The organism is Salinivibrio sp. AR647 (assembly GCF_001995415.1).
GTDB lineage: Bacteria > Pseudomonadota > Gammaproteobacteria > Enterobacterales > Vibrionaceae > Salinivibrio > Salinivibrio costicola.
Genome location: NZ_MUFE01000001.1, coordinates 115344 through 173014, shown reverse-complemented (window position 1 = coordinate 173014; position 57671 = coordinate 115344). Strand labels below are relative to the sequence as shown.

General features: G+C 50.1%; 55 protein-coding genes, 1 other RNA gene and 1 other annotated feature (1 of these 57 only partly in view). Of the genes, 42 read left to right on the top strand and 14 right to left on the bottom strand.

From position 1 onward, the window contains the following. Positions 1 to 1074: the end of an aerobic respiration two-component sensor histidine kinase ArcB gene (arcB, locus tag BZG76_RS00810; protein WP_077459813.1), read on the top strand. 1299 nt of this gene lie to the left of the window's left edge; the window shows 1074 of its 2373 coding nt (coding positions 1300-2373); its start codon lies beyond the left edge, outside the window; the stop codon is at positions 1072 to 1074. A gap of 91 nt (positions 1075 to 1165) precedes the next feature. Here the strand turns inward: arcB and arcA are convergent, their stop codons facing one another. After that, on the bottom strand, positions 1166 to 1885 hold the full coding sequence (arcA, locus tag BZG76_RS00805; RefSeq protein WP_021022133.1) for a two-component system response regulator ArcA: 720 nt from the start codon (positions 1883 to 1885) through the stop codon (positions 1166 to 1168). 433 nt (positions 1886 to 2318) lie between these two features. On the opposite strand from arcA, the gene BZG76_RS00800 reads away from it, so the two are divergent. Beyond that, positions 2319 to 2741, top strand: a complete 423-nt coding sequence (locus BZG76_RS00800; RefSeq protein ID WP_077459812.1) for a DUF3293 domain-containing protein — start codon at positions 2319 to 2321, stop codon at positions 2739 to 2741. Between the two features lie 36 nt (positions 2742 to 2777). Then, a complete protein-coding gene (locus BZG76_RS00795; RefSeq protein WP_077459811.1) occupies positions 2778 to 3260 on the top strand; it encodes a putative 4-hydroxy-4-methyl-2-oxoglutarate aldolase in 483 nt (160 codons plus the stop codon). A gap of 1 nt (position 3261) precedes the next feature. Here the strand turns inward: BZG76_RS00795 and BZG76_RS00790 are convergent, their stop codons facing one another. After that, the gene (locus tag BZG76_RS00790; RefSeq protein ID WP_077459810.1) at positions 3262 to 3735 is read right to left on the bottom strand and encodes a hypothetical protein; all 474 of its coding nucleotides are present in this window, start codon (positions 3733 to 3735) and stop codon (positions 3262 to 3264) included. Positions 3736 to 3844: 109 nt separating this feature from the next. Next, positions 3845 to 5584 (bottom strand): bifunctional isocitrate dehydrogenase kinase/phosphatase, encoded by a 1740-nt coding sequence (gene aceK, locus BZG76_RS00785; RefSeq protein WP_028569570.1) that lies wholly within the window; start codon positions 5582 to 5584, stop codon positions 3845 to 3847. Between the two features lie 164 nt (positions 5585 to 5748). Further along, positions 5749 to 5866, top strand: a sequence feature (Thr leader region). A gap of 25 nt (positions 5867 to 5891) precedes the next feature. Here aceK and thrA point away from each other — a divergent pair. Genes thrA through thrC form a run of 3 tightly spaced genes read left to right on the top strand, consistent with a single transcriptional unit; the run spans position 5892 to position 10596 of the window. Beyond that, positions 5892 to 8351, top strand: coding sequence for a bifunctional aspartate kinase/homoserine dehydrogenase I (thrA, locus tag BZG76_RS00780; RefSeq protein ID WP_077459809.1), 2460 nt, complete (start codon positions 5892 to 5894; stop codon positions 8349 to 8351). A gap of 2 nt (positions 8352 to 8353) precedes the next feature. Next, complete coding sequence (thrB, locus tag BZG76_RS00775) at positions 8354 to 9313, top strand: homoserine kinase (RefSeq protein ID WP_077459808.1); 960 nt, start codon at positions 8354 to 8356, stop codon at positions 9311 to 9313. Further along, on the top strand, positions 9310 to 10596 hold the full coding sequence (gene thrC / locus BZG76_RS00770) for a threonine synthase (protein ID WP_077459807.1): 1287 nt from the start codon (positions 9310 to 9312) through the stop codon (positions 10594 to 10596). The genes thrB and thrC overlap by 4 nt, the downstream gene beginning before the upstream one ends. 57 nt (positions 10597 to 10653) lie before the next feature. Here thrC and grcA read toward each other — a convergent pair whose 3' ends face one another. Continuing rightward, entirely contained in the window at positions 10654 to 11031 is a 378-nt protein-coding gene (grcA, locus tag BZG76_RS00765; RefSeq protein ID WP_021022125.1) for an autonomous glycyl radical cofactor GrcA, read from the bottom strand. Between the two features lie 473 nt (positions 11032 to 11504). Between grcA and BZG76_RS15595 the strand changes: the two genes are divergently transcribed. Then, entirely contained in the window at positions 11505 to 11630 is a 126-nt protein-coding gene (locus tag BZG76_RS15595) for a hypothetical protein (RefSeq protein ID WP_274532491.1), read from the top strand. 53 nt (positions 11631 to 11683) lie between these two features. After that, positions 11684 to 12385 (top strand): uracil-DNA glycosylase, encoded by a 702-nt coding sequence (ung, locus tag BZG76_RS00760; RefSeq protein WP_077459806.1) that lies wholly within the window; start codon positions 11684 to 11686, stop codon positions 12383 to 12385. 130 nt (positions 12386 to 12515) lie between these two features. On the opposite strand, the gene BZG76_RS00755 is transcribed toward ung, so the two are convergent. Continuing rightward, positions 12516 to 12695: a DUF3545 family protein gene (locus tag BZG76_RS00755; RefSeq protein ID WP_025674805.1), complete on the bottom strand. Its 180-nt coding sequence runs from the start codon at positions 12693 to 12695 to the stop codon at positions 12516 to 12518. Between the two features lie 239 nt (positions 12696 to 12934). Between BZG76_RS00755 and BZG76_RS00750 the strand changes: the two genes are divergently transcribed. After that, the gene (locus BZG76_RS00750; protein ID WP_236719522.1) at positions 12935 to 14359 is read left to right on the top strand and encodes an alanine/glycine:cation symporter family protein; all 1425 of its coding nucleotides are present in this window, start codon (positions 12935 to 12937) and stop codon (positions 14357 to 14359) included. 70 nt (positions 14360 to 14429) lie between these two features. Next, the gene (yaaA, locus tag BZG76_RS00745; protein ID WP_077459804.1) at positions 14430 to 15203 is read left to right on the top strand and encodes a peroxide stress protein YaaA; all 774 of its coding nucleotides are present in this window, start codon (positions 14430 to 14432) and stop codon (positions 15201 to 15203) included. A gap of 70 nt (positions 15204 to 15273) precedes the next feature. On the opposite strand, the gene serA is transcribed toward yaaA, so the two are convergent. The 5 genes from serA to zapA form a co-directional block, all read right to left on the bottom strand. Further along, positions 15274 to 16503 (bottom strand): phosphoglycerate dehydrogenase, encoded by a 1230-nt coding sequence (serA, locus tag BZG76_RS00740; RefSeq protein ID WP_021022120.1) that lies wholly within the window; start codon positions 16501 to 16503, stop codon positions 15274 to 15276. 356 nt (positions 16504 to 16859) lie between these two features. Beyond that, positions 16860 to 17516 (bottom strand): ribose-5-phosphate isomerase RpiA, encoded by a 657-nt coding sequence (gene rpiA, locus BZG76_RS00735; RefSeq protein WP_077459803.1) that lies wholly within the window; start codon positions 17514 to 17516, stop codon positions 16860 to 16862. Positions 17517 to 17631: 115 nt separating this feature from the next. After that, positions 17632 to 18204 carry a 5-formyltetrahydrofolate cyclo-ligase gene (locus BZG76_RS00730; RefSeq protein ID WP_021022117.1) on the bottom strand — a complete coding sequence of 191 codons (573 nt, stop codon included), beginning with the start codon at positions 18202 to 18204 and terminating at the stop codon, positions 17632 to 17634. 27 nt (positions 18205 to 18231) lie between these two features. After that, positions 18232 to 18414, bottom strand: a non-coding RNA gene (ssrS, locus tag BZG76_RS00725) — 6S RNA. A gap of 3 nt (positions 18415 to 18417) precedes the next feature. Further along, positions 18418 to 18723, bottom strand: coding sequence for a cell division protein ZapA (gene zapA, locus BZG76_RS00720; protein ID WP_077459802.1), 306 nt, complete (start codon positions 18721 to 18723; stop codon positions 18418 to 18420). 345 nt (positions 18724 to 19068) lie between these two features. Between zapA and BZG76_RS00715 the strand changes: the two genes are divergently transcribed. The 4 genes from BZG76_RS00715 (at position 19069) to gcvH (ending at position 22708) form a co-directional block, all read left to right on the top strand. After that, positions 19069 to 19647, top strand: coding sequence for a UPF0149 family protein (locus tag BZG76_RS00715; RefSeq protein ID WP_077459801.1), 579 nt, complete (start codon positions 19069 to 19071; stop codon positions 19645 to 19647). 57 nt (positions 19648 to 19704) lie between these two features. Further along, positions 19705 to 20895, top strand: a complete 1191-nt coding sequence (ubiH, locus tag BZG76_RS00710) for a 2-octaprenyl-6-methoxyphenyl hydroxylase (protein ID WP_077459800.1) — start codon at positions 19705 to 19707, stop codon at positions 20893 to 20895. Beyond that, a complete protein-coding gene (locus BZG76_RS00705) occupies positions 20892 to 22127 on the top strand; it encodes an FAD-dependent 2-octaprenylphenol hydroxylase (protein ID WP_077459799.1) in 1236 nt (411 codons plus the stop codon). The genes ubiH and BZG76_RS00705 overlap by 4 nt, the downstream gene beginning before the upstream one ends. 182 nt (positions 22128 to 22309) lie before the next feature. Further along, the gene (gcvH, locus tag BZG76_RS00700) at positions 22310 to 22708 is read left to right on the top strand and encodes a glycine cleavage system protein GcvH (RefSeq protein WP_021022112.1); all 399 of its coding nucleotides are present in this window, start codon (positions 22310 to 22312) and stop codon (positions 22706 to 22708) included. 157 nt (positions 22709 to 22865) lie between these two features. Here the strand turns inward: gcvH and ygfZ are convergent, their stop codons facing one another. Next, the gene (ygfZ, locus tag BZG76_RS00695; protein ID WP_077459798.1) at positions 22866 to 23849 is read right to left on the bottom strand and encodes a tRNA-modifying protein YgfZ; all 984 of its coding nucleotides are present in this window, start codon (positions 23847 to 23849) and stop codon (positions 22866 to 22868) included. A gap of 215 nt (positions 23850 to 24064) precedes the next feature. On the opposite strand from ygfZ, the gene BZG76_RS00690 reads away from it, so the two are divergent. From BZG76_RS00690 to BZG76_RS00680, 3 genes are all read left to right on the top strand, one after another. Beyond that, positions 24065 to 24328: an FAD assembly factor SdhE gene (locus tag BZG76_RS00690; protein WP_021022110.1), complete on the top strand. Its 264-nt coding sequence runs from the start codon at positions 24065 to 24067 to the stop codon at positions 24326 to 24328. Continuing rightward, a complete protein-coding gene (locus BZG76_RS00685; RefSeq protein ID WP_131825307.1) occupies positions 24297 to 24707 on the top strand; it encodes a hypothetical protein in 411 nt (136 codons plus the stop codon). Before BZG76_RS00690 ends, BZG76_RS00685 begins: the two co-directional genes overlap by 32 nt. Positions 24708 to 24817: 110 nt before the next feature. Next, entirely contained in the window at positions 24818 to 26647 is a 1830-nt protein-coding gene (locus tag BZG76_RS00680) for a methyl-accepting chemotaxis protein (protein ID WP_077459796.1), read from the top strand. A 57-nt stretch (positions 26648 to 26704) separates the two neighbouring features. Here BZG76_RS00680 and nadB read toward each other — a convergent pair whose 3' ends face one another. Next, positions 26705 to 28321 (bottom strand): L-aspartate oxidase, encoded by a 1617-nt coding sequence (gene nadB / locus BZG76_RS00675; RefSeq protein WP_077459795.1) that lies wholly within the window; start codon positions 28319 to 28321, stop codon positions 26705 to 26707. A 332-nt stretch (positions 28322 to 28653) separates the two neighbouring features. Here nadB and rpoE point away from each other — a divergent pair, with 332 nt between their 5' ends. The 11 genes from rpoE to acpS all read left to right on the top strand — a co-directional run bounded on the left by rpoE (position 28654) and on the right by acpS (position 37600). Continuing rightward, on the top strand, positions 28654 to 29235 hold the full coding sequence (gene rpoE, locus BZG76_RS00670; protein WP_021022105.1) for an RNA polymerase sigma factor RpoE: 582 nt from the start codon (positions 28654 to 28656) through the stop codon (positions 29233 to 29235). A gap of 32 nt (positions 29236 to 29267) precedes the next feature. Continuing rightward, positions 29268 to 29900, top strand: a complete 633-nt coding sequence (locus BZG76_RS00665) for an RseA family anti-sigma factor (protein ID WP_077459794.1) — start codon at positions 29268 to 29270, stop codon at positions 29898 to 29900. Beyond that, entirely contained in the window at positions 29897 to 30865 is a 969-nt protein-coding gene (gene rseB / locus BZG76_RS00660; RefSeq protein ID WP_077459793.1) for a sigma-E factor regulatory protein RseB, read from the top strand. Before BZG76_RS00665 ends, rseB begins: the two co-directional genes overlap by 4 nt. A gap of 11 nt (positions 30866 to 30876) precedes the next feature. Beyond that, positions 30877 to 31374 carry a SoxR reducing system RseC family protein gene (locus BZG76_RS00655; protein ID WP_077459792.1) on the top strand — a complete coding sequence of 166 codons (498 nt, stop codon included), beginning with the start codon at positions 30877 to 30879 and terminating at the stop codon, positions 31372 to 31374. A 78-nt stretch (positions 31375 to 31452) separates the two neighbouring features. Continuing rightward, positions 31453 to 33249: a translation elongation factor 4 gene (lepA, locus tag BZG76_RS00650; protein ID WP_077459791.1), complete on the top strand. Its 1797-nt coding sequence runs from the start codon at positions 31453 to 31455 to the stop codon at positions 33247 to 33249. A gap of 14 nt (positions 33250 to 33263) precedes the next feature. After that, positions 33264 to 34160, top strand: coding sequence for a signal peptidase I (gene lepB / locus BZG76_RS00645; protein ID WP_077459790.1), 897 nt, complete (start codon positions 33264 to 33266; stop codon positions 34158 to 34160). A gap of 12 nt (positions 34161 to 34172) precedes the next feature. Then, the gene (gene rnc, locus BZG76_RS00640) at positions 34173 to 34844 is read left to right on the top strand and encodes a ribonuclease III (RefSeq protein ID WP_028569567.1); all 672 of its coding nucleotides are present in this window, start codon (positions 34173 to 34175) and stop codon (positions 34842 to 34844) included. Beyond that, positions 34844 to 35749, top strand: a complete 906-nt coding sequence (era, locus tag BZG76_RS00635; protein ID WP_021022098.1) for a GTPase Era — start codon at positions 34844 to 34846, stop codon at positions 35747 to 35749. The genes rnc and era overlap by 1 nt, the downstream gene beginning before the upstream one ends. Positions 35750 to 35789: 40 nt before the next feature. Then, entirely contained in the window at positions 35790 to 36485 is a 696-nt protein-coding gene (recO, locus tag BZG76_RS00630) for a DNA repair protein RecO (RefSeq protein ID WP_021022097.1), read from the top strand. A gap of 2 nt (positions 36486 to 36487) precedes the next feature. Next, positions 36488 to 37219 carry a pyridoxine 5'-phosphate synthase gene (pdxJ, locus tag BZG76_RS00625; RefSeq protein ID WP_077459789.1) on the top strand — a complete coding sequence of 244 codons (732 nt, stop codon included), beginning with the start codon at positions 36488 to 36490 and terminating at the stop codon, positions 37217 to 37219. Beyond that, positions 37220 to 37600 carry a holo-ACP synthase gene (gene acpS, locus BZG76_RS00620; RefSeq protein WP_077459788.1) on the top strand — a complete coding sequence of 127 codons (381 nt, stop codon included), beginning with the start codon at positions 37220 to 37222 and terminating at the stop codon, positions 37598 to 37600. On the opposite strand, the gene barA is transcribed toward acpS, so the two are convergent. Then, positions 37597 to 40362, bottom strand: coding sequence for a two-component sensor histidine kinase BarA (gene barA / locus BZG76_RS00615; RefSeq protein WP_077459787.1), 2766 nt, complete (start codon positions 40360 to 40362; stop codon positions 37597 to 37599). The genes acpS and barA overlap by 4 nt on opposite strands. A 145-nt stretch (positions 40363 to 40507) precedes the next feature. Here barA and rlmD point away from each other — a divergent pair, with 145 nt between their 5' ends. The 13 genes from rlmD (at position 40508) to rpoS (ending at position 54329) form a co-directional block, all read left to right on the top strand. Further along, the gene (gene rlmD / locus BZG76_RS00610) at positions 40508 to 41839 is read left to right on the top strand and encodes a 23S rRNA (uracil(1939)-C(5))-methyltransferase RlmD (RefSeq protein WP_077459786.1); all 1332 of its coding nucleotides are present in this window, start codon (positions 40508 to 40510) and stop codon (positions 41837 to 41839) included. Between the two features lie 68 nt (positions 41840 to 41907). After that, positions 41908 to 44133 carry a GTP diphosphokinase gene (gene relA, locus BZG76_RS00605; RefSeq protein ID WP_077459785.1) on the top strand — a complete coding sequence of 742 codons (2226 nt, stop codon included), beginning with the start codon at positions 41908 to 41910 and terminating at the stop codon, positions 44131 to 44133. Positions 44134 to 44182: 49 nt separating this feature from the next. Beyond that, on the top strand, positions 44183 to 44977 hold the full coding sequence (gene mazG, locus BZG76_RS00600) for a nucleoside triphosphate pyrophosphohydrolase (protein ID WP_077459784.1): 795 nt from the start codon (positions 44183 to 44185) through the stop codon (positions 44975 to 44977). Positions 44978 to 45132: 155 nt separating this feature from the next. Further along, positions 45133 to 46767, top strand: a complete 1635-nt coding sequence (locus tag BZG76_RS00595) for a CTP synthase (protein ID WP_021022090.1) — start codon at positions 45133 to 45135, stop codon at positions 46765 to 46767. Between the two features lie 74 nt (positions 46768 to 46841). Further along, entirely contained in the window at positions 46842 to 48140 is a 1299-nt protein-coding gene (eno, locus tag BZG76_RS00590) for a phosphopyruvate hydratase (RefSeq protein WP_077459783.1), read from the top strand. A 159-nt stretch (positions 48141 to 48299) separates the two neighbouring features. Next, on the top strand, positions 48300 to 48578 hold the full coding sequence (gene ftsB / locus BZG76_RS00585; protein ID WP_021022088.1) for a cell division protein FtsB: 279 nt from the start codon (positions 48300 to 48302) through the stop codon (positions 48576 to 48578). 42 nt (positions 48579 to 48620) lie between these two features. Continuing rightward, positions 48621 to 49334, top strand: coding sequence for a 2-C-methyl-D-erythritol 4-phosphate cytidylyltransferase (gene ispD / locus BZG76_RS00580; RefSeq protein ID WP_274532490.1), 714 nt, complete (start codon positions 48621 to 48623; stop codon positions 49332 to 49334). After that, a complete protein-coding gene (gene ispF, locus BZG76_RS00575) occupies positions 49334 to 49813 on the top strand; it encodes a 2-C-methyl-D-erythritol 2,4-cyclodiphosphate synthase (protein WP_077459782.1) in 480 nt (159 codons plus the stop codon). Before ispD ends, ispF begins: the two co-directional genes overlap by 1 nt. Further along, entirely contained in the window at positions 49810 to 50841 is a 1032-nt protein-coding gene (gene truD / locus BZG76_RS00570) for a tRNA pseudouridine(13) synthase TruD (protein WP_077459781.1), read from the top strand. The genes ispF and truD overlap by 4 nt, the downstream gene beginning before the upstream one ends. Continuing rightward, positions 50825 to 51562: a 5'/3'-nucleotidase SurE gene (gene surE / locus BZG76_RS00565; protein WP_077459780.1), complete on the top strand. Its 738-nt coding sequence runs from the start codon at positions 50825 to 50827 to the stop codon at positions 51560 to 51562. Before truD ends, surE begins: the two co-directional genes overlap by 17 nt. An 85-nt stretch (positions 51563 to 51647) precedes the next feature. Continuing rightward, the gene (locus BZG76_RS00560; protein ID WP_077459779.1) at positions 51648 to 52268 is read left to right on the top strand and encodes a protein-L-isoaspartate(D-aspartate) O-methyltransferase; all 621 of its coding nucleotides are present in this window, start codon (positions 51648 to 51650) and stop codon (positions 52266 to 52268) included. A 34-nt stretch (positions 52269 to 52302) separates the two neighbouring features. Then, positions 52303 to 53250 carry a peptidoglycan DD-metalloendopeptidase family protein gene (locus BZG76_RS00555; protein WP_077459778.1) on the top strand — a complete coding sequence of 316 codons (948 nt, stop codon included), beginning with the start codon at positions 52303 to 52305 and terminating at the stop codon, positions 53248 to 53250. A gap of 104 nt (positions 53251 to 53354) precedes the next feature. Next, positions 53355 to 54329, top strand: a complete 975-nt coding sequence (gene rpoS, locus BZG76_RS00550; protein WP_077459777.1) for an RNA polymerase sigma factor RpoS — start codon at positions 53355 to 53357, stop codon at positions 54327 to 54329. Between the two features lie 134 nt (positions 54330 to 54463). Here the strand turns inward: rpoS and mutS are convergent, their stop codons facing one another. Then, the gene (gene mutS, locus BZG76_RS00545; RefSeq protein WP_198532287.1) at positions 54464 to 57010 is read right to left on the bottom strand and encodes a DNA mismatch repair protein MutS; all 2547 of its coding nucleotides are present in this window, start codon (positions 57008 to 57010) and stop codon (positions 54464 to 54466) included. 139 nt (positions 57011 to 57149) lie between these two features. On the opposite strand from mutS, the gene BZG76_RS00540 reads away from it, so the two are divergent. Then, positions 57150 to 57635, top strand: a complete 486-nt coding sequence (locus BZG76_RS00540; protein ID WP_021022082.1) for a CinA family protein — start codon at positions 57150 to 57152, stop codon at positions 57633 to 57635. The last annotated feature ends 36 nt before the right edge of the window (positions 57636 to 57671 follow it).

Genomic DNA, 57671 nt, shown 5'->3' with positions numbered 1-57671 from the left:
CTGTGTTTTGATGTTGAAGACAGTGGTATTGGGATCCCTGCGGATGAGCAAGATAAGATCTTTGCAATGTACTATCAGGTGAAACAAGCAGGTGAAAACCTACATGCCGTGGGCACTGGGATTGGCTTAGCCGTTTCGCGTAAACTGGCGCGTTTGATGGGTGGCGATATCAGCCTCGACAGTGAAGAAGGTCAAGGCAGTACGTTTACACTTACGGTGAGTGTGCCACTGAGTGAACCCAATGAAGAACAGATGCCTTCCCCTGCGCTGATAAACAATGCGTTACGTATTTTGCTTGTCGAAGACATTGAGCTGAATATCACCGTCGCCACCAGCTTGCTTGAAAGCCTGGGTCATGACGTCACCGTTGCTCGCGACGGGCAAGCCGCGCTTGATGCTTTTGTGCCTGGCGCGTTTGATCTCGTCTTACTCGACATTCAGTTACCGGATATGACCGGGTTTGATGTCGCCGCGACATGGCGACAGCATCACGCGCATTTACCGCCCTTGGTTGCTCTGACGGCCAATGTGATCAACGATAAAAATAGCTACTTAACGCAAGGTATGGACGATGCTATCAGTAAACCCATTAGTGTCTCAGCCCTCAATCACGTGATTTCGCATCATGCTTTGGCCGGCGAGGCGGTATCCGCGCAGACTGCTGAATCTGAACCTCAGACGCAAGCGGCGCGGCCAGTGGCGAGTGAGCAAGCTGAGCGCTTATTGGATATGGACATGCTCACCGGATACGTCGAGCTGGTGGGAATTAAGCCTGTACGCCAAAGTATCGAAATGTTTGAAGCAACCATGCCAGACTATATCGCGATCTTAGACTCGAACATGACCGCACGCGATCAAGACGGCATTGTTTCAGAAGCCCATAAAATTAAAGGCGCCGCGGGGTCGGTGGGGTTAAAACATATCCAAAAAGTCGCGCAAAAAGCTCAGTCGCCTGATTTACCGGCATGGTGGGAAAACATTGCTGATTGGATCGATGAAATAAAAGCGGGTTACCCGCACGATTTAGCGGTATTAAAGGCCTGGTTAGATGAGCAAAGCGACACTCACCGTTAACCTGATAAGATCAAAAAAAGGCGCCTTAGATTGGGCGCCTTTTGCCTGTACAAACGGTAGTTTTCACCGACTATCGGCTTAGCGTTGACACTTACTGCTCTTCAATCTCGCCGCAGAAGCGATAGCCTTCACCGTGAATGGTGGCAATAATCTCGGGTGTGTCGCTGTGCGATTCAAAGTGCTTACGGATCCGGCGAATGGTGACATCAACCGTACGATCATGCGGTTTCAAATCGCGGCCGGTCATTTTCTTCAGCAGTTCAGCACGGGTCTGGATCTTGCCAGGGTTTTCACAAAAGTGAAGCAATGCACGGAACTCAGAACGAGGCAGTTTGAAGGTTTCTCCCTCAGGATTGATCAGTGAACGGCTGTTAATATCTAACGTCCAACCATTGAAGGTATAAACGTCAACATTACGTTTCTCTTCACTCCCGTTCACACTGCTTAACGCACGCGTGAGCAGGTTGCGGGCACGGATAGTCAGTTCACGGGGATTAAACGGTTTGGTGATATAATCATCTGCACCGATCTCCAACCCAAGGATTTTATCAACTTCGTTATCTCGCCCGGTCAGGAACATCAGTGCCATATCCCCTTGTTCACGTAGTTCACGCGCCAGGAGTAGGCCATTTTTACCAGGCAGGTTGATATCCATGATCACAAGGTGAACGTGGTGGTTTGACAGGATTTGATGCATTTCGTCGCCATCGCTGGCTTCAAACACATTGTAACCTTCGGCTTCAAAGATACTTTTCAGCGTGTTACGTGTGACCTGTTCGTCTTCTACAATCAGAATTTGCGGGGTTTGCATTGGCGATACCTAATATCTAAATAGAATCCGGTTATATTCCATAGTCTAGACCGACTAGCCTGTGAAAAAAATTTACAAAATGCGAGGAATGTCTACCGCGAACCTCGCAACTAACATATGGCACGCCATCCATAGAGAAGTGTTCGTCGATGCTAGACAACGCACCGTGTGTTCCAGCTTGAGACGGGGCATGGCGGACTTGATTCAACGCCAAGCCGATCACTGTGCTATCCATTAATTATCGCCAATTGTATTCATTTAACAGCACGCTAACAATATATTAGGATGAAGGTTGATGATTTTTTTCATCCTTTATTGACCCCAATCAAAAGCATGTTACGTGTCAGTTAGTACCAACTATCCGTTTAACTTTATGAATAATCGCGCATAATTAGTAATTAAGCATAGTATTAGTCGCCAATGGATGTAAATAATGTGTGATCAAAATACGCAGCAAGATTTGTGGAAAACTTACCAATCGATCGCTTTTCATGCCCCTCAAGCGCCCGATGCGGCTGCATTTGCTATTCTTACCGCATTTAATCCACGCAGCCAACCTTTATCTGACAATGAGAATTACTTACGTAATGAGCGGCTTGCCAAGGCGATGACGCAGGCCGGTCTCCGTTATTGGCCGATGAATGGTGGCGCACCGGATGGAAGTTGGTTTGAACCTGGTTTTGCGGTCGCGATTGCGTCATCGGATGCCGTGGCCTTGGCGAAAACTTGGGAGCAAAACGCGATTTACTGGGTTGAAAACGATACATTATGGTTGTTGCCTGCCTTAATGACAGACTTTACGCCACAATCACTTAACGTGCGTTTTTCTTCCTTGTTGGTGGCGGCAAAGACGTAAACGAGTCACCCTATTAATAATGAGGAGAAACATATCATGGACGATAAACTGCCTGACTTATGTGACCAACACCCTGACGCGGTGCAATGGATACCGATGCAATGGTTTGACTATGGGGCAAAACGTGGCTTTGAAGGTCGAGTACGAACGGTGCGTTGCTATCGCGATAACTCGAAAGTGAAGGCGTTATTGGCGTCGCCCGGTGATGGGCAGGTGTTGGTCGTTGACGGTTCAGGTGCCATGGATAGAGCTTTGTTAGGCGACTTAATTGGACAAAGTGCGGTCGATAACCATTGGGCGGGGATTGTGATTGCCGGGCCCGTGCGTGATGCGGCCACCTTATCCACCTTACCGCTGGGCATAAAAGCACTGGGAGTGTGTCCAATTAAGACGCACAAATACGGTCAAGGTGAGGTTGATGTGGCGATTACGCTTGCGGGGATCACCCTGACAGCGGGGGATTATCTGTATGCAGACCAAAATGGTGTGATCGTGTGCACCAATCCGCTAAACACGTGAATCAAAAACTTAGCCCTACCCCGAGTTGATAGATAGGTTCGGGGGCGGCGTCGGCATCAAACTCAACATCTAGTCCGGCATTGACGCCAAAAGCGTCGCTAAATTGGTAGCGACTGCTGACGCCCCATTGATCAATTAAGGCGTTATCATTGTCACGGCTAATCTGGCTCGACACACGTAGCTTGTCGGTAAAATGATAATCAATGCCGCTGAGTAAACCATGCGCGCTGGTCGATTGTGCAGTCTCGCTTTTTAACTGTGTTCCTATGTAGACAGAGATATTCTGTAGTGGATAGCGATAGCCTGATTGGACCGTCCAGCTGTCAAAGCCTTGGCTCGCCGAGGGAATAGACTGAATAAAAAAATGCTCTGACGCCAATTCAGGTGCGGTGTTCCACGTGAGTTTTTCAGCCCACGCGGGTGTCGCCACGACGTGTAGGGCGAGGACCAACCATCCTAGTTGTTTTACGCTCACATCCTTTGCCTCTTAGCTTTTGATTAACGCTGAGCTCGGTGGGCTCTTTTTTGTTCGCTATCGTGAGTGTAGACAAAAAAAACGTTTTGTAGTCCATGACCTGTGACGATCAAGCTGGTTTTATTGCCATCTGTGTATGACTCAGACGGTTTTCGTCGTTGTATGGGCGTACATCGTGAAAATGCCCCGCTTTCACTTGACGTTGCAGTTGTTGCCAATAGGCCGCCTCAAATAGCTCAGGATGAAGACGATCAAACTCTTTTGCCACCGTACGGTTAACCAGTAAAAAGGTACGAAATTCCTCGGGGAATACATCGTTCTCTCCCACGCTGTACCATGGCTCAGCCGCTAATTCGTCTTCAGGGTAACGCGGCGGCGGAATACGGCGGAAGTTAACCTCGGTTAAATACGCGATTTCATCGTAATCATAAAAAATCACCCGGTTGTGGCGACTGACACCAAAGTTTTTAAACAGCATATCGCCGGCAAAGATATTGGCGGCGGCCAGTTCTTTTAATGCATCGCCATATTCTTGTACCGCCTGGGAAATCGCCTCGGGTGCCGCTTGTTCTAAATAGATATTAAGTGGGATCATTCGCCGCTCCATGTACAGGTGGCGAATCCGTACTTCGCTGTCGGTCACCGTGATGCAAGACGGCGCCACCGCGAGCAGTTCGTCGATTAATGCGTCACTAAACCGATCGCGAGGGAAAATAAAATGACGGTATTCTTGGGTGTCGGCCATGCGACCAACACGGTCATGCTCTTTGACCAGCCGGTATTTCTCCCGCACTTGGGCATGGGTCATTTGTTTTTGCGGTGCGAACTTATCTTTGATGATTTTAAACACAAACCCGTATGAGGGGAGGGTGAATACAGACATCACCATGCCTTTTACGCCGGGGGCGATATCAAATAAATCGTCTGAGTTTTCCAGGTGATGAAGAAACTCACGGTATAACTCTGTCTTACCATGCTTTTGACATCCGATGGCGGTGTAGAGCTCTGCGGGCGTTTTATTGGGCATGAGCTGATTGAGAAAGTCGACTAAAGCGGCAGGTACCGGAGCGTAAACCATAAAGTAGGAGCGAGCGAAGCCGAATACGATGCTGACGTCATCACTGTCGGTAATGCAGGCATCAATATAGAGCTCACCGTGATCAGAAATCGCGAGCGGCAATACCAGCGGTCGGCGTTGATTGGCCATATCGAGCCTGCCAATCAGATACGCGCCTTTATTGCGGAAAAATGGCTGACGGACCATCTCAAGGGTGAAGCTCATTGTGAGCTGGGGGCCAAAGCGCGCCTGCAGGATTTGGGTTATTCGCTTAAGATCACCGGTTTTATCTCGCCAAGGTAGGGTAAACGGTGTGCTATCTAGCATTCGTTCTAGCGTGGCATAGATGCCTGCTTGAGATTGAAACCGCCGAAGTAGTGGCGTGGGGTACTTAGGAATCCGTCCCCCTTGAGCGCTTTGCACAAACAATTTGTCACGACGAATATTCCGATGCTCAAAGATCCGGCAGTAGACAGAGTTAAAAAAACTCTCAGCGATATCGTAGCGCGGGTAATCATCGAGCAACCGGATATAGGCCGCTTTTACCGCCATCAAAAACGAGCGAGTGGCGTGTTCTTTCCCAAGCATCGCGCGGAGCTGTTGGCTGACTAAGCCAACATGGTGGTCATAAAATTGAATACGCGTTTTAAGTGCAAGCTGCACACTTTGCCAATCTTGTTGTTCAAAGCGTTCTTGTGCGCCCGATGTCACATCGAGAAAGCGACCGTACATGGCATCCGAGCCTTGTAAGATGGTGTTTGCAACCAGCTGCGCCATGGCGTCCTGTGTCATTTTCGCTCCTTTCCGTGAACGTTTTTCCCTCGGTTCAAGCTCGCAGAGTTTTGCTGAAAAAGCAATCGGCATCACTTTTTTGTTGACCTTGGCAGCATGATTCGATACACCTAAGGGGAACTCAACAAAATAAATGATAAACGCAACACACATGCAACTAACGATCAGCACCTTGACCACCACAACCACCATTATTACTGGCACACTTTGTGTTGGTGCGGGCTGATACGCACAGAATTTCCAAAAAAAGCCCGTACCTTCCCAGGTACGGGCTTTTTTTTATCTTAAAGAGAGAGGTCCCAAAAGGATGCGAGTTTTAAAATTTGGTGGTACATCGTTGGCCAATGCCGAACGATTTAGCCGCGCTGCCGATATTATTCTGAGTAATCAAGGACAAAGTGATGTCTCTGCGGTTTTGTCCGCGCCTGCTAAAGTCACCAATATTTTGGTCTCAGTGGTCGACAACACGGTCAAACATGGTGAGGCAGAGCTGCCACTTAAAGAGTTAGAAAGCCTTTTTACCGATCTTTTTCATGGGCTTGCCGAGTGTCAACCTAACCTTGAAACTCAGCCTCTATTTGACAAATTAACCCGTAGTCTCGGACAGCTTCGTCAATATGTGCACGGCATGAGCCTGCTCGGTTTGTGTCCCGATAGCACCTATGCGCGCGTGGTAAGCAAAGGGGAGCGTTTATCGGTAGCGGCAATGCATGCGCTCTTAGAAGCTCGTGGCTATGCCGTGTTTGATATTGACCCCGTTAATTATTTTGCTGCGTCGGGCAGTTATTTAAGTGCCGAAGTGGATATCGAAGCGTCATCGCAGCGATTTAAACAATCTCCGATCCCGGCGCAACATATCGGGCTGATGCCAGGCTTTATGGCCGGAAATGAAAACGGTGAGCTGGTTACGTTAGGGCGAAATGGCTCTGATTACTCGGCTGCTGTGCTGGCTGCGTGTGTGCGCGCCCAATGTTGTGAGATCTGGACTGATGTTGATGGCGTTTACAACTGTGATCCGCGTCTAGTGCCTGATGCACGCTTGCTAAAATCACTGAGCTACCAAGAGGCGATGGAGCTGTCTTATTTTGGGGCCAAAGTTCTCCACCCTAAAACCATTGCGCCGATTGCCCGGTTCCATATTCCTTGCCTCATCAAAAATACCGCCAACCCGCAAGGTGCAGGCACCCTCATTGGTGATGATAGTGGCGAGGATAAGCTGCCAATTAAAGGGATCACAACCTTAAGTGACTTGAGCATGGTGAACCTGTCAGGTCCGGGCATGAAAGGGATGGTGGGGATGGCATCACGTGTGTTTGGCGCCATGTCGTCGGCTGGGGTATCGGTTGTTCTTATCACTCAATCATCCTCTGAGTACAGCATTAGCTTTTGTATTCAAAACCAAGATAAAACCAAAGCAGAAAAAGCACTGAGTATCCACTTTGAGCTCGAGTTGAAAGACGGCTTGCTCGAGCCGGTTGAGTTTATCGATGATCTTTCAATTGTTTCCTTAGTGGGTGATGGTATGCGCACATCAAAAGGGGTCGCATCGCGCTTTTTCACCTCTCTGGCGGAAGTGAATGTCAATATTGTTGCCATCGCTCAAGGCTCATCAGAGCGTGCAATTTCGGCTGTTATTCCCTCAGAGCGGGTATCCGAGGCGGTCAAAGCCTGTCACGAAAACTTATTTAATAGCCAGCACCATTTGGATGTCTTCATTGTTGGGGTCGGTGGGGTCGGCGGCGAGCTCATCGAGCAAATTCGTCGTCAGCAGGCCAAGCTTCGTCAGCAAGGGATTGTGATGCGTGTGTGTGGGTTGGCCAATAGCAAGGGCATGTGGCTGAACAGCCAAGGCATTGATCTGGATACCTGGCGCGATGATTTACCCAATCATCTTTCCCACTTCAGTTTGGCCGGCATGATCCAGTTAGTGCAGCGTAATCACATTATTAACCCAGTGCTGATCGACTGCACCTCGAGCCAACAAGTCGCTGACCAATATACGGCGTTTTTACAGGCGGGGTTCCATGTGATCACGCCGAACAAAAAAGCCAATACCAGTAGCCTTGCGTATTACCACCAGCTGCGTCAGGCGGCGCGTGCAACCCACCGTAAGTTTATGTACGAGACCACGGTTGGTGCTGGCTTACCTGTGATCGAAAACTTGCAAAACCTGATTGCAGCCGGGGATGAACTGTCACGCTTTTCCGGTATTTTATCCGGTTCACTGTCTCACATCTTTGGCAAACTAGATGAAGGGGCAAGTTTTAGTGAAGCTACCAACGTGGCGCGAGAAAACGGCTATACCGAACCGGATCCACGGGATGACTTGTCCGGGATGGACGTGGCGCGCAAGCTTCTTATCTTAGCTCGAGAGGCTGGCATGGAGCTTGAACTCGATGACGTCAACGTGGAGCCGGCCTTACCGCCAGGCTTTGATCAATCCGGTGACGTCGACAGCTTTATGGCTCGGCTTCCTGAAGCGGATGCTTATTTTAAGCAATGGTCGGAGCAGGCTGCGCAAGAAGGGAAAGTATTGCGTTATATTGGTGGGATTGAGAACGGCCAGTGCTTTGTGAAAATTCAAGCTGTTGCCAGTGATGATCCAATGAATAAAATCAAAGACGGTGAAAACGCACTGGCATTCTACAGCCGCTACTATCAGCCAATTCCGTTAGTTCTGCGCGGTTACGGCGCAGGGACTGCCGTAACGGCGGCGGGGGTGTTTGCGGATCTGATGCGAACACTCGGCTGGAAATTGGGAGTATAACCATGGCGGTACGTGTTTATGCGCCAGCATCGATTGGTAATGTCAGTGTTGGCTTTGATGTGTTGGGCGCCGCAGTTAGCCCTATCGACGGCAGTTTACTTGGCGATGTGGTTGAAGTAGCTGATGGGGGAAAAACGCCTTTTTCATTGCGCTGCCAAGGCCGCTTTACCGATAAGTTACCGCCGGATGAGCAAGATAACATTGTGTACAAAGCTTACCTGGCATACGCCGCAGCCTTGCAGGCGAATAATCAGTCGGTCAAACCTGTCGCTATGGTATTGGAAAAGAATATGCCGATCGGGTCGGGGCTGGGATCTAGTGCCTGTTCGATTGTGGCCGCTTTGGATGCGTTAAACCGCTTTCACGATCATGCGTTAGATGAAACCACCATGCTGGCGCTAATGGGAGAAATGGAGGCATCGATTTCAGGCAGTCTTCATTATGATAATGTCGCGCCCTGTTACCTCGGTGGGTTACAGCTCATGCTCGAAAGCCAAGGCGTGATCAGTCAAGCGGTGCCGCACTTTGAAAACTGGTATTGGGTCATGGCCTATCCTGGTATCAAGGTATCGACGGCAGAGGCCCGTACTATTTTACCCGCGCAATATCGCCGTCAGGATGTGATCGCACACGGCCGTTATCTCGGTGGTTTTATTCATGCGTGTCACACCCAACAACCTAAACTGGCGGCCAGTTTAATATGTGATGTGATTGCTGAACCTTACCGACAAAAATTACTCCCTGGTTTTGCTGAAGCACGGGCGCACGCGGCAAACTGTGGGGCATTGGCTACGGGAATATCCGGCTCAGGACCCACCCTGTTTAGTGTCTGTGACGATCAACAGGTTGCTGAACGTTTGGCGCAATGGCTGCGTGAGCAGTATGTACAAAATAACGATGGCTTTGTTCATGTATGTCGCATTGATGGACAAGGCGCAAAAGCAATAGGAAGTCATGCATGAAGCTTTACAACATAAAAGATCACAGCGAAGTCGTTTCGTTTTCTCAAGCGGTTCAGCAAGGGTTAGGGCGTGGACAAGGGCTGTTCTTTCCCGATGCTTTGCCACAGTTTGATGACATGGATGCACTGCTTGCCATGCCATTGGTTGAGCGCAGTACCGAGATCTTGTCGGCACTGATTGGCGAGGAGTTGCCCAAAAGTCATGTGCGTGAGCTGGTCAGCGAAGCGTTTAATTTTGACGCTCCGCTTAAGCAAGTGGGCGAACATATTCATGCGCTCGAGCTTTTTCATGGGCCGACATTGGCGTTTAAAGACTTCGGCGGCCGTTTTATGGCGCAGTCAATTGCAGCGGTGTCTGATGGTAAAAAGATCACTATCTTGACTGCAACGTCCGGGGATACAGGGGCCGCGGTTGCTCACGCCTTTTATGGGATCGACAATATTGATGTGGTGATCTTATACCCAAAAGGCAAAATCAGCCCACTGCAGGAAAAGCTCTTTTGTACCCTTGGCGGCAATATCCATACCGTCGCCATTAATGGCGATTTTGATGACTGCCAAAGCCTCGTCAAACAAGCCTTTGATGATAACGAACTGCGACAGACGATAGGGCTTAACTCGGCGAATTCGATCAATATCAGCCGTTTGATGGCACAAATCTGTTACTACTTTGAAGCGGTCGCCCAAGTGCCCAAGCACAAACGCGATCAATTGGTCATGGCCGTGCCGAGTGGTAACTTTGGCAACCTGACGGCCGGGTTACTGGCCAAAGCGATGGGTTTACCGATTAAACGGTTTATTGCCGGAACCAATGCCAATGACACGGTACCGCGTTATTTGCAATCCGGTCAGTGGGCACCGCATCAAACCGTGGCAACCTTGTCAAATGCGATGGATGTGAGTCAGCCGAATAATTGGCCCCGTATTGAAGAGCTGTTTCGCCGTCAGCAATGGCCGTTAGCTGAGCTCGCCTCTGGGTGGGCAGACGATGAAGAAACGGCAGAGAGCTTACGCGCGTTGGCTCAAGCCGGCTATTTATGTGAACCTCATGGGGCAATTGCTTACCGGTTACTTGAGCAGCAACTTGAAGATGGGGAAGAAGGGATCTTTTTATGTACGGCTCATCCGGCGAAGTTTAAAGAGTCGGTTGATGCCATTTTAGAAAAAGATATTCCCTTGCCCGGTCCGTTAGCCAAGCATGCGCAGATGGCACTGTTATCTAGCGAGCAAGACGCTGATTTTACCGCTTTAAGGGCGTATTTACTTCGATTGGCAAACGCGTAATAAAAAAAGCCCGCTCTCTACGTAGCGGGCTTTTTATTGGGTGTATTCGACCTTTGTTTATAGCGAGCTAGTAAAGGTGCGAGTAATCACATCACGTTGCTGCTCAGGTGTTAGCGAGTTAAAACGGACGGCATACCCTGATACGCGAATGGTCAGTTGCGGATATTTCTCTGGATGCTTGGCGGCATCTTCCAACGTTTCGCGCTTCAGTACATTAACGTTGAGATGCTGGCCGCCTTCGTTAACGGCTTGGGTTTCGATTTCGACTTCGCGATAGTCAAACTCACCCAAAGAAGACAAAGCAACTTCTTGGTCTGCTTCAAAGCCCTGCTTTGCACAAACACAACGAGCTTGGTCTGCGTCTTTATTGATCAACCAGATAGAATTGATAAGGTCATCATTGGCCGCTGAGGTTACTTGAATGCCGGTGATCATGGCCTATCCCCTTTATTGATAGTGACTTTAATGATGTAAGATTTCATCATTTTGAGCCCTTATATATACGCCTTTTTCGATGTATATATATTGATTTAGGTCAACTTATGACCATTTTTAGGGGGTGAGTATTTATCTTGCATCAACATAAGTTCATTTATTTCAGTTATGTAGCACGTATTTAAGTGCAATAAAAACCTATTCGTATTAAAGAGCCTGTCTATGTTGTTATTTTATTACAAATGAAAGTTTTTATGCGCTCTTGTGTACACTCACAGGCTCTGTCTGGGCTCTGTCGGTGTGCGATAAGGAGGCAGCATTGCACTATCGGTGCGCAACTACGTAGGTGTGAGTCGGGAGATTGAGTTTAACTATATGATTAATATAGAATAAAAAGGTTGGCATTAATCTTTCATAAGCAATATGGCCTTAATAAAGAGGCGACACCTTTGTAGCGAGATAAGGAGCGACTTATGACTCAGCCAACCACGACCATGCCCCGTACTAGCTTGCCAACGCCAAACCGTGCGGTTCAAGGCCGCTGCCAGCGTCACTATCACGCCCACACCGAGCGAACAAAAGATCGGACTCCCCACTGATTTTAAGCGGCTGCCTCGTTAAAATAGCGCCGGTGTGATGATAAGGAGCAACCATGACTCAGGCGCAAACGTGGCAGCAGGTGCTGGCCGAAGAAAAACAACACGCGTATTTTCGCGATACCTTAGCGTATGTCGACGGTGAAAGAGCCAAGGGCGTTCCGATCTTTCCCCCCAAAGACGATGTGTTTAATGCTTTTCGATTCACCGAGCTTGGTGATGTAAAGGTGGTGATCTTGGGTCAAGATCCCTATCACGGACCGAACCAAGCACATGGACTGAGCTTTTCGGTACGGCCAGGGGTAAAAACACCGCCTTCATTGGTCAATATTTATAAAGAGCTTGCGACCGACATTGACGGTTTTAAGATCCCCTCGCACGGTTACTTACAAAGTTGGGCGCAGCAGGGTGTGTTACTTCTCAATACGGTGCTGACCGTGGAGCAGGGTAAAGCGCATTCACATGCTAAGTTAGGTTGGGAAACATTGACTGACCGCGTGATCGATGTGGTGAATTCGCAATGCGAAGGCGTTGTTTTTTTACTGTGGGGGGCACATGCACAAAAAAAAGGCAAAGCCATTGACCGTGATCGCCACCATATATTGACGGCGCCTCATCCCTCACCGCTTTCAGCTCATCGTGGTTTTTTTGGTTGTAAACACTTTTCACAAACCAATGCATATTTGCTCGAGCAGGGAAGCAATCCGATTGATTGGCAACCGCGTTTAGATGACGAGACAGCGGATAAGCATGAATGAACGGTGAAGCGCTAGTCGATAAATAGACGCTAAGCGGATAGATGAGCGTTAAGCGGACGGATCCGCGTCGGATTGAAGATAAAAAAGGTGCTCATTGAGCACCTTTTAGTCATTTTATGTTGAGGGTGAGTTAATCGAGGTCCAGTTGAGAGAAATCGCCAAAAATATCGATGTCTTCCAATTCTTTTTTTAGCCGCTGTTTATCTTTCAGCGCTTCAATTTCTCTCCATTTACGTTTGACTGGTTTTGCGCGTCCATTGCGCCGTGGTGGGTCTTGCTCAAACATATCGTTAAAGGCAATGTTTTCCATAGTCACCTCTTTTCACCTTGCGGTTAGTTTTTTAATACCACACTCGCCCCTAACATAAAATTGAACTATTTCTCATTTGTGGCAGTGAGATGAAGTTTTTATGAGATTGCGCTCACTGATTTTCCAAATCAGTGACGATTCACTCAACAGCGGCGAGTTTAAATTGACCTCGGTAGCCGTTCACGCGAAGATTGCGCGCCATATAATCATTCCTTTTTAATATGACGAGGGACAGTCAATTGAGCCTACTCACTTTTATCAATGATCTGATTTGGGGCTCGGTACTCATTTATGTGCTCATTGGCGGAGGTATCTTTTTCTCGCTGACGTTGGGCGGTATCCAATTTCGTCATTTCTCGCATATGTTCTCTGTTATGCGTCATAGCCGCCGCCATGACCACGGTAGCATTTCCTCTTTTCAAGCCCTTTGTACGGGACTCGCGGCGCGCGTGGGCACGGGGAACATGGCCGGTGTGGCGGTGGCATTGTCGTTAGGTGGGCCGGGTGCCATTTTTTGGATGTGGCTGATGGCATTTCTTGGTATGGCAACGGCCTTTGCCGAAAGTACCTTGGCGCAAGTGTATAAGGTACAAGATCCCGACGGTTATTTTCGCGGTGGGCCGGCTTATTATATGGAGCATGGCCTTGGCATGCGTTGGATGGGGATCCTTTTTTCTATTTTACTCATTCTCGCCTTCGGGTTGGTATTCAACTCGGTCCAAGCCAATTCTATTTCGCAAGCGGCTCAAGTGGCGTTTGGCTGGCCTCCTGCATACGTAGGCGCAGGATTGGTGCTGGTCAGTGGGTTGATTATTTATGGCGGTCTGCGACAGATAGCCCGAACCGCAGAAGTCGTCGTCCCAGTGATGGCGCTGCTATACCTTTCGCTGTCCTTGTATGTGGTGATCATGCACCTTGATCAGGTGCCAGCCGTCTTTATGCTGGTGATAAAAAGCGCGTTTGGTTTACATGAGGCGGCATCCGGCGCGTTGGGTTATACCTTGGCGCAAGGCATGATCCAAGGGATTAAACGCGGCTTGTTTTCGAATGAGGCCGGGATGGGATCTGCCCCGAACGCGGCAGCGTCAGCGACGCCTTATCCGCCACATCCTGTCTCTCAAGGCTATGTGCAAATGCTCGGAGTTTTTGTCGATACTTTGGTGATTTGTACCGCAACCGTGGCGATCATTCTTCTGTCTGGAGAGTATATTCCCGGGGGGGAAGTGACGGGGGTTGAATTAACACAGCGGGCACTGAGTGCACAAGTTGGGGGGTGGGGAGAACAATTCGTTGCCGTGGCGATTTTTTTCTTTGCATTCACCTCGATTATTGCCAATTACTCGTATGCTGAAACCAATCTACTTTTTATCAATGGCCGCTGGCGTCCGGCACTCCCTTATTTTCGTGCGCTCGTTTTAGGTATGGTCATGTTTGGTGCATTGGCGGAGCTACCGCTTGTTTGGACGCTGGCAGACGCATCCATGGGGATGATGGCGCTCGTCAATATGATCGCGATTTTATTGCTGTCGGGAATAGTGAAACGTCTCGCGGCCGACTATCACACACAACGTTCGTTAGGGCGGGTGCCTGTGTTTGATAGTCGCCGGTTTCCTGAGTTGCATAGCCAATTAGATGAAAAAGCGTGGCCGCTTCCTAAGCGCTAGGGGCAACGGTGTTTTTTTTGCACCGGAGTGATAGGCTTAGCGATAGACAGACAACAAAGGGGTTAGCAAAATGCTGATTGTGGTTTCTCCGGCAAAAACGCTGGATTATGAGTCACCGTTACCAACCGAACGATACACAAAGCCGCAGTTCACTCCGCATTCAGAGGCGTTGATAGCGGTATGCCGTCAACTGACGCCTGCCGATATCGGCTCATTGATGAAGGTGAGTGATAAAATTGCTAGCCTGAACGCGGTACGCTTTGCTGAGTGGTCACCGACATTTACACCTGACAATGCTCGCCCTGCAGCCTTGGCGTTTAAAGGGGATGTCTATACAGGCTTGGATGCAAATTCGATGTCAGAGCAGGACTTTGACTGGGCACAAGCGCATTTTCGAATGCTTTCTGGCCTTTATGGCCTATTGCGTCCGCTTGATTTGATGCAACCTTATCGCCTGGAAATGGGCACCAAGTTAGCGACGCCGCGTGGCGATAACTTGTACCAGTTTTGGGGCGATATCATCACAGATGCACTCAACGAGACGTTAGCGACGCAAGACAATCCGCTACTGATCAATCTCGCCTCCAATGAATATTTTAAAGCGGTCAACAAGAAAAAACTCGCAGGTGATATTATCACGCCCGTCTTTAAAGACTGCAAAAATGGGCAGTACAAGGTGATCAGTTTCTACGCGAAAAAAGCCCGTGGGATGATGGCGCGTTATCTGATTGATCAACGAGCGACATCCGTGACAGATATTAAAGGGTTTGATGTTGCTGGTTACTACTTCAGTGAAGAACTGTCTAAAGGTAATGAGTTGGTATTTCTGCGCGATGAGCAGTAAAGACAAGACTGTGAGTGGTAAAAAAGCCCCATTTGGGGCTTTTTTTGATCGACGCTACTGGCGCGTTATCTCAGTGTAAGATACGTGCACGTATGGTGCCTTCAATGGCTTTGAGTTTTTTCAATGCTTTATCCGCTTGCTCCATCTCCACATCAATGACCACATAACCAATCTGTGCCGACGTTTGTAGATACTGAGCGGCAATGTTAATGCCCTCATCGGCAAAAGTGGTATTAATTTTGGTGAGCACACCCGGGCGGTTGGCATGAATGTGCAGCAAGCGTGAGCGACCTTGATGCTCAGGCAATGACACTTCAGGGAAATTAACACACGATAGTGTCGACCCGTTGTCCGAGTATTTGATTAATTTTCCTGCCACTTCAAGGCCAATATTTTCTTGGGCTTCATGGGTCGAGCCGCCAATATGTGGCGTGAGTAACGCATTATCAAAGGCCTGCAGCGGTGAACTGAACGCTTCTTTATTGGTTTTTGGTTCCACAGGAAAGACATCGATAGCGGCCCCTGCGAGGTGCTGACTTTCTAAAGCGCCGCAGAGCGCGTCAATATCAACCACGGTCCCTCGTGAAGCATTAATAAAGATTGCACCCGGCTTCATGCGTGCGAACGCGTCGGCATCAATCATATTTTGTGTGCTTGCGGTTTCTGGAACATGCAAAGAAACAATATCACTGCGATTCAGTAACTCTGTTAGCGAGTTAACTTGAATGGCATTACCGAGTGAAAGCTTGTTGTCGACATCATAGTAATAGACTCGCATCCCGAGGTTTTCGGCCAAAATACTGAGCTGGGTACCAATGTGGCCATAGCCAATGATCCCAAGCACTTTGCCGCGCGCCTCGTAAGAACGTTCAGCAGATTTTAACCATTCGCCACGGTGAGCTTTGGCGTTTTTCTCAGGAATGCCGCGCAGTAGCAATAAAATTTCACCCAGTACGAGCTCGGCGACGCTGCGAGTATTTGAGAAAGGCGCGTTGAAAACCGGGATACCGCGTTTCGCGGCGGCATCGAGATCAACTTGATTGGTCCCGATACAAAAGCATCCGACAGCCACCAGTTTTTTGGCCTGCTTAAAAACAGCTTCGGTGAGCTGGGTACGTGAGCGTAACCCAACAAAATGCGCGTCTTTGATCGCGGTTTCAAGGTCTTCACCGGTGAGTGAGCCTTTGTGATACTCGATATTGGTGTAACCCGCTTGTTTGAATGATTCAACGGCTGTGGGGTGGACGCCTTCGAGCAGTAAAATTTTTATCTTATTCTTGTCCAATGAATAGTGTGACATGTGGGCTGTTCTCTTCCTTAGAAACAATAGTGGGTCGCAATGTTGCGCCTGAACGCCGGGAGGCATCGTCACCCTTTCCCCTAGATTTCTGGTGAAGACAGTGCAACGGGTGACGTGGTCAGTAGCCTGATCTTTTTACGCCAAGTCGCACATGGGCCTGCGATGAACCGGTATCAGAACAGTGACCAAGATAACAAAAATTCATATAAGGGGTAAGACTTATCCGTTCTATGCCATAAAAAAAGCACCTTTAAGAAGGTGCTTTTAACTTATTGATTACATTGAGCGCAAACGTTTGGTTTTTAATGCTGCTAATGGGCGGGTATAAGCCGTTGATCTGCAGGATTATGCGTTTATTATGCCACTTTTTTCACCCCAGAATCGGTGCCGGTTAGGACGATATCGGCACCGCGGTTGGCAAATAAGCCTACAGTCACCACGCCCGGGATCCCATTAATGGTATCTTCGAGACCTTTAGGATCCTGAATCTTGAGGTTATGAACATCCAGGATAACATTGCCGTTATCAGTCACCACGCCTTGACGATAGCAAGGATCACCGCCCAGCTTGACAAGCTCTCGTGCCACGTAAGAGCGGGCCATTGGGATGACTTCGACAGGGAGCGGGAACTCGCCAAGCACATCGACGTGTTTGGTATCATCGATAATACAGATAAATTTATCGGCAATGGCGGCAACAATTTTCTCGCGCGTCAATGCGGCGCCGCCGCCTTTAATCATATGATTGCGCTTATTGATTTCGTCCGCACCGTCRACATAGATATCGAGGTGACCCACTTCGTTGGCATCAAAGACTTCAATCCCTAACGCTTTTAAGCGCTCGGTCGACGCGTCTGAGCTTGATACCGCCCCTTTGATTTTTTCTTTCATTGGCTCAAGGGCATCAATAAAGTAATTCACTGTCGAGCCGGTGCCAACGCCAATAATACTGCCTGGCTTAACATACTCTACCGCCGCTTCACCGGTGGCTTTTTTCTTTTCGTCCTGGGTCATGGTAACTCCTGCGTAACGGGGAATAAGGCGTGATTATAGCGAAGCCAAATCGTGGCGTCAGGCTATGGGTCGCGAAATCGATGCGAGTCAACGTCTAAGTTGGCGAAATGATGGCTCACCAATGCCAGTGTTGGCTTGGTGTCAGTATATGGGGTAAAGGAATATCCCATTGCTCGCAAGGTAATGAATGCCAACGTTGGCAATCATGGGCGAGGCCAATGGCGGTCGCATTTGGCGCGCACAAACCCAGCGTGCGATCATAATAGCCGCCACCCATGCCTAGGCGCTGGCCGTCGGCGTCAAAAGCCACTAATGGCGTGGCGATGATGTCCAGTTTTGAGCTAGGGATCAGGGTGCGAATATCTAAAGTGGGCTCGGCAATGTTATAACGATTAAGGCGCATGCGCGTGTGAGGGTGGTACTGTAAAAACAGCAAATGGCCGCGACTGAACGGATGAACAACCGGTAAATAAACCTGTTTTCCTGCCTGCCAGCAGGCGTTGATTGCCGGTTGGGTGTCCAACTCACCGTCAAAAGAGAGGTATAAGGCGATACGCTGCGCATGAACGACGTCAGGTAATGTCATAAAGCGTGCCGCAACCTGCTGGGCCGCCTCGGTTTGCTGTTCAGGCGAGAGCTGGCGACGCGCGTGACGGATGGTTTGGCGAATCTGCTGTCTGGGCTGCATAACTGTCCTTAATGCTAGCCTGTAAAGGAGGGCCCCGGGATGCCGTTGGGATCGATGGCCCTTGAACCCGCTGGTTCAAGGCGGGTGGGTAGTATAAACCGTAGGCTTCTCGGTACGAGCCGAGCTTGCTCAGTAGCTTATAACAACACACCCTTCGGTTTGCTTATCGGCTCAGGGACGTTGATCCGCTGACAAACACCCCAGGGAATTCGATTATTTTTGCGATCCTTGCACTGCCACTGCTTTATCGAGTTGGGCAGTCATCAGGGCGGTCCGTTGCTTGACCTGATCTTCAACTGTCTCCAACGCTTGTTTGGCATCATTTAATTCATGACAAACATTCAAAGCGGCAATGGCAATTAGCTGCTCTGTATTGGTTACTTTAGTGCGCTCTGCCAGCCGATGCAACCGTTGATCGAACTCGTTTGCTGCATCTTTAAGCGCTTGCTCTTGTCCAGGCGGACAATTGACGCGAACAAGGCGATCCAGGATTTTAATTTCAACCGGTTGTGTGTTCATAGTCCCAAGCTGGCTCCTCATACGGCCCGCAATGTCGAGGGCCAGATACAGAATAATGGCGCTATTCTAGCAATTATTTTCCCGAATACACTACATCGAAAGCCGCCTTGGTGAGTGATGCAGAGAATTTAGACAAAAATGGACACCGAGGGGTTGATCTTTATCATCGTGGCAACGGCCTTCCTGCTTTTACACTGGGCTTGTGGCCACCATAATGGACAGAATAATTCTGCATCGCACAAGCTGGCCAAGAATCACGGGTTTTTTCGCTGAGTGATTCAGCCCTGTGGTGTGAAATGCTAAACTAACCCACTTATTTTTGAGCGCACGACCAAGGGCAACATTGTGACTGAAACCCGTTTACCCGCATATGCGAAGACTGCAGAAATATTAACAGCAGATAGCCTGGCGGTTACGCCGGCAGAAATGCATGGATTGATCGCCGGCATGCTAAGTGGTGGCTTGGCACTGGAAGAGGGGAGTTGGCTAACCATGCTTTATGATTATACCAACCAAGGAATGGGCTGGCCGACCGAGTCAAAAACCTTGGCCATGCAAAGCTACCATCAATTGAAAACCCAACTGACAGGAACGGATTTAGATCTCGATATTTATGTTCCGGATGATGAACACTCGGGTGTCGTTGCCCGTGCAGAAGCGTTAGTGGAATGGATTAATACCTTTCTTGCTGGCGTTGGTCTGATTGGGACAAAGGGGCGTAAACTATCCAAAGACGTCACAGAAGCGCTCAGCGATTTAAAGGAAGTGGCGCAGTTAGGGATTGACGAAGACGGGGATTTGCAAGAGCAAGCGGACTTGCTTGAGCAGGTTGTTGAGCATGTGCGTGTGTGTAGCTTGGTTGTCCATGCCGAGCTTGGCGCACGTCTTGAAACTGACGACGAGACGCCAAAAACGCGCCATTAACCGCAATGACGTCTGCGGTTTGAGGCGTGGTGATGACTCAGGGTGAGGAAAAGTAGGATGAAAGCCTATGACATAGTGATTGCTGGTGGTGCAATGGCCGGCGCAACCGCGGCACTGGCGTTAGATACGCTAAGTGGCGGGAGGTTACGTATTGCGGTCGTTGAGGCGATGGTGCCAAACCATGGTGATCACCCAGGTTATGATGCGCGGAGTATCGCGTTAGCCGAGGGCAGTTGCGCTGCTTTTGAGCAACTGGGACTTTGGGAGGCGTTGGCGCCGTTTGGCACACCGATCCAACATATTCACGTTTCAGATCGTGGTCATGCTGGGCAAACGCATATTGATGCGCAAACGCAGGGCGTGTCATATCTCGGTCAGGTCATTGAACTGGCAGATGCCGGCGCGGTATTGCACCAAAAACTGCATGCGCGTCCCGCCATCGATGTCTTTTGTCCTGATGCAGTGATCGCGATTGAGCGAAAGCTTGACGCTGTTACTGTCACACTTAAACAAGGACAATCGCTAACGGCATCATTACTCATTGCCGCCGATGGCGGTCGCTCACCTTGTAGTCGTTTGCTCCATCTCCCCCGGCAGCAGCACGACTTTGGCCAAGTGGCTGTGATTGCCAATGTGTCTACGGCGCTTCCGCATCAAGGTCACGCCTTTGAGCGTTTTACCGACACGGGGCCCGTCGCGTTACTGCCCATGTCGCAAGGACGTTGCTCATTAGTGTGGTGCATGACTCCCGATGAGGCGCAACCGCTCACCCAAGTCAGCGATTCGGTTTTTTTACAACGCTTACAACAGGTTTTCGGTTGGCGTCTTGGTAAGTTACTTCATGTCGGAGAACGTCACGCCTACCCGCTGGTGCTCAATCAGGTCGTGCGGCCAGTGAGTCATCGCGTGGCGGTGGTTGGCAACGCAGCACAAAGTTTACATCCCATTGCAGGACAAGGCTTTAACCTCGGCCTGCGAGATGTCATCACGCTGGCTCAAACTGTCAGCGCAGCCTTCCAGCGCGGGCAAGATATTGGCGCGATACCGGTCCTGATGGATTATGCCAGTCAACGCCAGCCAGACAGAGATACAACCGTCGCACTAACATCAGGGCTCGTTCATCTTTTTTCTAATCAGAGTGCACTACTTGCAGCCGCACGGAACGCAGGTTTGGGGTTGATGTCGACCATAGAAAGGGTGAAACAACCCCTCGTGCAACGCACCATAGGATGGGTAGAACCGAAATGAAGATGATCAATGCAGATGTCGCGATTGTAGGTGGTGGAATGGTGGGGCTAACACTTGCCGCCTCACTGGCAGAAACGGACTTACGCATCGTTGTGATTGAAGGTAAAAAACCGGTAATAACACTAGATGATCTACCAGAAAACCGTGTATCGGCACTGAGTCGCGCGAGCGAGAATATGCTTCGTGCCTTAGATGTTTGGCCGGGTATCGTCGCACGCCGACTGGCAAGCTATCAAAAAATGCACGTTTGGGAGAAAGATAGCTTTGCGCAAATTGATTTTGACGCACAGGCATTTGGTCAGCAAAACCTAGGACACATTGTTGAAAACCGCGTGATTCAACTTGCCCTGCTCGACAAAGTGCAGCAGCAGAGTAATGTCACCATGCTCATGCCTGAGCAGTGCCAGTCTATGATGCAAGGTGAGCGCGAAACCTGGTTGCAATTGGCCTCGGGAGGTGGTGTGACGACAAAGCTGGTTGTCGGAGCCGATGGCGCTCGCTCATGGGTGCGCGAGCAAGCACACTTTCCATTGGTTCAGCGAGATTATGGACACCATGCTGTGGTGGCAACGGTACGTACAGAAGCCCCTCATCAAGGCGTCGCGCGTCAGGTTTTTACGCCTGATGGCCCTTTAGCGTTTCTACCACTGTCCGACCCGCATTTATGTTCGATTGTTTGGTCGGTGCCGCCTGAACAAGCGTCGGAGTATCGCGACATGGCGTCTGATGGATTCGAGCGGGCGCTCACGGCTGCCTTTGACGCTAGATTAGGCCGATGTGAGGTGGCCGGACCGCGTGCGAGTTATCCTCTTACCATGCGTTATGCTCAGAATTTTGCCTCTGAGCGCATTGCCCTTATCGGTGATGCCGCACATACCATTCATCCGCTTGCCGGCCAAGGGGTGAATTTAGGGATGTTAGATGCGGCCGCGTTAGCACAGACACTCGCGCAACTTTCAGAAAAAGGGAAAGATGTCGGGGCGTATGCGTCACTGCGTCATTTCGAGCGTTGGCGTAAAGCGGAAGCCATGCAAATGATTGCGGCGATGCAGGGATTCCGGAGCTTGTTTGATGGTCAAAACCCAGTGAAAAAGCTCGTTCGTGGTGTAGGTATGCGCGCGGTGAATCACCTACCCGGCGCCAAACAGCCCTTTATGGCCAAAGCCTTGGGGCTAGAGGGAGAGCTCCCTGATCTCGCGAAGTCACCTGCTCGGCGCGCCCATTTTTCTTGATCGTGTGACAACGGAAATTGGCGAAAAAAAGAAAATATGCTAAACAGCATGACGAACAGCTTGTCTGGAAGTTTGTATTTACCGACGGATGTTGCACATTAGCACTGGATACAACTAGAGCACTGGCTACAACCTGAGTATTGGGTATAACAAGGTCATTGGGTCTAACAAGGAACAATATTATGAGCGATATTCCATCCGGATTAAAATTTACTGAGACGCATGAGTGGGTGCGTCCTGAAGGGGAAGGTCTCTTCACCATTGGCATTTCCGATCATGCTCAAGCGTTGCTTGGTGATATGGTTTTTGTTGATTTACCTGATGAAGGTGACACCTTTGATGCCGGGGATGATTGCGCAGTGGCCGAGTCGGTCAAAGCGGCGTCAGATATTTATGCGCCGATTTCCGGGCAAGTGATCGCCGTGAATGAGGAGTTGGATAGCGCCCCAGAGTTAGTCAACAGCGATCCTTACGGCGATGGTTGGCTCTTTCAAGTTCAAGCCACTGACGAATCAGAAATTGATGCCTTGTTTGATGCACAAGGGTATGAAGAAACCTTAGGCGACCAAGATGCCGATTAAGGTGTAGTACCAACCGTGTGCCACTAGCATTGACAAGTGAGGGATCCTGGCGGGATCCCTTTCTGTTTATTGGCTTCCCGGTAAGTGATGTCGGCGTGATCAAGCGCCGATGTCACCTGTGTTTGCCAAGCCGTATGGGAGATGCCAAGCTCACTACTTATTCATCGTCAGTCAGAGAGTAAGGTAGAGGCTCACGCTGCCAGATAAACTCTGGCGCATCCGCTAGGCGAAATGCTGTCTCGTCATCGAGGTTGTTTGGCAGAACTGCTAGCACTGCTGCCTGGCCATTAGCTTGACGGTAACCGGCAAGCACGGTCCCACCAGAGCGCCAGTTTTCACCGACAGAACGCTCGATTTTATCCCCAGCCACCGGTGTATGTGTGGCTTGTCCTGTGAGTTTATACATGGCCCGCTTGTTTATTCCTCGGTATTTAGCGCGAGCAACGGTCTCTTGGCCGGTATAACAGCCTTTGGTGAAGCTGATGGCATTCAATGCCTGCAAATTCAACGATTGAGGAATAAATTCTCCACTGGTTGCGGCTTCTATGCGAGGGAGTGCGGCATCGATTTCATATCGGTCCCAATATTCACTGCTGAGAAGGATCGCGGACGACTGATACTGATTCACGAGTGCGGTTGCCGCCTCGGGAGTGATCGCGAGTAACCAACGATGAGGCGCGATCATCACCGCCGTTCCCTGCTCGCCCTGGCGGACGTTACCTTGTGGGCCAAAGTGGTCGGTCACCCACTTTTCCGCCTGGGTGCCAACCACGCCAAGAAGTACGCAGTCGACTTTATCAAATGCGATCTTAGAGAAGATGGCGTATTTTTTGACTTCCTGTAATTGGGTTGCCTCAATCGATGCCGGCTGCACCATGGCTAAGCCATCTTGGAAGTGGAAAAAACGTAACACGGACCAGACTTTACCTTTTGGATCGCAATGCGCCGCTAAGGTCGATTGATCCACGTCGAGCTGCTCAATATCGCAAGTGAGCTGGCCTTGTAAGTATGACTTAGTGTCGTCGCCACTAATTTTGGTTAACGCCCAATTATCGAGGGCAACAATGGCCAGTTCCGGCGTCTGGTCACTGGGGTGTTGTGCCACAGGCTCAAAAGCTTGGGTTTGATACCATTCGCTCATATAAATCACGCTCTCCGTTGAGAAAACACAGGCTATCTCTCGTATAGTAATGGTGCATAACAGGCTTGTCAGCCTTTGTATTGTAAGGGTATTGCGCCAAACGACGGATTAACGCTAGAGAGCTCTCAGATTCGTCTTTTCTTTTTTGGGAAAAGTGGTCGTCAGACCCTGGCGTTGATAGTATCCATCCACTGATATCAGTGATAGAGGTCAACATGGTTAACACTGAAGATAAAGCGCGAATTCGTTGGGCATGCCGTCGGGGGATGCTGGAGCTTGATGTATTAGTCATGCCCTACTTTGAGGCATGCTACGACACATTGAATGAAAATGAAAAACAGGATTTTGTCGCATTTTTAGAAAGCGCCGACCCGGATCTGTTTGCCTGGCTGATGGGGCATGGTAAACCTGACGACCCCAAGATGGTCTCTGTTGTCGAGAAGGTGGTTGCCTATAACCGAAGTAAGTTGCGTACATAGCCAACTCCATTGCCCGCGCTATGTCACCGTCTGTTTATTCCTGGTCGGGATGATGGTGGCATGGCTATTGGCGGTGCATGTGTCCCTCCCGCTTTGCGCGCGTGCTTTCCTGACGCTTCACGTTGTCCGTGAATTGATTCACTTTCAACACCGACTGGTCGAGAGTACCGGCTGTGTCACTGTGTATTTTGATGATTGGATAAGGCTACCCAGCGGCGAACGCCAACCCATTACATGTATCTGGGCGACGCCTTGGCTGATGATGCTCAAAGCGCAATCGGATGCGCGCTGTTTGTATTTGTGGCGCCATGGCTTGCCGGACTATCATTTTCGTTTGATTTATCGGCATTATTGTCAACCAAAGCAGGATAATTTGTGACATATTTATGACACCTTGGTTGCCTTGCTTTACTTTTTCCTAACATCGCCGATAGTTAGTGCAAGTACGTGATTAATCCAGTCTTGCTCTGAAGGTGTTGTAGGGTCGTTATGAAAATAAAACACAAGTTGCTTTCTCTTACCGTGATGTCGGTGTTGGCATTACTCGCTGTGATGGCAGCGGCGTGGAACGCTGAAACGCGGTTAGATAAAATGCATCGCCAGTTAACCGCGGTGTCCGATCTCGAGGTCGTACTGCTTAATTTACGCCGTAATGAAAAAGACTTTCTTGCTCGGATGGATCCCAAATACCTCTCTCGGTTTGAAAACAACGTCGCAACCTTTAATCAGCAACTGACCGACTTTCGAGCACGCAGTGCCTCCCTTGGGTTAGAAACCGTCACGATTGATGACGTTAAGACAGCCATGCAAGCTTATGCAAATGGGTTCAGCGAACTGGGTGACGGCTACCAAACATTAGGTTTAACGACAGAGCAAGGCTTAAGAGGCCAAATGCAAAGCGCGAGTCAAGCGCTCGTGGCCGCAACTGAAAACGATATTGTGCTAGAAAGCAGTGCTCGCTTGTTAGTGGCGGACGCCAAGCTGTTTGTTCAAAGCAGTCATCTGGATTACATCGACCAATACCAAAATCATATGGATGCCTTAACAGATTATCTTGAAGGTGATCTATTGGCACTGTTTAAAGCTCACCAGTCTGAAGTTGAAAACGTTGTTGCGCAGAAAAAAGCATTAGGTTTGGCGCCAGATAAAGGGCTTTTGGGCGAGATACGGAGTCAAACGCACCAAGTGGAAAATATGTTTGACGCGTTAAGCAAAGAATACCAGCAAGCGATCGATCAAGCGCTACGCCAGACCACGATAGTGACGGGGTCGATAGTATTGGTGTTAGCGATCATCATGACGGTGGTTTCTCTGTGGATGAACCGAGGTATTCAACGGCGCATCGCGCTGTTCAGTCAGCAGATGGCGGCCATTACTCAGCAACGGGATCTGACCTTGCGCGCCGATGAGACTGGGCAAGATGAAATTTCACTGATGGCAAACGATGTCAATCAGATGCTGAGTAGTATTCAAAAAATGGTGGTCGATGTTAGCCGAGCGGTGCAGGCTTTACACCAAAGCGCAGAGCAGGTGGAGTCTCGCACGGCGCAAACCGGCACCGCACTGGCGACGCAGCTGGATGAAACGACCCATGCTGCAACGGCGATGAATGAGATGGAAAGCACGATTCGGGATATTGCCGGCAATACCGATCAGGCGGCTGATAACGCGAGAACCAGCCTAGGTCGTGCGCAAAATGGACAGCAAGTGGTGGATGATACCCGGACGATGATCATGACATTGGCCGAGACACTCAGCAATACCAGTAACGAGGTGCTTGAACTGAGTAAGCTGTCTGAGACCATTGGCTCGGTATTGGATGTCATTAAAGACATTTCAGAGCAAACGAATCTGCTGGCACTCAATGCTGCCATCGAGGCCGCGCGTGCGGGGGAGCAAGGACGAGGGTTTGCAGTAGTCGCGGATGAAGTGCGTCAATTAGCGACTCGTACTCGGCAATCGACCGATGAAATATCGGGCATTATTACCTCGCTGCAGGCGCAAACACAGTCAGTAGCAGAGCGTATGGAGCAAAGTCGAGAAGATGGCGAAAGCTCTGTCACCAAAGTAGATGCCGCCTCGCAAGAGCTGTCACAGATTATGCAAGATATGCAACAGATTATGGATATGAGTACGCATATTGCGACGGCGATAGAGCAGCAAAGCTCGGTTGCTAAAGAAGTTAACCAGAATGTGCACAACATTCAAGACATTGCCCAGACGAGTACTGAACGCGCGAGCCAAAACCGTCAAGCTGCTCATCAAGTCGCAGAAGAAGCGGCTAACTTAGAGCGGGCCGTAAGTGAATTTAAAAGCTAATCATACGGCCAGTCGAGAGACTGGCCGTTGTTTATTGCGACGATACCATGCGCCACATTAGCACGGCTGATCGGGAACGAGGATGGTCGGACCTGATTGGGCATGAGCGTCAGGATAGTCAATGGTGTAATGTAGACCACGACTTTCTTTGCGTTGCATGGCACAACGCACCATCAATTCAGCGACTTGGAGTAAATTACGTAATTCGAGCAAGTTATTCGAGACACGAAAATTAGCGTAGTACTCGTGCGTTTCTTGTTTAAGTAGCTCAATGCGACGCAAAGCACGTTCTAAGCGCTTGGTTGAGCGCACAATCCCCATGTAATCCCACATAAACAGGCGCAGCTCATGCCAATTGTGCTGAATCACCACTTCCTCATCGGAACAAATCACTTGGCTCTCATCCCAAGCTGGCAACGCTGTGTGTGGCTCTATATGGTCTGAGTGGGCTTTAATATGCTCAGCGGCAGACCACGCATACACCACACATTCGAGCAAGGAGTTAGAGGCCATGCGATTTGCACCGTGTAGCCCGGTATAACTCACTTCACCAATGGCATATAAACCAGGCAGATCCGTAGTGCCATTTTTATCCACCATCACACCACCACAGGTATAGTGGGCGGCCGGAACTATCGGGATGGCGTCTTGGGTCAAGTCAATGCCGTACTCTTTTAGCTTCTCGTAAATGGTGGGGAAGTGCTTGGTGATAAATTGCGGATCTTTATGGCTGATATCGAGATACATACAATCAGCGCCAAGCCGTTTCATTTCATAATCAATCGCACGCGCCACGACATCACGGGGAGCAAGCTCACCACGCGGATCAAAGTCTTGCATAAAGCGCGATCCATCCGGGCGTTTTAGGTGCGCACCTTCACCACGTAATGCTTCGGTTAGCAAAAAGTTACGCGCGTCAGGGTGGTATAAACAAGTCGGGTGGAACTGATTGAACTCAAGATTCGCGACACGGCAACCTGCTCGCCATGCCATCGCAATGCCATCACCAGAAGAGACGTCTGGGTTAGAGGTGTACTGATACACTTTAGACGCGCCACCTGTTGCCAGCACCACATAATTGCAGCGGACAGTTTCTACAACTTCTTGATTGCGATTCCAAATATAGGCCCCTAACACATGATTAGGGCCGCCGAGTCCGACTTTTTTACGCGTGATAATGTCCAGCGCGTTATGACGCTCGAGTAGGGTGATATTAGGATGTTGTCGAACGTTATCTTGCAATGAATTTTGCACCGCCATACCGGTTGCATCGGCGGTGTGTAGAATACGTCGATGACTATGACCACCTTCGCGAGTGAGATGATAACGCGGGGTTTCATCATCACTGTCTTCTTGATCGAAGGGCACGCCGCCATCAATCAGCCATTGAACACAGTCTTTGGCGTTACGGGCGATAAAGTCGACAACATCGGTATCACAGATACCGCCACCGGCTATTTGTGTATCTTCGACATGGGACTCCACTGAGTCTTGTTCGTCAAAAACAGCGGCGATGCCGCCTTGTGCGTAGAGTGTCGCCCCTTCACTGAGAGGGCCTTTACTGAGTACGATAACCCGGTGCGTGGGCGCCAAACGCAGCGCCAACGATAAGCCAGCGGCACCGCTGCCGATGACCAACACGTCACATTGATGTTCCTGAGTTGTGGTCGTCATGATCCCTAATCCTCTTTCTGCGCTCCCAATGTTACACCAATTTGACGCGGCCGCGCGCGCTAAGATCAAATCCAGTCTTGCTTGGGTGAAAGTTTGCAACCGTGGCATTGTTTGGGGGACAATACACGCAGCCAAAGACGCGCGCTTTGGTCATTCCGTCACAGTAATGTGATTTCACGCATAATAAAACCAACATGGTGAGGAACTTTTCTCCTAAGCGGTCATCGAATTCTCAGCGAAAGCTCGCAAGCGGGTTTAACCGCGCTCTGACAACGTCGGACCTAGAATGTCGATAATCGGGCGAAAAGATCAACCAAGGAGTAAACGCTCGAATGGGCGAGCAGCTAACCGACCAGGTTCTAATAGAACGTGTACAGAATGGTGACAAGCAAGCTTTCAATCTGTTAGTCGTCAAATATCAAAATAAGGTATGTAACCTTATTGCCCGCTATGTAGGCTCACACAGTGGTGATATTCCGGATATCGCACAAGAAGCGTTTATTAAAGCGTATCGTGCTTTGCCGGGGTTTCGTGGCGAAAGTGCGTTTTATACTTGGTTGTATCGCATTGCAGTGAACACCGCGAAAAACCATTTGGTGGCACAAGGACGACGTCCACCAGGCAGCGATATTGATGCCGACGAAGCAGAAAATTACGAAAGTGGGGGGTCGTTAAAAGAAATATCGAACCCTGAAAACTTGATGTTGTCTGAAGAATTGAGGCAGGTGGTGTTTTCGACCATTGAAACACTGCCTGACGACTTAAGAACCGCAATCACCTTACGCGAGCTCGATGGGCTCAGTTATGAGGAAATTGCACAGGTAATGGATTGTCCAGTCGGTACGGTACGGTCGCGTATATTTCGAGCGCGTGAAGCGGTAGAAAAGCGCATCCGGCCACTGATGAAACGGTAACGAGTTTTACTGGCTGCATGACGGTGACTTGAATGACGGATAAAGAAAAAATTTCGGCATTATTAGATGGCGAACGGGTGGACACGTCGGTGATCCATGACATAGAGCGAGATAATAGCGCACAACAGACCTGGAGCGACTTCGGCATCATTCGTGATGTGATGCGTGGTGACGCGCCTGGCTCGTTGCAATGGAACATTGCCGATTCTGTCGCGTCCGCGTTGGAAGCAGAACCGGCTTATCAAGGCGCTCACGTTGACAGTAACGTGCACCCGATGCACGAGTCACAGCCGCGTCCGGAAAAGGCGCGTCGCCACCTACCTGGCTGGCTGCAACAGCTCACTCAGGTCAGTGTCGCCGCTTGTGTTTCTCTCGCCGTGATCGTAGGCGTGCAGCATTATAACCAGTCTGAACCAACGTCTCCGGGGGTTGGCAATCAAACCCAACCGCCAGTATTGGAAACGATTCCTTTTGCAGGTGCTGCTGAACCGGTGAGTTTAAGCCGGAATGATTTGCGTGCGACGCCTTCAGAATCTGAAATGATGGAGCAGCGTCGGCGCGTCAATGCAATGCTCAAAGACTATGAATTGCAGCTAAGGTTGAATAAGGATAGTCTGTCTAGCAATCAGACAATGGCACCGTCGACAAGCAGTAGTAAGCAATGAAAAAAACTCTGATCGGTGCGCTTGCGCTGGTCAGTTTGATGTCTGCGCAAGCCTCGGCCGAACCCTCTGCCGAGGCTTTGTTACATCAAATGGATACCGCAAGCGATACCTTGGACTATGAACTGTCCTACATTCTCGTTGGCAAAAATAGCCTAGAGCCACTGCGTTTTCGCCATGCACGGGTAGGTGGCGAAGCGTTTGGTCATCTCATGTATTTGAGTGGTCCGTCGCGAGAAGTAATTCGTCGCGGAAAGGAAATCAGCTATTTTGAACCTGGTTATGACCCTTTCACGATCGCCAGTGATCATATGGTGGCACCATTGCCTACTCTCATTCAGGCCGATATTGATATACTGGCAAACCATTATGACTTTGTCTCAATGGGGCATGCGCGCGAGGCGGGCATGGATTGCCAGGTTGTACGTATCACACCGAAAGATGGTGAGCGATATTCGTACGTGCTTTGGCTAGACCAAGACAGTCACCTACCGGTGAGAGCCGATTTACTTGACCGAGATGGGGATCCGCTTGAACAGTATCGCGCCTTATCGCTGGTGGTTACGCCTAAAATTAACGACGCGATGCAAAAACTCACGCAGTTAGCCCTGCCGCCGGTATTAACCCTCCCGCAAACAACCCGCCGCTCTGACCTGGATTGGCAGGTGACGGTGCTGCCAGATGGCTTTAAGCCTGTGTACAGTAACCGCCATCGTTTAATGATGACTAAGCGGGCAGTGGAAAGCCAAATGTTTAGCGACGGCCTTTTTAGTTTTTCTGTTTATTTAGCCAAAGCCGACGATGTCTCCGTGCGTAAACAGATAGTGCGCCAAGGCCGACGGACGCTGCACAGTGTTATCAATGGCAACGCCGAAATTACAGTGGTGGGGGACATTCCACCGGAGACCGCTAAACGGATTGCTGATTCGGTTCGTATTAATCGCATGCCAACATCACAGACAGAGTAAAAGGTTGCACCATGATTAAAGCACTGGCGGAGGTAACAGGGTACCAAGACGGCTGGCTGTCCCTTGCCTGTCAGCAGCAAACCAGCTGTGGCAGCTGCAAATCGCAAAGCCAGTGTGGCACTGGCATTGTGTCCAAGGCCCTACCCGGAAAAGTGAACCATGTCAGCGTTCGTTCGCCAGAACCGCTGCCGACAGGAACGCTCGTTGAAATTGGCCTCGGTGAAGCCACCTTGCTCCGCTCGGCGCTGGTGGTTTATATGGTGCCATTAATGATGATGTTCGTGGGCGCCTTACTGGGACAATTTTTCTTTGCCGCGTTGGCAGGCAGCGGTGAAGGAGGTGTTATCGCACTAAGCCTAGGCTTCGGTGCCCTTGGGGTCGGTATCGCACGACGCTTAGCGAAATATGTCGGGAGTGCCGAACAGCAGCAGCCTGAGCTTCTGCGTGTCATGGGAGAGCCAATTTCCGAGTTGGCAGTGATAAATACCCGACACCAGGATAGCGACTAGCCACTATTTTCGGTAGAATCCAGCCCAATTGATCTTAGGATCCCATTCTTATTGATAACGAGTAAGTCACACCCACTTATGAAGCATATTCGTAACTTTTCGATCATCGCCCATATTGACCACGGTAAGTCGACGCTTTCTGATCGACTCATTCACGTATGCGGCGGCCTTACTGACCGGGAAATGGCAGAGCAGGTCCTTGACTCCATGGATCTGGAACGTGAACGCGGTATCACCATCAAAGCACAAAGTGTGACACTGAACTATAAAGCCAAAGACGGCAATGAGTATCAGTTGAACTTCATCGATACGCCAGGACACGTCGACTTCTCTTATGAGGTGTCGCGCTCACTGAAGGCATGTGAAGGTGCTTTGCTGGTGGTGGATGCAGGACAAGGGGTAGAAGCACAGACGCTCGCCAACTGCTACACCGCAATGGATATGGACCTTGAAGTGGTCCCTGTCCTGAACAAAATCGATTTGCCGGCCGCCGATCCAGACCGTGTGGCGCAAGAAATCGAAGATATTGTTGGTATTGAAGCCATTGAAGCCACGCGTTGTTCAGCCAAAACAGGGGTTGGAGTCGATGGCGTACTCGAAGATATTGTTCGCCTTATTCCACCGCCGGAAGGTAACCCCGACGCCCCCACTCAAGCGTTGATTATCGACTCTTGGTTCGATAAATACCTTGGCGTGGTGTCGTTAGTGCGCATTCGTGAAGGCTCGCTAAAAAAAGGCGACAAAGTGAAAATCATGAGCACGGGCCAAGAATGGAACGTGGACAGCATTGGCATTTTCACGCCCAAGCGTAAAGAGCTTAATGGTTTGCAAACCGGTGAAGTAGGCTGGGTGATCTGTGGGATCAAAGATATCCTTGGTGCCCCCGTGGGCGACACCATTACCCATGCCAAAAACGGCTGCGAAAAACGCATTGAAGGCTTCCAACAAGTGAAACCTCAGGTGTACGCGGGCTTATTCCCGATTTCATCCGATGATTATGAAAGCTTCCGTGATGCTTTGGATAAGCTGAGCCTCAATGATGCTTCTTTGTTCTTTGAGCCCGAAAGCTCGGCGGCACTGGGCTTTGGTTTCCGTTGTGGCTTCCTTGGCATGCTGCACATGGAGATCATTCAAGAGCGGTTGGAGCGCGAGTATAACCTCGATCTTATCACCACGGCCCCCACGGTTGTTTACGAGGTAACGCAAACCGATGATGAAGTCATTTATGTAGACAGCCCTGCTAAGCTGCCCCCTGTGAATGACATTCAAGCCATTGGTGAGCCTATCGCGCGTTGTAATATCTTGGTGCCCAATGAATTCGTCGGCAATGTGATTTCCTTGTGTGTTGAGAAGCGTGGTGCCCAAGTGGATATGGTTTATCACGGTAATCAAGTCGCGCTGACCTATGACATACCCATGGCGGAAGTCGTGTTGGACTTTTTCGACCGTATTAAGTCAACATCGCGCGGTTATGCCTCGTTAGATTATAACTTCGAACGTTACGACGTGTCTGACATGGTACGGGTGGATATCTTACTGAATGGCGAGCGTGTCGATGCACTGGCGATTATTACGCACCGTGCTCATGCGCAACCGCGTGGTCGCGAGCTAGTGGAAAAGATGAAAGAGTTTATTCCGCGTCAGCAGTTTGATATCGCCATCCAAGCCTCGATTGGCAATCACATTATCGCTCGTTCAACTGTCAAGCAGTTGCGTAAAAACGTCACGGCAAAATGTTACGGCGGTGATGTGAGTCGTAAGAAAAAACTATTGCAAAAACAAAAAGAAGGTAAGAAGCGCATGAAGCAGGTCGGTAATGTCGAGCTGCCGCAAGAAGCTTTCTTGGCCATTTTGCATGTGGGCAAAGATAAATAACAACGGATTCCATGATGGCCAATACGTTTTCTTTAATTTTAGTGCTGGTGACCTTGGTCACCGGCTTGGTTTGGGCGTTAGATAAATACCGCTGGGCGCCGCGTCGCCGCCAGGCTGCAGGCAAAGCACTGAAGGTCGCACAGACTGATTTAGATGCCGAACAAGTCGCGAAAGTGATGCCACAACCGAGTTGGGTTGAGAATATGGCGTCTATTTTCCCGGTGATCGCGGTGGTTTTAGTGTTGCGATCATTCATTTATGAGCCTTTCCAAATTCCGTCCGGATCGATGATGCCAACCTTATTGGTTGGCGATTTTATTTTGGTGGAAAAATTTGCCTATGGGCTGCGTGATCCGGCTTTTCACACTGAGCTGGTTGGTACTGGCAAGCCTGAGCGCGGTGACATTGTGGTGTTTAAATATCCGCCGCAGCCGAATATTGACTACATCAAGCGTACGGTGGGGCTACCCGGCGATACCATTGTGTATGAAGATAAGCGCTTGTGTATTCAGCCTAAAGGCGAAGCGCAGTGCCAGCCTGTCGCGATAGATAACATTCAGCCTAGTGAATTTGCACAAGGTGGTGTGAATCTGGTGCAAGCACAAGAGCAGCTGGGTGAGCAAGCGCATCAGATCCTTGTCCATCCGAATAAGCGCGATCGAATCAGTGCCTATCAGCCACGTCCGGGCGTCAATCGTTGGGTGGTGCCGGAAGGGCATTACTTTATGATGGGTGATAACCGCGATAACAGTGCGGATAGCCGCTTTTGGGGCTTTGTGCCTGAGCGCAACTTAGTCGGCAAAGCGGTGGCTATTTGGGTCAGCTTCGAATTCGAGCGCAACAGTGACAGCTGGCTACCATCGTGGATACCGACAGGGATACGCTTTAACCGTATTGGTGGAATTGATTAATTCTGGACTATGATGACAAAACTAACAGATAAATTGCAGCGAGAGATCGGCTATCAGTTCAGCAGTGCTGCATTGCTTGAACTGGCGTTGACGCACCGTAGTGCCAATGGCACACATAATGAGCGTCTCGAATTTTTGGGTGACTCAATTCTTAGCTTCGTGATTGCCGAGGATCTTTATCATCGCTTTCCGAAAGTGGATGAAGGGGATATGAGTCGGATGCGCGCGACCTTAGTGCGCGGTAATACACTAGCCGAAATTGGGCGGGAGTTTTCTCTGGGCGAAGTCATGCGCCTTGGCCCAGGAGAACTTAAAAGTGGCGGTTTTCGCCGCGATTCGATTTTGGCTGACGCTGTAGAAGCATTGATTGGCGCCATCTTTTTAGACAGTGATATCAATCGGGTACGAGATATTATCTTGCAATGGTATCAGCAGCGACTCGAAACCATTGAACCGGGTGTCAGCCAAAAAGATCCGAAAACCCGTTTGCAAGAGCTCTTGCAGGGAAAACGTAAACCGTTACCGTCTTATACGGTGATGAAAGTGAAGGGTGAAGCACACAACCAAGAGTTTACGGTAGAGTGCCAGATATCAGGACTGGAGCGTTCTGTGATTGGAAAAGGCAGTAGTCGTCGCAAGGCAGAGCAAGCGGCTGCAGAACTCGCATTACAGAAGTTAACATAATGACTGACACACAGCGCTGCGGCTTTATTGCCATTGTTGGCCGCCCGAACGTAGGAAAATCAACATTGCTGAACCGCTTGGTAGGGCAAAAGTTGTCGATTACCTCGCGTAAACCCCAAACCACGCGTCACCGAATCATGGGCGTGGATACCCGGGATAACTACCAGGCGGTGTATGTCGATACGCCTGGGCTACACATTGAAGAAAAGCGCGCCATTAACCGTCTTATGAATCGGGCTGCAAACAGCTCGTTAACCGACGTTGAATTGGTATTGTTTCTCGTGGATGGCACACATTGGACCAATGACGATGAAATGGTGCTTAATAAGCTAGCGCGTTCAGAGTTGCCGACGGTTTTGTTGGTCAACAAAGTGGATAACGTTAAAGAGAAGACGGAGCTGTTTCCGCATCTACAAGCGTTGTCAGAGAAGATGCCGTTTGTCGACGTGATCCCGGTTTCAGCGAAAAACGGGACCAATATTGATGTGGTCGAGCAGCGTGTTCGTGATGCGTTGCCGGCGTCTGAATTCTACTTTCCTGAAGAATATGTTACCGACCGCTCTCAGCGTTTTATGGCCTCAGAAATTATCCGTGAAAAGCTGATGCGTTTTACCGGTGAAGAGCTGCCTTATTCAGTGACGGTTGAAATTGAACGTTTTGACTACAACCCTGAAACCGATGGCTTTCATATTAATGGTTTGATTTTAGTTGAGCGTACCGGCCAGAAGAAAATGGTCATTGGTAAAGGCGGCGAAAAGATCAAACGCATTGGCCGTGAGGCACGCTTAGACATGGAAGATCTCTTCGAACGTAAGGTCTATCTTGAGCTTTGGGTGAAAGTGAAATCCGGCTGGGCTGATGACGAACGCGCGTTGCGCAGTTTAGGCTATATCGACGATCTTTAATTGGCCCGATCATCGGGTCCATGCACTCAGGAGAGGGTGAGTGGACGGCTTTCAACGTGGTTTTGTGCTGCATTCGCGCCCCTATAGTGAATCGAGTCTGCTCTTAGATGTGTTCTCTGAGTTCGAGGGGCGTATCACGCTTCTCGCCAAGGGAGCACGTCGTCCCCGTTCGGCCATAAGAGGCGCACTGCAGCCTTTTACTCCCTTGCTGCTCAAGTGGGGGGGGCGCGGTGAATTACGTACATTGCGCAGTGCTGAGGCCACAGGCCTCGCGCTGCCTTTATCAGGCAATGCTCTGTATTCCGGCTTTTACCTCAATGAGTTAGTTATGCGTGTGCTTGAACCTCATACGCCTTACCCAGCGTTATTTTTCGATTATGTCACCGCCCTAACCCAGCTTGCCCGCTATCATAACCCAGAGCCTGCATTACGCTGCTTTGAGCTTGCGCTGTTAGAAGCACTGGGCTATGGCGTTGATTTTCTTCATTGTGCTGGTAGCGGCGACCCGATCAACGATACTATGACGTATCTATATCGTGAGCAGCAAGGCTTTGTCGCGTCGATAATGAAAAGCCAACATCGGCAATTTACTGGCGCGGATCTACGAGCGTTGGCGACACGACATTTTGAAACGGTGGCACAGCTGCGCGCCGCCAAGCGTTTTACACGTATGGCGCTCAAACCTTATCTTGGCCCTAAGCCGCTAAAAAGCAGAGAATTGTTTAGAAGGAAATAATCATGGATAAAATTTACCTCGGTGTGAACATTGATCACGTTGCGACGATACGTAATGCACGTGGTACCGCGTATCCGGATCCGGTTCATGCGGCGGAGTTAGCTGAGCGTGCTGGAGCGGCAGGGATCACCGTGCATCTGCGTGAAGATCGTCGCCATATCACTGATCGCGATGTCCGTTTACTCAAAGAAACGCTACAAACGCGTATGAACCTGGAAATGGCGGTGACCGATGAAATGGTTGAGATTGCGCTCGAGATTCAACCTGAATTTGTTTGTTTGGTCCCGGAAAAACGTGAAGAGCTCACCACCGAGGGAGGCTTGGATGTCGCAGGCCAGCTGGATAAAGTGAAAGCGGCAACCCAGCGTCTGAGCGAAGCTGGGATTAAGGTTTCCCTTTTTATTGATGCTGATCGCAATCAAATTGAAGCGGCTCATCAATGTGGTGCGCCCTTTATTGAGCTGCATACGGGCCACTACGCAGATGCAACCAATGACAACGATCGCCAATCGGAGCTTAAAAAGATCTCCGCAGCGGCAAGCTCTGCTGTCGATTTGGGGGTCAAAGTGAATGCGGGCCATGGCCTGACGTATCATAACGTCACGCCCATCGCGGCGATGCCAGAAATGCATGAACTGAATATTGGTCATGCAATCATAGGTCGTGCAATGTTTGATGGTTTGCAAAAAGCGGTGGCGGATATGAAAGCGATTATGGAAGCGGCGCGTCGCTAAATGGCCATTGTTGGAATTGGTACAGACATTGTTGAGATTGCGCGTATTGAAAAAGCGTTTGCACGCCAATCGCGCTTTGCCGATCGGATCCTAACCGATAGTGAGCGGGAGCATATGGCAACACATCATGCGCCTGCTCGTTACTTGGCCAAGCGCTTTGCTGCGAAAGAAGCCGCGGCAAAAGCGCTAGGAACCGGGATTGCCGATGGTGTCACGTTTCATGATTTTACCATTACCAATCAGACTTCCGGCCAGCCAGCCCTAAGCCTTTCTGGCCGTGCTGCCCAATTGGCACGCGAGCGTGGCGTTGCGCACTGTTGGCTGACCTTATCGGATGAAAAGGCCTACGCGATCGCGTATGTTATCTTAGAAATGGGTTAACAGCCCTGCGCGTTATCGAGATATTGCGGTGCCAGTTGCTCAATATGTGCAATCTCATCTTGGAGCTCTAATAGCTCAGGTTCGACAGCTGCGATATCTGCCCCGGCTTTTAATTGCGTTTCTAACTCGTGACACAGGCTTTTCAGTTGAGGCACACCGCTATAAGCACAGCTACCGTGGAGCTTGTGGATGGCTTGCCATAAGCTATCGGTCTCTGACTCTCCCGCCAACGCACTAGCGACCACCTTCTTCACTGACGTAAAAGAGGCGAGTAACATTTCTAGCATTTCTTTGGCGAGATCGGCCTTGCCTGCTGCTTGGTTGAGCGCCCGCTGCCAATCCAGATGACGCGCACTGTGATCCTGGTTAGCCGAATAAGTGGGTAACGGTGCGGCTTGATGAGGTGCTACCGTGTCATCAAAATGCAGCCAACGACTCAGGGTGCTTTCTAGCATGGCCTCTTCAATGGGCTTGGTGAGGTAATCGTCCATCCCGGCATCAATAAGGCGCTCACGCTCACCAGGCATCGCATGAGCGGTTACTGCTACAATCGGCGTTTGCTGGTTGAGTCCCGCTTTACGAATTTCTTGGCTAGCGGTGACACCGTCCATTTCTGGCATTTGAATATCCATCAAAATGATATCAAAGGCGTATTGGTGTGCCAGTGACAGGGCTTTGACGCCATCATCTGCGGTCACGACTTTCTCTACCCGCTCAGCCAACAAGGCTGTGATCAGTTTCAAGTTCGCAGGATTATCATCGACAGTCATCACGGTGTAGGGCGCCTTTCGCGTGGTGTTAGGTTGAGGTAGCGGCAAAGGCGCCGGCTCGGGTGAACCAAGCAGTGTTTCCAATAGTTTACGCTGGGGGATCGGCTTGGCGACACACGCTCGTACACCGGCTTTCAAAAGATGCTCGGATGCTTCGAGTTCGGTGGTGGGTAAGCAAACCACCACTGACTGCGCTTGCTGCTCACAGAGACTGACTGCATCTTGCATCTCACTGAGCGCAGGCATGCTCCCAGCATCAAAACAAAGGAGAGCAAAATGATACTGACGGTCAGTGAGCACATGGGTGCCGGACGCGGTATCAACGTTTAGGCCCACCTGGCTCAGTCGTTTGCGCAAAATCTCTCTGGTACGCGCATTGGGCTCCACAATCAGAATATCGCGCCCGACCAAAGGCTCGATGTCGAGTGGCTGCGATACCGGTAAATCAGTTTGTGTCAGCTGCAGCGTAAACCAGAATGATGAACCTTGGTGAAGGCGACTGGTAAAGCCAATATCGCCGCCCATTTGTTGGACTAATTTTTGCGTGATCACAAGCCCGAGCCCAGTACCGCCATAACGGCGCGAGATACTGGCGTCTGCCTGTCTAAACGCTTGGAAAAGCTGCGCTTGTTGACGTTCAGAGATCCCAATGCCGGTGTCTTTGACCATCAACTGCAGTTCGACGGTTTCATCGTGTAGCTGTTTAAGATCGACACTGACATCAATATTACCTCGCTCGGTAAATTTCGCCGCGTTGCCAATCAAATTGATTAAAACTTGTTGGATACGAAGCGGATCGCCAACCGCTCCCGCAGGAATCCGAGCATCGGTGCGCAGGGTTAGCTCTAGCCCTTTCTCATGCGCCATAGGCGCGAGTAGGCGCATCACTTCGTCGAGCATCTCTTGCACGTCGAACGGAATGTTTTCTAACAGCAACTTACCCGCTTCCAGCTTAGAGAAATCTAAGATGTCATTGATGATCGTCAGCAGGTTATTGGCGGATTTTTCAATGGTGAGAAGGTAATCTCGTTGACTACTACTGAGCTCGGTTTTTAGCATTTGTCGCGTAAAGCCAATCACCCCGTTGAGCGGTGTACGCAGCTCATGGGACATATTGGCGAGAAACTCGGATTTAACCCGTGCCGCTTCTTGCGCGTTTTTCTTGGCAATGTCTAACTCAACGTTTTGGATCTCGAGCTGCTCTAAGGTTTCGCGTAGATCACTGGTCGCCTGATCAATACTTTGTTGCATTTCCAAATGGTATTCGGACAATGAGATTGCCATTGCATTGATGCCATTTTTTAAGGTATCCAGCTCGCCGAGCAGCTCACCTTCAATCCGCACGTCAAGATGGCCTCGTCGAATTCTATCGACCAAGGTCACCATGTTGCCGATTGGATGAGTCACATCGGCAATCAAACGGTAAGCGAAAAAGCAGGAGAGAATCCCGCCCAGCGCGACCATAACCAGCGCTGTGATCATTTCCTGGTACTGTTTCAACCGTACTGAGCTAAGGTCCAACTCCATCGCAATATACCCCAAAGGGCGCTCGACATTGAGCCCGGGGGTAAAGCGTCCAATTTCTAAAATCGGTGCACGCAAAATCAAGGTATCTTGCTGTTGGCTAACCTGTAATTGTGTGGGAATAGGTTGGCCACTATCGACGGAGAGCATGGCTAAATTGCGGTGGTAGTTCGAGGTTACAAACAGCTCGTTACGACGATCGAACACGGCAATACTTCGCACAAACTGAGAATGCTGGCGGTGAGCAAAGCCGATGAGCCGGCGCACGTTTTCACGACTGTCATTTTTCAATCCCACTTCGCTGGCAATGGCGAGCGGTTCTATAATCGCAGAACCGGTTACCGTGAGTTGCTGTTCAAGGTCTTGATAGCGGGTGCTGGTGAAAAATGCACTGAGTAATAGCCCAACAATGAGTGTCGGTGCAATAGTGAGTACAGAAACACGGGTGCGGAGGCCATATTTGGTCATGCTAGATAAACTATGGGAAAATAATCACGACAATTAGCGCCAGTGTACATGATTCAATCACAAAATAGTCAGCGAACTATCACAACTCCCACTGGCAGGATCTCTTGACTGGCTTGGCAACAAGCTTTAAACACTGGAATACGACATGGCGCGCTTTTTTAAGCCCGAAAAAAATAAAAAGGTTGAGCAAAAGCATCAGCTGATAACCATTAAACGCTTAGACCATCATGGCGATGGCGTTGGCTTTTTGGATAAAAAACCGGTGTTTGTCCCAGGTACCTTGCCGGAAGAGCAAGCCTTGGTACAGCTGACCGAACAAAAGCGGCAATATGCGCGCGGCCAATTAATTAAACTCGATAGCCACGCCACACAACGTGTTGAGCCAGGGTGCCCGGTTTATCAGCAGTGCGGTGGTTGCAGCTTGCAGCATCTAAGCCATGAAGGGCAGGTTACGCATAAACAGCAAACGTTGAATGAGCTGATGCAAAAATTTGCTGGGGAAGAGGCAACACTCTCGGCACCTATTACAGATAGGCCATGGCAGTATCGGCGTCGTGCACGCATCAGTCTTCAGGTTGATAAAAAGGGGGCATTGGCAATGGGGTTTCGTGCTCGCCAACGCAGTGCGATTATCAATGTTAGCCATTGTCCGGTTCTGAGTGAGTCATTGAATACTTTGCTTGCGCACTTGCGTCCGTGTTTGGATGGCCTGCGTGGTCGACGTATTTTGGGTCATCTTGATCTGATTGAGGCTGACAACACCACGGTAGTGTCGTTGCGTACCACCAAGGTATTGCACAGTGATGACCGTCAAGCATTGTGCCACTGGGCAGAAACTCAAGGCTGCACCTTTTATCTTCATCAAGGCGATGGCGCACCTGAACGTCTTATCGGCGCCGCGCCAGATTACCAAGTGGCGGGATGTCGCCTTGCGTTTCAACCGAATGACTTTATTCAGGTCAACCCGACGGTCAATCAGAACATGGTGTCACAGGCACTGGATTGGTTAGCACTAGAGAAAGAAGATCGTGTCTTGGATCTCTTTTGTGGATTGGGTAACTTTAGTGTCCCCGCTGCCAAACTGGTTGGGCACGTTGTCGGGGTGGAAGGCGTGCAAGCCATGGTGAATCAGGCGGCAGATAATGCGAAGATAAATGGTTGTGATAACACCTGTTTTTATCAAGCTGATTTAAATAGCGACGCGTTAGAAGGAGAGTGGACCCATCTCGATTTTACCAAAATCTTACTCGATCCGGCACGCGCAGGGGCTGCGGGTGTTATAGACTTTGTGGCACAATCAAGGGCTTCACATATTGTTTATGTGTCCTGTAATCCTGCCACCCTGGCGCGCGATGCCCGCGTGCTGCTTGATAATGGTTATGCACTTGTCAAATTAGGGATGCTGGATATGTTTCCACAAACAGGACACATGGAATCGATGGCCTTGTTTAAGCCGGTGACGAACAAGCGGGCATAAGCGTTTAGTGGCTTGTCGTTATCGACATGCCTCTCTTGTCAGTAAGAGAGTTAAGGATAGGAACAGTTATGGTTGCGGTACGAGAAGCCCACCTACACGAAGATGAAACATTTGAGCTTAACACCTGGGTTAAGCGACTCGGGCAAGACGCATCGACGACACAAGCCTTGTTAGACGGCTACCAATATTGTCGAGCATTGAGTGACGATGAATCAGCACTCAGCCAGCCTTTGTGGCGAGGCCGAGAGATGATCGAAATCCTCGTGACATTAAGCATGGATGCCGACACCTTGCTGGCCGCGCTATTATTTCCGATGGTCGACGCCGAACTGGTCACCCTGGAGACACTGGCGGACGACTATTCGATGTCGATAGTCAACCTGATTCGCGGTGTGCAGCAGACCGCTGCGATTCGGTATTTAAATACCCAAGCCGACGATGAGGCCACGTCCTCGCAAGTTGATAATGTGCGCCGTATGTTGCTCTCTATGGTGGAAGACTTTCGTTGCGTGGTGATTAAACTCGCCGAGCGTATTTGCCATTTACGTGAAGTGAAAGATGCGCCAGAGTCTGTGCGTCAGCAAGCAGCGAAAGAGAGCGCTAACATTTATGCGCCTTTGGCTAACCGATTGGGAATTGGTCAGCTAAAGTGGGAGCTTGAAGATTACGCGTTCCGTTACCAACATGCGCAAACCTATAAACAAATCGCCAAGCAGCTGGCCGAGCGACGCATTGACCGTGAAAACTATATCAGTGCCTTTGTCGAAGGGCTCCAGCAGGAAATGGAAGCGTCGCATATTAATGCACAGGTATATGGACGCCCGAAGCATATTTATAGTATCTGGCGCAAAATGCAGAAGAAAAACCTGGAGTTTGATGAGTTGTTTGATGTGCGCGCTGTGCGCATCATTGCGGATCAACTTCAGGATTGTTACGCCGCATTAGGTGCCGTCCATACCCAGTTCCGTCATCTGCCCAAAGAATTCGATGATTATGTTGCCAACCCCAAGCCGAACGGTTATCAGTCAATTCACACTGTGGTGTTGGGGCCGGAAGGCAAGCCCGTTGAGATTCAAATTCGCACCAAACAAATGCACGATGATGCAGAGCTAGGTGTAGCGGCCCATTGGAAATATAAAGAAGGCTCAGCCAGTGGCCGCAGTGGCCGCAGTGGCTACGATGAAAAAATCACCTGGCTGCGTAAGCTATTGGCATGGCAAGAAGAAATGTCTGATTCGGGCGAAATGCTTGATGAGTTGCGTAGCCAAGTGTTCGACGATCGGGTGTATGCGTTCACCCCGCGCGGCGATGTCGTCGACTTACCTATAGGGGCAACGCCACTTGATTTTGCCTACCACATCCATTCAGAAGTGGGTCATCGTTGCATTGGTGCCAAAGTAGAAGGGCGAATTGTTCCGTTCACCTATCACCTACAAATGGGCGACCAGGTTGAAATCATCACGCAAAAAGAGCCTAACCCGTCGCGAGATTGGCTCAATCCCAGCCATGGATTTGTTAACTCAAGTCGTGCGCGCGCCAAAATAAATGCTTGGTTCCGCAAGCAAGACAAAGACAAGAACATTGCTGCCGGTAAAGAAATCTTGGATACCGAGCTACAAAAAATTGGCGGCATCAGTAAAGATGCCAATTTGGCGCTAAAACGCTTTAACGTTAACACGCTGGACGAGCTTTATGCCGGCGTGGGCAGTGGTGATTTGCGCATTAATCAGGTAGTGAACCATATTAATGGCCTGATTAATAAACCGAGCTTGGAAGAAGAAGAGCAGCAGTTGTTAGAAAAACTGCAGCAAAGCGAACAAAAACCGAGCACCGGCAAAGCCCACCGCGATGCCGTGGTTGTCGAAGGTGTTGATAATCTGATGACGCATCTCGCGCGCTGTTGCCAGCCGTTGCCGGGGGATGACATTAAAGGATTTGTTACCCAAGGGCGTGGTATTTCGGTCCACCGTGCAGATTGCGAGCAGCTCAATGAGCTTAGTCATCATGCACCGGAGCGGATTATCGCCACGGTGTGGGGGAAAGGCCATATTGGTCAATACCATGTACGCATTCGCCTTTCGGCAAATGAACGAACCGGGCTGGTCAAAGATATCAATAACGTGCTAAGCAATGAGAAAGCACGGGTAGCCGGGATGCAAAGCCGGGTTGATTATAAAAAGCAAATGTCGATCATGGACTTTGATCTCGAAATCTCTGATTTAGATACCTTAAGCCGCGTTGTAAACCGGCTTGAACAAGTGAAAGATGTGGTCGAAGCGAAACGTCTCCGCTAATACATTCGCCCTGTTTCGACAGGGCGTTTTTTCATGAAGGAACCTTCTTATGGCGTCAATTGACAACTTACTGACGATCATGGCGACCTTACGCGACCCTAATCATGGTTGTGACTGGGACAAGGCACAAACCTTTGCCTCTATTGTGCCTCATACCTTAGAAGAGGCGTACGAAGTGGCTGACGCCATTGAGCGTGAAAACTGGTCGGACCTAAAAGATGAGTTGGGCGACCTTCTTTTTCAAATTGTGTTCTACAGTCAATTAGGGCGCGAACAACATCGATTTGATTTTGACGATGTCGTCAGTGCGGTGTGCGATAAGCTCACACGTCGTCACCCTCACGTATTTGGTCCTAAAGATGCTAACGGGAAGCCATTAAGCTCGCCTGATTGGGAAGGTATTAAGGCGCAAGAGCGCGCAGAGAAAATGCCCTCAACCCAATCCTGCAGTCTATTAGATGGCGTGACTCAGGGGTTGCCCGCGTTAACTCGCGCCCACAAGCTACAAAAACGATGTGCAAGGGCAGGGTTTGATTGGCCAACCGTGGCGCCGGTTATCGAGAAGGTGCGAGAAGAGCTGGAAGAGGTCGAACATGAATTGGCACAGACACCGGTTGACGCAAGCCGTGTGGAAGACGAAGTTGGCGATCTTTTGTTTGCTGTCGTCAATGTCGCGCGCCACCTAGGCACGGATGCTGAGCAGGCGTTGCGCGCAGCCAATCAGAAATTTGAACGTCGCTTTCGTAGCGTTGAAAATCAATTACGTGATAGTGGAAAAAATATTCAACAATGTCAGCTGGATGAACTAGAATCGGCGTGGCAAGCGGTTAAAAAAGACGAGTAAGGCAATATCCTGTAATTGGCATAATTGATTTGTGACAATTAAAAACACCAGGGTGTGTGGTAGCTTTCACATTGTGGGAGTCAGTGGGGTCTGGTATCATAATATCCCGTCCAGAACTTCATTTATTTCCTCTAAATCCAACTCTCAGGTTTAGCATGACGACGAACTACATTTTTGTTACGGGCGGTGTTGTATCCTCCCTCGGTAAGGGTATTGCTGCAGCCTCATTAGCAGCCATTCTTGAAGCGCGTGGCCTTAACGTCACCATCATGAAACTCGACCCTTATATTAACGTGGATCCAGGGACAATGAGCCCTACCCAGCACGGAGAAGTATTCGTCACGGAAGACGGCGCAGAGACTGACCTTGATCTCGGTCACTATGAGCGCTTCATTCGCACTAAAATGACCAAGCGTAATAACTTTACCTCTGGCCGTGTTTATGCGGATGTACTGCGCAAAGAGCGCCGTGGAGACTACCTGGGGGCGACGATTCAGGTGATCCCACATATTACCAACTCGATCAAAGATCGCATCGTCGCAGGCGGTGAAGGTCACGATATTGTGATCGTCGAGATCGGCGGAACGGTCGGTGATATTGAATCATTACCATTTTTGGAAGCGATTCGTCAGTTGACGGTAGACGTGGGCCGCGAACATGCCATGTTCATGCATCTGACATTAGTGCCTTACTTGGCTGCGGCAGGCGAAGTAAAAACCAAGCCGACCCAGCACTCAGTAAAAGAGCTTCTGTCGATTGGTATTCAGCCGGATGTGCTGGTATGCCGTAGTGAGCGTCCAATTCCTGCCAATGAACGCGCTAAGATTGCGCTGTTCTGTAATGTGGCGGAAAAAGCGGTCATCACCATGAAAGACGTCGACTCTATTTACAAGATCCCATCGTTGATCCGTTCGCAAGGGTTGGACGATTTGGTGTGCAAGCGCTTTGGCATTGAAGCCGTAGAAGCTGACTTGTCTGAATGGGAGCAAGTGAGCTACGAAGAAGCCAACCCAATGGGTGAAGTCACCATTGGTATGGTCGGTAAGTACATTGAATTGCCGGATGCGTACAAGTCCGTCAATGAAGCGTTAAAACATGGTGGGTTGAAAAATCGCCTGACCGTCAACATCAAGTACGTGGATTCACAAGATCTTGAAACCCGCGGCAGTGAAATGCTGAAGGACTTGGACGCGATTCTCGTCCCTGGTGGATTTGGTGACCGCGGCATTGAAGGTAAGATCCTTGCGGCACAATATGCACGTGAAAACAATGTGCCGTATCTGGGTATTTGTCTTGGTATGCAGGTGGCGTTGATTGAATACGCACGTAATGTCGCCGGCATGGAAGGCGCTAACTCGACTGAGTTTAGCCAAGAAAGCCCTTATCCTGTCGTTGGCCTGATCACTGAGTGGGTCGATGAAGAAGGCAAAGTGGAAGAGCGTAGCGAGACGTCAGATCTTGGTGGCACCATGCGCCTAGGCGCGCAGCTTTGCCACTTAGCTGAAGGTTCGAAAGCGCATCAGCTCTACGGCAATACCCAAATCCATGAGCGCCATCGCCACCGTTATGAAGTGAATAATCTGCTACGTCCTAAGCTAGAAAAAGCAGGATTGTCAGTTTCTGGTCTGTCTGCCGATAAAAAGCTGGTAGAGATCATTGAAAACCCAGCACATCCTTGGTTCGTGGCGTGCCAGTTCCACCCGGAATTCACTTCAACGCCGCGTGATGGCCATCCACTGTTTGCTGGATTTGTTGCTGCGGCAGGCAAAAAACAGCGCGGTGAGCTATAAACGACATTCGAGCGGTAGCCCAGAAGGCGGCCGCTCTTTATTTTTAAAAACAATGACAGACGAGAGGAATCACAATGTCTAAGATCGTTAAAGTTCTAGGTCGTGAAATTATTGATTCACGCGGTAACCCTACCGTTGAAGCGGAAGTTCACCTAGAAGGTGGTTTCGTTGGTATGGCAGCAGCTCCTTCTGGTGCATCTACGGGTTCTCGCGAAGCACTAGAACTGCGTGACGGTGATAAGTCACGTTTCATGGGTAAAGGCGTACTGAAAGCGATTGAAGCTGTGAATGGCCCAATCGCAGAAGCATTGCTGGGTAAAGACGCTAAAGCGCAAGCGGATATCGACCAAGTGATGATCGATCTCGACGGTACCGAGAACAAATCTCAGTTCGGTGCTAACGCTATCCTCGCGGTTTCTTTGGCGAACGCCAAAGCGGCGGCAGCGGCAAAAGGCATGCCTTTGTTCGAGCATATCGCTGAGCTAAACGGTACTGCGGGTCAGTTCTCTATGCCTCTGCCAATGATGAATATCCTGAATGGTGGTGAGCACGCGGATAACAACGTTGATATCCAAGAGTTCATGATCCAGCCAGTCGGTGCTAAGACGCTAAAAGAAGCGCTGCGTATCGGTGCAGAAGTATTCCACAACCTTGCCAAAGTACTGAAAGCCAAAGGCCTAAGCACTGCTGTTGGTGACGAAGGTGGTTTTGCGCCTAATCTAGAGTCAAACGCAGCAGCACTCGCTGCGATTAAAGAAGCGGTTGAGCAAGCAGGCTACGAGCTGGGTAAAGACATTACTTTAGCAATGGACTGTGCAGCGTCTGAGTTCTATGACAAAGAGCAAGGCATCTACAACATGAAAGGTGAAGGTAAAACCTTCTCTTCAGAAGAGTTTAACCACTATCTTGCTAAGCTGGCTGAAGAGTACCCAATCGTGTCTATCGAAGACGGCCTCGACGAGTCTGATTGGGACGGCTTTAAGCACCAAACCGAACTGCTGGGTGACAAGCTTCAGCTGGTCGGTGATGACCTGTTCGTGACTAACACTAAGATCCTGAAAGAAGGCATCGACAAAGGTGTGGCGAACTCTATCTTGATCAAATTCAACCAGATCGGTTCATTGACTGAGACGCTGGCTGCAATCAAGATGGCGAAAGACGCTGGTTACACGGCGGTTATCTCTCACCGTTCAGGCGAAACTGAAGACGCAACCATCGCTGACTTAGCGGTGGGTACTGCAGCAGGCCAAATCAAAACCGGTTCGATGAGCCGTTCAGATCGCGTTGCTAAGTACAACCAGCTTATCCGCATCGAAGATGCGCTGGGTGAAAAAGCACCGTTTAACGGTCTAAAAGAAGTGAAAGGCCAATAATCGGCACTTAGACACTTTTATTAGAAAAGCCGCGCCGTTTAACGGCGCGGCTTTTTTTCGTTTAGGAAAACCATGACACCAGCGACCTGATCCGCTAGCCTATGCGACTAGAATTCTATTGTGCAAATACGTCGAGCCGATATAGGAAGGAGTACAGGTATGAGGCTGCTATCGGTTGCGCTGTTTCTCACGCTTGTTTGGCTACAATACGATTTATGGTTAGGCAAAAATGGTGTGACAGATTACTGGCAAATTGAAGCTAATGTCGCCGTGCAGCAGCAGGCCAATCAAAAACTCGTAACGCGTAATCAACAAATGTACGCGGAGATTGCGGATTTAAAACGCGGTCAAGAAGCGATTGAAGAGCGCGCACGTAACGAGCTTGGCATGATCAAACCCGACGAAACATTTTTCCGATTGGTCGATACAAGACAATAACCGATTACCGCCTGCAGGCGGTACTAACAAAGAAGATAACTTGTGGTCGAACAAACCTCTTTGCAGCCTGGCGCTTTGCGGTCGGGTATCAGTGCCGTGGTCCCTGCCGCCGGGGTGGGACGGCGAATGCAGGCTCACTGTCCTAAACAATACCTTACTTTAGCAGGCAAAACGCTGCTTCAACATACCGTTGAGCGCTTGCTGGCACACCCTGCGATTAGTTCGGTGGTGATTGCTATTAGCGCTAACGACGGTTACTTTGCGCAAACTGGCCTTGGTGAGCATGCCGATGTGCAGGTTGTGACCGGGGGGCTAACTCGCGCAACCTCTGTACAAGCTGGATTGGCAGCGGTGACAACTCAGTGGGTCATGGTGCATGATGCGGCACGACCGTGTGTGACGCATGCAGACATTGATGCGCTAATCGCGCACGCGCAATCTCATCAGGACGGAGCCTTATTGGCGGCGCCAGTGAGAGACACGATGAAGCGCGCGAATGACGATGGACAAGTGGCACATACGGTTGAGCGCGAAGCGCTTTGGCATGCCCTGACGCCACAAATGTTTTTAACTCAAACACTAAAATGCGCACTGGAAATAGCCGGTGATCAGGTCACCGATGAAGCTTCCGCGATTGAAGCGATCGGCGGACATCCGATTTTGGTGCCTGCGAGTGCTAGCAATATTAAGGTCACCCATCCAGAGGATCAGTGGCTTGCAGCGTTTTACCTTTCACAACAAGAAGGCCAAGCATGATGCGAATTGGACACGGCTTTGACGTGCATAAATTTGGGGGCGATGGCCCGGTTATTATCGGTGGGGTGGCAGTGCCTTATGAGCAAGGACTGATCGCGCATTCAGACGGTGATGTTGCCCTCCATGCGTTATGTGATGCTTTACTGGGCGCGATTGCCGCCGGCGATATTGGCCAGCATTATCCAGATACCTGTGAAGAATGGGCTGGGGCCGATAGCCGGATGTTACTGCGAGACGTTTACACCAAAGTACGAGCGAAAGGCTATCAGCTCGGGAATGCGGATATCACCATTATTGCCCAAGCACCTAAAATGGGCCCGCATATTCAAGCGATGCGCGCGGCGATCGCAAAAGACTTGTGCGTGGAAACGGGCGCGGTCAACGTCAAAGCGACGACGTCAGAGCGTCTTGGTTTTACTGGCCGTAAAGAAGGCATCGCGTGCGAAGCCGTTGTCTTATTGAATAAAGAGGCTCTATGACAGACTTACTGGCACCTTTAGCGTACTTACATGGTCAGCCGACACAGTCCGGGACCTTAAAAGCCTCTCCAGACGATTTTATTGTCTCAGAATCCCTCGGTTTTACGCCATCTGGTCAAGGCGAGCACTTTTTAGTCCGAATTAAAAAGCGGGGTGAAAACACGCAATACGTGGCTAACGAGCTGGCAAAAGCCTGTGGTGTTACCTCGCGCCAAGTCAGCTGGGCCGGTTTAAAAGATCGCCATGCGGTAACAGAGCAATGGTTCAGCGTTCACCTGCCAGGAAAAGATGATCCGGATTTAGCGGCGTTTGTCGAGACCCATCCGGGTGTTGTCAGTATCGAGGGCACCGCACGGCATCAACATAAACTACGTCCGGGTGATTTGATTGGTAATCAGTTTACGCTCTGTATTCGTCAGCTTACCGATCCGCAAGCATTGCTCCCTCGTCTTGAAGCCATTGCTAAAGAGGGCGTCCCTAATTATTTTGGCGCTCAGCGATTTGGTCGCGAGGGCAACAATGTGGCGATAGCTCGTGCTTGGGGGCGTGGAGAGCGTAAAGTTCGGGATAAGAGTAAACGTAGTTTTTATCTCTCAGCTGCGCGTGCGTTGTTGTTTAATCAAGTGGTTTCTGCGCGATTAAAGGCTGGCTTGTTTGACCAGACACTGGCTGGTGATTTATGTATGGACGAGCAAAAACAAACGAATACGGTCGAGGCCGGTCTTCAAAAGCCAACCATTACTGCACCGATGACGGGTGATAATGCTTTACCGACCACCGCTGACGCCGAGCAGTTTGAGTTAAATGTGGTAGAACAAGAGCCAGATTTATTGGCGGTGATTCGCGATAATCGCATGCGTCATGACCGTCGCCTAATACGTTTACTGCCTCAGGCCATGACGTGGTCGCACGATACTGATACCTTGACCGTCAGTTTCTTTTTACCTGCGGGGGCATTTGCGACAGCAGTGATGAGAGAAGTTGTGATTGCAAATGAACAAGGAGAGCGTGATGCGCATATTGATTAGTAACGATGACGGCTACCATGCGCAAGGGATCCAAACATTGACCGAGGTGTTATCGAGTATTGCTGATGTCGTAGTCGCCGCGCCGGATCGTAACTGCTCAGGGGCCTCCAACTCGTTAACGTTGGAAAATCCATTACGGGTACGTGAACTGGGTCCCCAACGTTATGCGGTTCAAGGCACCCCGACGGATTCGGTCCATTTAGCCCTGCGGGAGCTGTTGCCGTGGGAGCCCGATTTTGTGATTACAGGGATCAATCATGGGGCGAATTTGGGTGATGACGTACTGTACTCGGGGACGGTCGCTGCGGCAACAGAAGGCTTTTTCCTCGGCGCGCCAGCAATCGCAGTCTCACTTTGTGGTCATCAACACTTTGACACTGCGGCACATGTGGTGAAACAGTTTTTAGCGAAAAACCAGCGTCATGAGGCGCCGAACCATCGTTTGATCAATATTAATGTGCCGGATGTGCCTCTTGACCGTCTTGCGGGTTGGAAAGTGACCCGTCTTGGCGCCCGCCACCACGCAGAAGATGTGATAAAACAAGGCGATCCGCGAGGTAAACCGATATACTGGATTGGCGCGCCGGGTAAAACACAAGACGCAGGACCAGGAACCGACTTCCATGCGATTTCTGAGCAGTTTGTCTCTATCACACCACTGCAAGTGGATTTAACCGCTCATGATACGCTAGGTGTGTTTTCGCAATGGCTGACTGAGTAGTCCCCTCGCGTGCCATACTGGGCTAGCCGCAATGAGGCGGCAGCCTTATTTATCGATTCAAACTCAGTGATAAAGGAAGCAGACGTTGAGTCAAGCGCAATCACTTATTCAATTTTTGCAACAACAAGGTGTGACAAACACTGACGTTTTAGATGCCATGCAAGCCGTGCCCAGACATTTGTTTGTCTCTGAAGCCATGACCCACCAGGCCTACGGAAACAATGCGTTACCGATTGGTTGGGGACAAACCATTTCACAACCTTATATTGTGGCTAAGATGACATCGCTACTCAATTTGCAACGAGATAGTCGCATTTTGGAAATTGGCACTGGGTCCGGTTATCAAACCGCCATCCTCGCGAACTTGGTCGATCATGTTTATTCTGTCGAACGGATTAAACAATTACAAATGCTGGCCAAACGGCGCCTTAAACAGCTGGATATTTATAACGTTTCCACCAAGCATGGAGATGGTTGGCAAGGTTGGCCGAGTAAAGGACCGTATGATGCTATTATGGTCACCGCGGCAGCCGCCAACATTCCGGAGGCTTTGTGTGAACAACTTAATGATGGCGGTGTGATGTTGATTCCCATTGGTGATGCTGAGCAAACGCTGATGAAAGTCACGCGTGACGGAACGAGATTCGACACCGAGATGGTTGAATCGGTTAAATTTGTTCCCCTTGTTGCGGGCGAACTGGCATAAACTGCCTGAGCGATGGAGCTGTGTTTTAAAATAGATGAAAATCGCGCTTTTTCTGTCACTATTGGTTTTTTTATCTGGTTGTTCCTGGCGAGGACCGGCACCGGTATCCAGTGTGACGCCCGATTACACCAGTGTGGATAGAGGCAGCTATCGCGGTAGCTATTATGAAGTGAAAAAAGGCGACACGCTTTACTACATCGCTTACATCACGGATCGCGATATTGACGATATCATCGAGCATAATAATTTACAGCCTCCTTACACCATTTATCCCGGGCAGACACTGGCATTGTGGAAGCCCGCTTATCAGCGTCCCGATGTGGCTAAATCGCCCACTAGGGAGCAATCTTCCTCATCTTCTTCTGCTGCCGAGGTCGTCGCCAATGGCGCTTCTGTGGCCGCTGCCACAAAAGCCACTGCAAGTGCTGCGTCGGTAGCAGCATCTTCTAGAAAAGGCGCCGATCCTGGCAAATTCGAGGGGAAAAAGAAGTCAAAAACCGCGACTCAACGCACAAAAGACGTTGAATCGGACCCTTCAGCGGGGTACAGTCAAGTAAAAGAAAAAAGTAAAAAAGTTGTTAATAAGCGGACCGCTAGCGTATCTAACCAACAGATTACCTGGCAATGGCCAGCAAAAGGCCGAATGGTGTCCCGATTTTCTAGTACAGAGCGAGGCAATAAGGGCATAGATATTGCTGGGCAACGAGGACAACGTATTCAGGCAGCGGCAGATGGAAAAGTCGTTTACGCCGGAAGCGCGCTTCGAGGTTACGGTAAATTAATAATAGTGAAACACAATGATGATTATCTAAGTGCGTACGCGCACAACGATTCGTTTTATGTTTCAGAAGGCCAAGCTGTCACGAAGGGGCAAAAAATAGCTTCAATGGGCAGTTCTGGTGCAAACAGTGTTCGGTTGCATTTTGAAATTCGCTACAAAGGAAAATCGGTCAATCCGTTGCATTATCTGCCAAAGCGTTAGCACAGGGGCAAAACCAAAGTGATAACGCTGCAGCCACCGATGTGACGGGGCCGGTTAAAGCAGAAACACATTCTGCTTTGCTGCTACGTCATAAGGGAGGCGCTATGAGCCAAACAAATACCGCAAAAAAACTGGACGGCTTGAATCAAGACGTGGAATTGGACACCGTTGAGGCGCAAGCCACAGAGGTGGCCGAAGAAGTCGAAGAGGCTGTTCAGCAACAAGCAGCCACGTCCAAAGCCTCTGATGCCACCCAACTTTACCTAAGTGAAATCGGCTTCTCACCACTTCTTACCGCCGAAGAAGAGGTGCTTTATGCACGTCGAGCGCTACGGGGTGATGAGGTTGCGCGTAAACGTATGATTGAGAGTAACCTGCGATTGGTGGTTAAAATTTCGCGTCGTTACTCGAATCGGGGGCTAGCGTTATTGGATCTGGTTGAAGAAGGGAACCTTGGCCTGATCCGTGCCGTAGAAAAGTTTGACCCAGAGCGCGGCTTCCGTTTTTCAACCTATGCAACCTGGTGGATTCGCCAAACCATTGAGCGTGCCATTATGAACCAGACGCGTACTATTCGTCTGCCTATTCATGTCGTCAAAGAGTTGAATGTGTATCTGCGTACTGCCCGTGAATTAGCGCAAAAGCTAGATCATGAGCCGACAGCGGAAGATATTGCCGCGCAGCTTGATAAGCCGGTTGAAGATGTAAATCGTATGCTCCGCCTCAATGAACGTATTGGCTCTGTGGATAATCCGATTGGTGGTGACTCAGAAAAAGCGCTGTTGGATATCATCCCTGACGAAAAGCAGGATGGCCCTGAATACACCACGCAAGACGATGATATGAAGAAATCGATTGTGCAATGGCTACAGGAGCTGAATCCGAAGCAACGCGAAGTGTTGTCGCGCYGGTTTGGTCTTCTGGGACATGAAGCCTCTACGCTGGAAGATGTTGGGCGTGAAATTGGCCTAACCCGTGAGCGGGTTCGTCAAATTCAAGTGGAAGGCCYACGTCGTTTACGCGACATGCTGACCCATCAAGGGCTAAGTATTGAATCGCTCTTTAATGTCGAACAATAGACAATACTACCCAAATCATAGCGCAACATTAAAACGGGACAGCAAAGGCTGTCCCGTTTTTTGTTGTGCGGTCATCGATGCTTTGGTGATGATTAACGCGCGATAATCAATGCGAATGGCTTCACCTGGCGTGATTAACGTGATTGCTGCAATGCTTTAAGGGCATAAAGCGCATCTAAGGCCTGACGCGGGGTCATTTCATCTGGATTGAATGCATCAATTGCATGATCTAATTCACTGGGCTCGGGGAGCAAAGGCAATTGCGTCGGTGTTATTTTACCGACCGACTGTTCGGTATTTGCCGTGTGCTGGCCGCTTTGCTCGAGTTGGGCCAACTTATGTTTGGCGCGGCGAATGACGGGTTTGGGAACCCCGGCCAGGCTTGCGACTGCTAAACCATAAGATTTACTGGCTGCTCCCTCTTGTACCGCGTGCATAAAGGCGATTTCATCGCCATGCTCCATCGCATCTAGATGAACGTTGACCAAGCCTTCCATTTGTCCTGGCAGTTCGGTGAGCTCAAAGTAATGTGTGGCAAATAGGGTCATGGCATGGATTTTTTCTGCCAGCCACTCGGCACTGGCCCATGCTAAGGACAAGCCATCATAAGTACTGGTGCCGCGTCCAATTTCATCCATTAACACCAAGCTGTTGGCCGTGGCATTGTGAAGAATGTTCGCGGTTTCTGTCATCTCTACCATAAATGTCGAACGCCCTGAGGCAAGGTCATCGGACGCGCCAATACGGGTAAAGATACGATCAACAGGTCCAATGGTGGCGTGCTCGGCGGGCACATAGGCACCGATATGACTTAGCAAGGTGATCAAGGCTGTTTGACGCATATAGGTAGATTTACCCCCCATATTCGGACCGGTAATGATCAGCATGCGGCGTTCAGGATTTAATGTGATCGGGTTGGGGATAAATGGATCCGTCATGACCTGCTCAACCACCGGGTGTCGACCCGCTTCGATATCGATCCCCGGTTGTTCGGTCAATGTTGGGCGATGATAGTTGAGGCTATCAGCACGCTCCGCGAGGTTACACAATACATCTAACGCGGATAACGCCTCTGACGCTTGCTGTAATCGCGCCAAATGTGGCAGTAACTGATCAAACAATTCGTCCCATAAGCGTTTTTCGAGCGCCAACGCATTAGACCGAGAGCTTAATACTTTGTCTTCATGCTCTTTTAATTCTGGGATGATGTAGCGCTCGGCATTTTTAAGCGTTTGACGGCGAATATAGTGCGCAGGTACCCGATCACTTTGCGCGCGGCTGATTTGAATATAAAAACCATGCACCTGGTTATAACCCACTTTCAGCGTGTCGATGCCATGTTGCTCGCGCTCGCGGGTTTCTAGTTCTTCTAAGTAACGTGATGCGCCTTCGGACAAGTCGCGCCACTCATCCAGTTCCGCGTTGTACCCTGGCGCAATCACGCCGCCATCACGGATCACTACCGGTGGATTGTCGACGACGGCCCGCGTGAGTAGATCGTGTAACTCCGGCATCGGAGTGGTGGCTTTTTGGTGATCGGAGAAGGCACTGTGGTCAAGCTCGGTGAGCAATGTTTGCACCTCAGGTAGCTGCGCCAATGCAGTACGTAGCCTTGCCATATCACGCGGGCGCGCTGAACGCATGGCCAAGCGAGCAAGGACACGTTCAATGTCTCCCACCGGCTTGAGGGCGTCGCTAAGATCCGTGTACAAGCTATTGTCTAGCAGGGTGCCAATGGCATCTAAGCGCTGATTGAGCACTTGGCGATCGCGCAAGGGTTGATGTAACCAGCGTTTGAGTAAACGGCTGCCCATCGGTGTCGTGGTTTGGTCTAGCACCTCGGCCAGCGTGTTATCGGTGCCACCGGCGAGATTTTGGGTGATTTCTAAGTTACGTCGTGTTGCAGCATCAAGCACGACAGAGCTATCTTGCTGATCTTTAACAATGGCACGAATGTGAGGCAGTGCCGTACGCTGCGTTTCTTTAGCATATTGTAAAACACAGCCTGCCGCGCTTAGCCCAAGAGAGCAGTCCTCGACGCCAAAGCCAACTAAATCGCGCGTACCAAACTGGCCGGTCAATTGGCTGCGTGCCGTGTCTAAATCAAACTCCCATATTGGACGGCGTCTTGCACCGCGGCTCACCGATAAGAGATCGGGGTAGGGGAAGTCCTCTGGATACAAGAGTTCGACAGGCTGAGTACGCTGCAATTCCGCCTGCATCTGCTCATAGGTTGTCGGCTCAGTCAGAACGAATCGCCCAGAGGTGATATCTAAGGTTGCAAAGCCAAACTGGTCGTTATCGCACGTCAATGCGGCCACTAGGTTGTCGACGCGTTCACTCAGCAATGCCTCATCAGAGACGGTACCCGGTGTCACGATGCGTACCACCTGGCGCTCAACCGGGCCTTTACTGGTGGCAGGATCACCAATTTGCTCGCAAATGGCAACGGGTTCACCCAATTGCACCAACTTGGCTAAATAGCCTTCCACGGCATGATAGGGCACGCCTGCCATGGGGATCGGTTCACCGCCTGAACTGCCGCGTTTGGTCAACGAAATATCTAATAATTGAGAGGCGCGTTTGGCATCGTCGTAAAAGAGTTCGTAAAAATCTCCCATACGATAAAAGAGCAGCTCTTCAGGATGCTGCGCTTTAAGTTTGAGATACTGTTGCATCATGGGAGTGTGCTTTTCGAGCGCTTGTACTGTCACGACTAGACCTGCAAAATGGAACGTTAAGGGCGTTAGAATACGTGATCGGACCGCAAGGGGTAAAGTTGTGGTGCAGGTTTCTCAACCCAATAAAAAGGAGTGCGCAGTGGACCCTTTATTCTCATTGGCAAAGCGTTTGGGTGATGCCCTATTGGATACAGAATTAACCGTGACTACCGCGGAGTCATGCACCGGCGGCGGTATTGCCTATTGCCTGACCGATGTGCCAGGCAGCTCGCAGTGGTTTCAGCAGGCATGGGTTACCTATAGCAACACCGCAAAGCAAGCATTAGTTCATGTCCCCACGGATTTACTGGCCCAGTATGGCGCAGTGAGCGAGCCTGTGGTCAGCGCGATGGCGGAAGGTGCATTGGCCGAGGCTAACGCAGGATTAGCGATTGCGGTCAGTGGTGTTGCAGGACCGAGTGGTGGTAGCGATGATAAACCGATCGGTACTGTTTGGTTTGCTTGGGCATGGCACAATGGTGAAACGGATAGTGAAGTATGTCATTTTGATGGTGATCGGCGCGCCGTGCGTGAACAAACCATTGAACATGCACTCTCATTTGCGCTACAGCGATTGTCGCCATAATCGGAGGCGTGTCGCATCCGATAGATTTTTTCTAAA

Excerpts from the sequence above, each read along its gene's own strand:
- arcA (WP_021022133.1), bottom strand. The coding sequence starts at position 1,885 with ATGCAAACCCCGCAAATTCTGATTGTAGAAGACGAACAGGTCACACGT.
- BZG76_RS00800 (WP_077459812.1), top strand. The coding sequence starts at position 2,319 with ATGTGTGATCAAAATACGCAGCAAGATTTGTGGAAAACTTACCAATCG.
- BZG76_RS00795 (WP_077459811.1), top strand. The coding sequence starts at position 2,778 with ATGGACGATAAACTGCCTGACTTATGTGACCAACACCCTGACGCGGTG.
- aceK (WP_028569570.1), bottom strand. The coding sequence starts at position 5,584 with ATGACACAGGACGCCATGGCGCAGCTGGTTGCAAACACCATCTTACAA.
- thrA (WP_077459809.1), top strand. The coding sequence starts at position 5,892 with ATGCGAGTTTTAAAATTTGGTGGTACATCGTTGGCCAATGCCGAACGA.
- thrB (WP_077459808.1), top strand. The coding sequence starts at position 8,354 with ATGGCGGTACGTGTTTATGCGCCAGCATCGATTGGTAATGTCAGTGTT.
- thrC (WP_077459807.1), top strand. The coding sequence starts at position 9,310 with ATGAAGCTTTACAACATAAAAGATCACAGCGAAGTCGTTTCGTTTTCT.
- grcA (WP_021022125.1), bottom strand. The coding sequence starts at position 11,031 with ATGATCACCGGCATTCAAGTAACCTCAGCGGCCAATGATGACCTTATC.
- BZG76_RS15595 (WP_274532491.1), top strand. The coding sequence starts at position 11,505 with ATGACTCAGCCAACCACGACCATGCCCCGTACTAGCTTGCCAACGCCA.
- ung (WP_077459806.1), top strand. The coding sequence starts at position 11,684 with ATGACTCAGGCGCAAACGTGGCAGCAGGTGCTGGCCGAAGAAAAACAA.
- BZG76_RS00755 (WP_025674805.1), bottom strand. The coding sequence starts at position 12,695 with ATGGAAAACATTGCCTTTAACGATATGTTTGAGCAAGACCCACCACGG.
- yaaA (WP_077459804.1), top strand. The coding sequence starts at position 14,430 with ATGCTGATTGTGGTTTCTCCGGCAAAAACGCTGGATTATGAGTCACCG.
- serA (WP_021022120.1), bottom strand. The coding sequence starts at position 16,503 with ATGTCACACTATTCATTGGACAAGAATAAGATAAAAATTTTACTGCTC.
- BZG76_RS00730 (WP_021022117.1), bottom strand. The coding sequence starts at position 18,204 with ATGCAGCCCAGACAGCAGATTCGCCAAACCATCCGTCACGCGCGTCGC.
- zapA (WP_077459802.1), bottom strand. The coding sequence starts at position 18,723 with ATGAACACACAACCGGTTGAAATTAAAATCCTGGATCGCCTTGTTCGC.
- ubiH (WP_077459800.1), top strand. The coding sequence starts at position 19,705 with ATGAAAGCCTATGACATAGTGATTGCTGGTGGTGCAATGGCCGGCGCA.
- BZG76_RS00705 (WP_077459799.1), top strand. The coding sequence starts at position 20,892 with ATGAAGATGATCAATGCAGATGTCGCGATTGTAGGTGGTGGAATGGTG.
- gcvH (WP_021022112.1), top strand. The coding sequence starts at position 22,310 with ATGAGCGATATTCCATCCGGATTAAAATTTACTGAGACGCATGAGTGG.
- ygfZ (WP_077459798.1), bottom strand. The coding sequence starts at position 23,849 with ATGAGCGAATGGTATCAAACCCAAGCTTTTGAGCCTGTGGCACAACAC.
- BZG76_RS00690 (WP_021022110.1), top strand. The coding sequence starts at position 24,065 with ATGGTTAACACTGAAGATAAAGCGCGAATTCGTTGGGCATGCCGTCGG.
- BZG76_RS00680 (WP_077459796.1), top strand. The coding sequence starts at position 24,818 with ATGAAAATAAAACACAAGTTGCTTTCTCTTACCGTGATGTCGGTGTTG.
- nadB (WP_077459795.1), bottom strand. The coding sequence starts at position 28,321 with ATGACGACCACAACTCAGGAACATCAATGTGACGTGTTGGTCATCGGC.
- rpoE (WP_021022105.1), top strand. The coding sequence starts at position 28,654 with ATGGGCGAGCAGCTAACCGACCAGGTTCTAATAGAACGTGTACAGAAT.
- BZG76_RS00665 (WP_077459794.1), top strand. The coding sequence starts at position 29,268 with ATGACGGATAAAGAAAAAATTTCGGCATTATTAGATGGCGAACGGGTG.
- rseB (WP_077459793.1), top strand. The coding sequence starts at position 29,897 with ATGAAAAAAACTCTGATCGGTGCGCTTGCGCTGGTCAGTTTGATGTCT.
- BZG76_RS00655 (WP_077459792.1), top strand. The coding sequence starts at position 30,877 with ATGATTAAAGCACTGGCGGAGGTAACAGGGTACCAAGACGGCTGGCTG.
- lepA (WP_077459791.1), top strand. The coding sequence starts at position 31,453 with ATGAAGCATATTCGTAACTTTTCGATCATCGCCCATATTGACCACGGT.
- lepB (WP_077459790.1), top strand. The coding sequence starts at position 33,264 with ATGGCCAATACGTTTTCTTTAATTTTAGTGCTGGTGACCTTGGTCACC.
- rnc (WP_028569567.1), top strand. The coding sequence starts at position 34,173 with ATGACAAAACTAACAGATAAATTGCAGCGAGAGATCGGCTATCAGTTC.
- era (WP_021022098.1), top strand. The coding sequence starts at position 34,844 with ATGACTGACACACAGCGCTGCGGCTTTATTGCCATTGTTGGCCGCCCG.
- pdxJ (WP_077459789.1), top strand. The coding sequence starts at position 36,488 with ATGGATAAAATTTACCTCGGTGTGAACATTGATCACGTTGCGACGATA.
- acpS (WP_077459788.1), top strand. The coding sequence starts at position 37,220 with ATGGCCATTGTTGGAATTGGTACAGACATTGTTGAGATTGCGCGTATT.
- barA (WP_077459787.1), bottom strand. The coding sequence starts at position 40,362 with ATGACCAAATATGGCCTCCGCACCCGTGTTTCTGTACTCACTATTGCA.
- rlmD (WP_077459786.1), top strand. The coding sequence starts at position 40,508 with ATGGCGCGCTTTTTTAAGCCCGAAAAAAATAAAAAGGTTGAGCAAAAG.
- relA (WP_077459785.1), top strand. The coding sequence starts at position 41,908 with ATGGTTGCGGTACGAGAAGCCCACCTACACGAAGATGAAACATTTGAG.
- mazG (WP_077459784.1), top strand. The coding sequence starts at position 44,183 with ATGGCGTCAATTGACAACTTACTGACGATCATGGCGACCTTACGCGAC.
- BZG76_RS00595 (WP_021022090.1), top strand. The coding sequence starts at position 45,133 with ATGACGACGAACTACATTTTTGTTACGGGCGGTGTTGTATCCTCCCTC.
- eno (WP_077459783.1), top strand. The coding sequence starts at position 46,842 with ATGTCTAAGATCGTTAAAGTTCTAGGTCGTGAAATTATTGATTCACGC.
- ftsB (WP_021022088.1), top strand. The coding sequence starts at position 48,300 with ATGAGGCTGCTATCGGTTGCGCTGTTTCTCACGCTTGTTTGGCTACAA.
- ispF (WP_077459782.1), top strand. The coding sequence starts at position 49,334 with ATGCGAATTGGACACGGCTTTGACGTGCATAAATTTGGGGGCGATGGC.
- truD (WP_077459781.1), top strand. The coding sequence starts at position 49,810 with ATGACAGACTTACTGGCACCTTTAGCGTACTTACATGGTCAGCCGACA.
- surE (WP_077459780.1), top strand. The coding sequence starts at position 50,825 with ATGCGCATATTGATTAGTAACGATGACGGCTACCATGCGCAAGGGATC.
- BZG76_RS00555 (WP_077459778.1), top strand. The coding sequence starts at position 52,303 with ATGAAAATCGCGCTTTTTCTGTCACTATTGGTTTTTTTATCTGGTTGT.
- mutS (WP_198532287.1), bottom strand. The coding sequence starts at position 57,010 with ATGATGCAACAGTATCTCAAACTTAAAGCGCAGCATCCTGAAGAGCTG.